The organism is Kitasatospora sp. NPDC018058 (genome assembly GCF_044327205.1).
In the GTDB taxonomy this organism is placed as follows: Bacteria; Actinomycetota; Actinomycetes; order Streptomycetales; family Streptomycetaceae; genus Kitasatospora.
The window spans coordinates 1-55224 of record NZ_JBIRFA010000013.1 but is presented as its reverse complement, the minus strand read 5'-3'; the positions used below and the strand labels follow the sequence as shown (position 1 = coordinate 55224).

49 protein-coding genes, 4 tRNA genes and 1 pseudogene are annotated in these 55224 nt (G+C 72.2%); 22 read left to right on the top strand and 32 right to left on the bottom strand.

The genetic code is table 11. The features are described from left to right. The first annotated feature begins 33 nt into the window (after positions 1-33). Together dnaG and ACH4E7_RS19795 are read left to right on the top strand one after the other, a co-directional pair. Complete coding sequence (gene dnaG, locus ACH4E7_RS19800; protein WP_396250311.1) at positions 34-1932, top strand: DNA primase; 1899 nt, start codon at positions 34-36, stop codon at positions 1930-1932. Between the two features lie 130 nt (positions 1933-2062). Continuing rightward, positions 2063-3241 (top strand): RNA polymerase sigma factor, encoded by a 1179-nt coding sequence (locus ACH4E7_RS19795; RefSeq protein WP_396250310.1) that lies wholly within the window; start codon positions 2063-2065, stop codon positions 3239-3241. Here the strand turns inward: ACH4E7_RS19795 and ACH4E7_RS19790 are convergent. The 4 genes from ACH4E7_RS19790 to ACH4E7_RS19775 form a co-directional block, all read right to left on the bottom strand. After that, a complete protein-coding gene (locus ACH4E7_RS19790) occupies positions 3238-4332 on the bottom strand; it encodes a DUF2690 domain-containing protein (protein ID WP_396250309.1) in 1095 nt (364 codons plus the stop codon). The two genes, ACH4E7_RS19795 and ACH4E7_RS19790, sit on opposite strands and share 4 nt — an antisense overlap. A 409-nt stretch (positions 4333-4741) precedes the next feature. Further along, positions 4742-6145 (bottom strand): glutamate decarboxylase, encoded by a 1404-nt coding sequence (locus ACH4E7_RS19785; protein WP_396250449.1) that lies wholly within the window; start codon positions 6143-6145, stop codon positions 4742-4744. Between the two features lie 121 nt (positions 6146-6266). Next, positions 6267-7703: an FGGY family carbohydrate kinase gene (locus tag ACH4E7_RS19780; RefSeq protein ID WP_396250308.1), complete on the bottom strand. Its 1437-nt coding sequence runs from the start codon at positions 7701-7703 to the stop codon at positions 6267-6269. Positions 7704-7831: 128 nt separating this feature from the next. Next, complete coding sequence (locus ACH4E7_RS19775) at positions 7832-8125, bottom strand: hypothetical protein (RefSeq protein WP_396250448.1); 294 nt, start codon at positions 8123-8125, stop codon at positions 7832-7834. Positions 8126-8368: 243 nt separating this feature from the next. Between ACH4E7_RS19775 and ACH4E7_RS19770 the strand changes: the two genes are divergently transcribed. Further along, positions 8369-8441 (top strand) — tRNA-Asn (locus tag ACH4E7_RS19770). 63 nt (positions 8442-8504) lie between these two features. Then, positions 8505-8577 (top strand) — tRNA-Asn (locus ACH4E7_RS19765). A gap of 151 nt (positions 8578-8728) precedes the next feature. On the opposite strand, the gene ACH4E7_RS19760 is transcribed toward ACH4E7_RS19765, so the two are convergent. Both ACH4E7_RS19760 and ACH4E7_RS19755 read right to left on the bottom strand, forming a co-directional pair. Next, positions 8729-9475, bottom strand: coding sequence for a trypsin-like serine peptidase (locus tag ACH4E7_RS19760; RefSeq protein WP_396250307.1), 747 nt, complete (start codon positions 9473-9475; stop codon positions 8729-8731). Positions 9476-9648: 173 nt separating this feature from the next. Further along, positions 9649-10503, bottom strand: coding sequence for a trypsin-like serine peptidase (locus ACH4E7_RS19755; protein ID WP_396250306.1), 855 nt, complete (start codon positions 10501-10503; stop codon positions 9649-9651). 188 nt (positions 10504-10691) lie between these two features. On the opposite strand from ACH4E7_RS19755, the gene ACH4E7_RS19750 reads away from it, so the two are divergent. Further along, a tRNA-Ile gene (locus ACH4E7_RS19750) sits at positions 10692-10765 on the top strand. Between the two features lie 480 nt (positions 10766-11245). Here ACH4E7_RS19750 and ACH4E7_RS19745 read toward each other — a convergent pair. After that, on the bottom strand, positions 11246-11893 hold the full coding sequence (locus ACH4E7_RS19745) for a hypothetical protein (protein WP_396250305.1): 648 nt from the start codon (positions 11891-11893) through the stop codon (positions 11246-11248). Positions 11894-12375: 482 nt separating this feature from the next. On the opposite strand from ACH4E7_RS19745, the gene ACH4E7_RS19740 reads away from it, so the two are divergent. Beyond that, on the top strand, positions 12376-14328 hold the full coding sequence (locus ACH4E7_RS19740; RefSeq protein WP_396250304.1) for a serine/threonine-protein kinase: 1953 nt from the start codon (positions 12376-12378) through the stop codon (positions 14326-14328). Positions 14329-14407: 79 nt separating this feature from the next. Here the strand turns inward: ACH4E7_RS19740 and ACH4E7_RS19735 are convergent, their stop codons facing one another. The 3 genes from ACH4E7_RS19735 to ACH4E7_RS19725 all read right to left on the bottom strand — a co-directional run bounded on the left by ACH4E7_RS19735 (position 14408) and on the right by ACH4E7_RS19725 (position 15423). Further along, positions 14408-14830, bottom strand: coding sequence for a hypothetical protein (locus tag ACH4E7_RS19735; RefSeq protein ID WP_396250303.1), 423 nt, complete (start codon positions 14828-14830; stop codon positions 14408-14410). Between the two features lie 258 nt (positions 14831-15088). Further along, positions 15089-15165: transfer RNA gene (locus ACH4E7_RS19730), tRNA-Met, on the bottom strand. Between the two features lie 72 nt (positions 15166-15237). After that, positions 15238-15423 carry a hypothetical protein gene (locus ACH4E7_RS19725; protein ID WP_396250302.1) on the bottom strand — a complete coding sequence of 62 codons (186 nt, stop codon included), beginning with the start codon at positions 15421-15423 and terminating at the stop codon, positions 15238-15240. A gap of 211 nt (positions 15424-15634) precedes the next feature. Between ACH4E7_RS19725 and ACH4E7_RS19720 the strand changes: the two genes are divergently transcribed. After that, the gene (locus ACH4E7_RS19720) at positions 15635-15874 is read left to right on the top strand and encodes a hypothetical protein (RefSeq protein WP_396250301.1); all 240 of its coding nucleotides are present in this window, start codon (positions 15635-15637) and stop codon (positions 15872-15874) included. An 822-nt stretch (positions 15875-16696) separates the two neighbouring features. Here ACH4E7_RS19720 and ACH4E7_RS19715 read toward each other — a convergent pair. Further along, positions 16697-16993 carry a hypothetical protein gene (locus ACH4E7_RS19715; protein ID WP_396250300.1) on the bottom strand — a complete coding sequence of 99 codons (297 nt, stop codon included), beginning with the start codon at positions 16991-16993 and terminating at the stop codon, positions 16697-16699. A gap of 463 nt (positions 16994-17456) precedes the next feature. Here ACH4E7_RS19715 and ACH4E7_RS19710 point away from each other — a divergent pair. Beyond that, positions 17457-17993 (top strand): annotated as a pseudogene (locus ACH4E7_RS19710) (transposase); the annotation flags it as partial. Positions 17994-18089: 96 nt separating this feature from the next. Here ACH4E7_RS19710 and ACH4E7_RS19705 read toward each other — a convergent pair. After that, complete coding sequence (locus tag ACH4E7_RS19705) at positions 18090-18389, bottom strand: hypothetical protein (protein ID WP_396250299.1); 300 nt, start codon at positions 18387-18389, stop codon at positions 18090-18092. A gap of 44 nt (positions 18390-18433) precedes the next feature. Next, positions 18434-18688 (bottom strand): hypothetical protein, encoded by a 255-nt coding sequence (locus tag ACH4E7_RS19700; RefSeq protein ID WP_396250298.1) that lies wholly within the window; start codon positions 18686-18688, stop codon positions 18434-18436. 293 nt (positions 18689-18981) lie between these two features. Between ACH4E7_RS19700 and ACH4E7_RS19695 the strand changes: the two genes are divergently transcribed. The 4 genes from ACH4E7_RS19695 to ACH4E7_RS19680 all read left to right on the top strand — a co-directional run bounded on the left by ACH4E7_RS19695 (position 18982) and on the right by ACH4E7_RS19680 (position 21909). Beyond that, the gene (locus ACH4E7_RS19695) at positions 18982-19929 is read left to right on the top strand and encodes an SPFH domain-containing protein (RefSeq protein ID WP_396250297.1); all 948 of its coding nucleotides are present in this window, start codon (positions 18982-18984) and stop codon (positions 19927-19929) included. A 10-nt stretch (positions 19930-19939) separates the two neighbouring features. Further along, on the top strand, positions 19940-20167 hold the full coding sequence (locus ACH4E7_RS19690) for a hypothetical protein (RefSeq protein WP_355669426.1): 228 nt from the start codon (positions 19940-19942) through the stop codon (positions 20165-20167). Positions 20168-20208: 41 nt separating this feature from the next. Continuing rightward, a complete protein-coding gene (locus ACH4E7_RS19685; protein WP_396250296.1) occupies positions 20209-20883 on the top strand; it encodes a GPP34 family phosphoprotein in 675 nt (224 codons plus the stop codon). A 102-nt stretch (positions 20884-20985) separates the two neighbouring features. After that, positions 20986-21909 (top strand): 1-aminocyclopropane-1-carboxylate deaminase/D-cysteine desulfhydrase, encoded by a 924-nt coding sequence (locus ACH4E7_RS19680; RefSeq protein WP_396250295.1) that lies wholly within the window; start codon positions 20986-20988, stop codon positions 21907-21909. 9 nt (positions 21910-21918) lie between these two features. Here ACH4E7_RS19680 and ACH4E7_RS19675 read toward each other — a convergent pair whose 3' ends face one another. Both ACH4E7_RS19675 and ACH4E7_RS19670 read right to left on the bottom strand, forming a co-directional pair. Beyond that, on the bottom strand, positions 21919-23430 hold the full coding sequence (locus ACH4E7_RS19675; protein WP_396250294.1) for an LCP family protein: 1512 nt from the start codon (positions 23428-23430) through the stop codon (positions 21919-21921). 119 nt (positions 23431-23549) lie between these two features. Then, positions 23550-24014 carry a MarR family winged helix-turn-helix transcriptional regulator gene (locus ACH4E7_RS19670; RefSeq protein ID WP_396250293.1) on the bottom strand — a complete coding sequence of 155 codons (465 nt, stop codon included), beginning with the start codon at positions 24012-24014 and terminating at the stop codon, positions 23550-23552. A gap of 106 nt (positions 24015-24120) precedes the next feature. Here ACH4E7_RS19670 and ACH4E7_RS19665 point away from each other — a divergent pair, with 106 nt between their 5' ends. Both ACH4E7_RS19665 and ACH4E7_RS19660 read left to right on the top strand, forming a co-directional pair. Continuing rightward, positions 24121-25146 (top strand): NADP-dependent oxidoreductase, encoded by a 1026-nt coding sequence (locus ACH4E7_RS19665; RefSeq protein WP_396250292.1) that lies wholly within the window; start codon positions 24121-24123, stop codon positions 25144-25146. Between the two features lie 353 nt (positions 25147-25499). Continuing rightward, positions 25500-25994: a DUF3145 domain-containing protein gene (locus tag ACH4E7_RS19660; protein WP_270147090.1), complete on the top strand. Its 495-nt coding sequence runs from the start codon at positions 25500-25502 to the stop codon at positions 25992-25994. Positions 25995-26074: 80 nt separating this feature from the next. Here ACH4E7_RS19660 and fabF read toward each other — a convergent pair whose 3' ends face one another. The 5 genes from fabF to ACH4E7_RS19635 all read right to left on the bottom strand — a co-directional run bounded on the left by fabF (position 26075) and on the right by ACH4E7_RS19635 (position 31122). Further along, the gene (fabF, locus tag ACH4E7_RS19655) at positions 26075-27337 is read right to left on the bottom strand and encodes a beta-ketoacyl-ACP synthase II (RefSeq protein WP_396250291.1); all 1263 of its coding nucleotides are present in this window, start codon (positions 27335-27337) and stop codon (positions 26075-26077) included. 181 nt (positions 27338-27518) lie between these two features. Next, complete coding sequence (locus ACH4E7_RS19650) at positions 27519-27767, bottom strand: acyl carrier protein (RefSeq protein ID WP_355669419.1); 249 nt, start codon at positions 27765-27767, stop codon at positions 27519-27521. Between the two features lie 80 nt (positions 27768-27847). Next, complete coding sequence (locus ACH4E7_RS19645; RefSeq protein WP_396250290.1) at positions 27848-28879, bottom strand: beta-ketoacyl-ACP synthase III; 1032 nt, start codon at positions 28877-28879, stop codon at positions 27848-27850. Next, on the bottom strand, positions 28876-29835 hold the full coding sequence (locus ACH4E7_RS19640) for an ACP S-malonyltransferase (protein ID WP_396250289.1): 960 nt from the start codon (positions 29833-29835) through the stop codon (positions 28876-28878). The genes ACH4E7_RS19645 and ACH4E7_RS19640 overlap by 4 nt, the downstream gene beginning before the upstream one ends. Before the next feature lie 90 nt (positions 29836-29925). After that, positions 29926-31122, bottom strand: coding sequence for a PucR family transcriptional regulator (locus ACH4E7_RS19635; protein WP_396250447.1), 1197 nt, complete (start codon positions 31120-31122; stop codon positions 29926-29928). A gap of 211 nt (positions 31123-31333) precedes the next feature. On the opposite strand from ACH4E7_RS19635, the gene ACH4E7_RS19630 reads away from it, so the two are divergent. After that, a complete protein-coding gene (locus ACH4E7_RS19630; protein ID WP_396250288.1) occupies positions 31334-32110 on the top strand; it encodes a pirin family protein in 777 nt (258 codons plus the stop codon). Here the strand turns inward: ACH4E7_RS19630 and ACH4E7_RS19625 are convergent. Next, positions 32107-32940: a serine hydrolase domain-containing protein gene (locus ACH4E7_RS19625; protein ID WP_396250287.1), complete on the bottom strand. Its 834-nt coding sequence runs from the start codon at positions 32938-32940 to the stop codon at positions 32107-32109. The genes ACH4E7_RS19630 and ACH4E7_RS19625 overlap by 4 nt on opposite strands. A gap of 120 nt (positions 32941-33060) precedes the next feature. On the opposite strand from ACH4E7_RS19625, the gene ACH4E7_RS19620 reads away from it, so the two are divergent. After that, positions 33061-33564, top strand: a complete 504-nt coding sequence (locus tag ACH4E7_RS19620) for a MerR family transcriptional regulator (RefSeq protein WP_396250286.1) — start codon at positions 33061-33063, stop codon at positions 33562-33564. Then, entirely contained in the window at positions 33561-34574 is a 1014-nt protein-coding gene (locus tag ACH4E7_RS19615) for an aldo/keto reductase (RefSeq protein WP_396250285.1), read from the top strand. Before ACH4E7_RS19620 ends, ACH4E7_RS19615 begins: the two co-directional genes overlap by 4 nt. Before the next feature lie 75 nt (positions 34575-34649). Here ACH4E7_RS19615 and ACH4E7_RS19610 read toward each other — a convergent pair whose 3' ends face one another. Then, on the bottom strand, positions 34650-35228 hold the full coding sequence (locus ACH4E7_RS19610; RefSeq protein ID WP_396250284.1) for a TIGR03086 family metal-binding protein: 579 nt from the start codon (positions 35226-35228) through the stop codon (positions 34650-34652). A gap of 110 nt (positions 35229-35338) precedes the next feature. Between ACH4E7_RS19610 and ACH4E7_RS19605 the strand changes: the two genes are divergently transcribed. Continuing rightward, the gene (locus ACH4E7_RS19605) at positions 35339-36367 is read left to right on the top strand and encodes a helix-turn-helix transcriptional regulator (protein ID WP_396250283.1); all 1029 of its coding nucleotides are present in this window, start codon (positions 35339-35341) and stop codon (positions 36365-36367) included. On the opposite strand, the gene ACH4E7_RS19600 is transcribed toward ACH4E7_RS19605, so the two are convergent. From ACH4E7_RS19600 to ACH4E7_RS19560, 9 genes are all read right to left on the bottom strand, one after another. Then, on the bottom strand, positions 36331-37545 hold the full coding sequence (locus tag ACH4E7_RS19600) for an alpha/beta hydrolase (RefSeq protein ID WP_396250282.1): 1215 nt from the start codon (positions 37543-37545) through the stop codon (positions 36331-36333). The two genes, ACH4E7_RS19605 and ACH4E7_RS19600, sit on opposite strands and share 37 nt — an antisense overlap. A gap of 185 nt (positions 37546-37730) precedes the next feature. Beyond that, on the bottom strand, positions 37731-38078 hold the full coding sequence (locus ACH4E7_RS19595) for an MmcQ/YjbR family DNA-binding protein (RefSeq protein ID WP_396250281.1): 348 nt from the start codon (positions 38076-38078) through the stop codon (positions 37731-37733). 84 nt (positions 38079-38162) lie between these two features. Beyond that, on the bottom strand, positions 38163-40577 hold the full coding sequence (locus ACH4E7_RS19590; protein ID WP_396250280.1) for a Dyp-type peroxidase: 2415 nt from the start codon (positions 40575-40577) through the stop codon (positions 38163-38165). Between the two features lie 28 nt (positions 40578-40605). Continuing rightward, positions 40606-42531, bottom strand: coding sequence for a galactose oxidase-like domain-containing protein (locus ACH4E7_RS19585; protein ID WP_396250279.1), 1926 nt, complete (start codon positions 42529-42531; stop codon positions 40606-40608). Between the two features lie 278 nt (positions 42532-42809). Next, positions 42810-44039, bottom strand: coding sequence for an acyltransferase (locus ACH4E7_RS19580; RefSeq protein ID WP_396250278.1), 1230 nt, complete (start codon positions 44037-44039; stop codon positions 42810-42812). A gap of 19 nt (positions 44040-44058) precedes the next feature. After that, complete coding sequence (locus tag ACH4E7_RS19575) at positions 44059-45183, bottom strand: alpha/beta hydrolase (RefSeq protein WP_396250277.1); 1125 nt, start codon at positions 45181-45183, stop codon at positions 44059-44061. Positions 45184-45351: 168 nt separating this feature from the next. Next, positions 45352-46041 (bottom strand): response regulator, encoded by a 690-nt coding sequence (locus ACH4E7_RS19570; protein WP_396250276.1) that lies wholly within the window; start codon positions 46039-46041, stop codon positions 45352-45354. Further along, a complete protein-coding gene (locus tag ACH4E7_RS19565; RefSeq protein ID WP_396250275.1) occupies positions 46038-47369 on the bottom strand; it encodes a sensor histidine kinase in 1332 nt (443 codons plus the stop codon). The genes ACH4E7_RS19570 and ACH4E7_RS19565 overlap by 4 nt, the downstream gene beginning before the upstream one ends. Before the next feature lie 93 nt (positions 47370-47462). Further along, positions 47463-48143, bottom strand: coding sequence for a TetR/AcrR family transcriptional regulator (locus ACH4E7_RS19560; RefSeq protein ID WP_396250274.1), 681 nt, complete (start codon positions 48141-48143; stop codon positions 47463-47465). A 228-nt stretch (positions 48144-48371) separates the two neighbouring features. Here ACH4E7_RS19560 and ACH4E7_RS19555 point away from each other — a divergent pair, with 228 nt between their 5' ends. Continuing rightward, a complete protein-coding gene (locus tag ACH4E7_RS19555; RefSeq protein ID WP_396250273.1) occupies positions 48372-49976 on the top strand; it encodes an MFS transporter in 1605 nt (534 codons plus the stop codon). 74 nt (positions 49977-50050) lie between these two features. Here the strand turns inward: ACH4E7_RS19555 and aceE are convergent, their stop codons facing one another. After that, positions 50051-52801, bottom strand: coding sequence for a pyruvate dehydrogenase (acetyl-transferring), homodimeric type (gene aceE / locus ACH4E7_RS19550; protein ID WP_396250272.1), 2751 nt, complete (start codon positions 52799-52801; stop codon positions 50051-50053). A gap of 517 nt (positions 52802-53318) precedes the next feature. Here aceE and ACH4E7_RS19545 point away from each other — a divergent pair. The 3 genes from ACH4E7_RS19545 to ACH4E7_RS19535 form a co-directional block, all read left to right on the top strand. Then, positions 53319-53759, top strand: coding sequence for a DUF3052 domain-containing protein (locus ACH4E7_RS19545; protein ID WP_396250271.1), 441 nt, complete (start codon positions 53319-53321; stop codon positions 53757-53759). A gap of 298 nt (positions 53760-54057) precedes the next feature. After that, complete coding sequence (locus tag ACH4E7_RS19540; RefSeq protein WP_396250270.1) at positions 54058-54516, top strand: peroxiredoxin; 459 nt, start codon at positions 54058-54060, stop codon at positions 54514-54516. A 176-nt stretch (positions 54517-54692) separates the two neighbouring features. Continuing rightward, a partial coding sequence (locus ACH4E7_RS19535) for a TerD family protein (protein WP_396250269.1) occupies positions 54693-55224 on the top strand: 532 nt, incomplete at its 3' end.

Here is a 55224-nt window from a genome sequence, read left to right as displayed (position 1 = left end):
TCGAAAGCCCGGCCGCCCCAGTAGACTTCCGGGGTGGCCGGGCGGATCAGGGACGAAGACGTACAGGCAGTGCGCAGCGCACTGCCGATCGACGCGGTGGTCGGCGACTACGTACAGCTGACCAACGGTGGCGGCGGCGAGTACAAGGGCGTCTGCCCCTTCCACGACGAGAAGTCCGCGTCCTTCTACGTGAACCCCGCCAAGGGCGTCTTCCACTGCTTCGGCTGCCAGGAGAACGGCGACACCATCGCCTTCCTGATGAAGATCGAGCACTTCACCTTCGCCGAGGCCGTCGAGCGGATGGCCGCCCAGGCCGGCATCACCCTGCGCTACGAGGAGGGCGGCTACAGCCCCCGCCACCAGCAGGGCGAGCGGACCCGCCTGGTCGAGGCGCACAAGGTGGCCGCCGCCTACTACCAGGAGCAGCTGGCCTCGCCGGAGGCGGAGATCGGCCGCCGCTTCCTGGCCGAGCGCGGTTTCGAGGAGGAGGCCGCGAAGACCTTCGGCGTCGGCTACGCCCCCGCGGGGTGGGAGCACCTGGTCCGCTTCCTGCGCGGCAAGGGCTTCACCGACAAGGAGATCCTGCTCGGCGGCCTGGCCTCACAGGGCCAGCGCGGCGGTCTGATCGACCGCTTCCGGGGCCGGCTGGTCTGGCCGATCCGGGACATCGCGGGCGAGGTGGTCGGCTTCGGCGCCCGTCGCCTGCGCGAGGACGACAACGGTCCGAAGTACCTGAACACCCCCGAGACGCCGATCTACAAGAAGTCCCACGTGCTGTACGGCATCGACCTGGCGAAGAAGGAGATCGCCAAGTCGGGCCGCGCGGTGGTGGTCGAGGGCTACACCGACGTGATGGCCTGCCACCTGGCCGGGGTGACCTCGGCGGTGGCCACCTGCGGTACCGCCTTCGCCGAGGACCACATCAAGATCATCCGCCGACTGCTGATGGACACCTCGCAGTACCGGGGCGAGACGGTCTTCACCTTCGACGGCGACGCGGCCGGCCAGAAGGCCGCCCTGCGCGCCTTCGAGGACGATCAGAAGTTCGCCGCCAAGACCTCCATCGCGGTCAGCCCGGGCGGCATGGACCCGTGTGAGCTGCGCCTGGCCCACGGCGACGAGGCGGTCAAGCAGCTGATCGACAACCCGGTCCCGCTGTTCGAGTTCGCGCTGAACTCGGTGGTGGCCCGGCACCGGGTGGACACCCCGGAGGGGCGTTCGGCGGCCCTGGAGGAGGCGGCCCCGATCGTCGCCAAGATCAAGGACCGCTCGATCCAGCACGAGTACGCCGTCCGCCTGGCCGGCATGCTCGGCATCCTGGACGAGCCCTTCGTGGTCCGCCGGGTCGGCCAGCTGGCCCGCTGGGACCGCGAGCGCCAGCAGAACCCGCGCGGCGCGGCCGCCCAGCGCCGCCCCGAGCCGGTCCAGCCCCAGCGCCCCGCCTTCCGGCTCAACCCGCGCGACCCGGCCCAGTTCGTCGAGCGCGAGCTGCTCAAGCTGGCGCTCCAGCACCCGGACCTGGTCAGCCCGGCCTTCGACCACTACGGCGACGACGAGTTCCCGACCCCGCCGTACACCGCCGTCCGGCAGGCCATCGCCAAGGCCGGCGGCGCCGCGTACGGGGCGACCGTGCCCGACTTCACCGGCGCGGTGCGCGAGGCCTCCCCGGACGACCAGGTGCGTTCGCTGGTGACCGAGCTGACCGTCGAGCCGGTGCGCTCACGCCGCAAGGCGGACGCGGTCTACGCGGGGGAGTTCCTGGTCAAGCTGCGCCTGCTGGCCGTGGACCGGCGGGTCAACGAGGTCCGCGCCTACCTCCAGCGGCTCGGCCACCGGGCCGACGCCGAGCAACTGCACGCGGTGCAGACCGAGCTGTGGCAGCTCCAGCAGTACGGGCAGCAGCTCCGCAGCCGGGGCGCAGCGGCGCTGTAGAACCTTCCGGGCCTGCTGCGCAGAAAGTCGGCGCACGAGTCTCGGCCACGGAGCGTGGCGTACCGCACACTGGAGGGCGTCCCACCTCCGTACAGCGCGGGTCCGCCAGAGTCGCGCCCGCCCCGAGGGGATGCCCGTGGACCAAGGCCTTGCCGCAGCGACCACCGCCCGTAGACGAACCGGACCCGCCGAGCCGGCCGGGGAGCAGGAGACGGACCACAGTCGGGCCGGGGCGGCGCCCCCGGACGGCGCCCGTGTCCCCGCCCAGGGCCTGCCGGAGGGCCACCCCGACAGCCCGGACCCCGCCCCCGAGCCGGAGCCCGGGTCCACCAATGAGCCCGAGCCCGAGCCCGAGCCCGACGACGAGGACGAGTCGCCCGAACCCGCCGAAGGCGGCGGCCTGGCCGCCGACCTGCTGCGCCAGTACCTGCGCGAAATCGGCCGGATCCGACTCCTCACCGCCGCCGAGGAAGTCGACTTGGCCCGCCGGATCGAGGCCGGGCTGTTCGCCGAGGAGCGGCTGGACGGCGACCCGCCGCCGCCCGACCCGCTGGCCCGCGAGCTGGACACCCTGGTGGTCCTCGGCCGGATCGCCAAGCGCCGCGTGATCGAGGCCAATCTGCGCCTGGTGGTGTCCGTCGCCAAATGCTACGTCGGCCGCGGGCTGACCCTGCTGGACCTGATCCAGGAGGGCAACCTCGGCCTGATCCGGGCGGTGGAGAAGTTCGACTACGCCCGCGGCTACAAGTTCTCCACCTACGCGACCTGGTGGATCCGGCAGGCGATGAGCCGGGCGCTGGCCGACCAGGCCCGGACGATCCGGGTGCCGGTGCACGTGGTCGAGCTGATCAACCGCGTGGTCCGGGTCCAGCGCACGCTGCTGCAGGAACGCGGCCTGGAGCCGACCGCGGCCGACATCGCCACCGCCCTGGAACTCACCGAGGAGCGGGTGCGCGAGCTGCTCCGGCTGGCCCAGGAGCCGATCTCGCTGCACACGCCGGTCGGCGAGGAGGAGGACGTCGCGCTCGGCGACCTGATCGAGGACGCCGACGCCGCCTCGCCCGCCGAGTCCGCGACCTTCCTGCTGCTGCGCCAGCACCTGGACGCGGTGCTGGCCACCCTCGGCGAGCGGGAGCGCCAGGTCGTCCAGCTCCGCTACGGGCTGGACGACGGGCGCCCGCGCACGCTGGAGGAGATCGGCGCGGTGTTCGGCGTGACGCGGGAGCGGATCCGCCAGATCGAGTCCAAGACCCTGGTCAAGCTCCGCGACCACGCCTACGCCGGGCAGCTGCGCGGCTACCTGGACTAGCCCGCGGACGGGGACGCGGACGGGGACAGGGAAGCAGACGGGGACGGGCGCGGCGAGGCCTGGGCCGGATCGGTGGCCGACGGCCGGACCGGGCTCGCCGAGTCGCCCGGTGCCGCCGAGGTCCCGGTGCTCGGGGGCGGCGAGGCGGTACCGACCGGGATCGGGGTGGAGGCCAGCACCGAGGCCAGGTCGACGACGGTCGCGGTGCAGTCGTGCCCGGCCGGCTGGTAGCCGCAGACCTGGAAGCCGACCCCGGGGAGCGCCGCGTTCAGCATCGGCGAGTAGTTGTCGTAGCCCCAGTGGATCAGGGCCGTCTCGCTGTCCCCGTTGCTGTCGGTGATCACCGCGTAGTCCTTGGGCTCGCCCTCGGTGATCGCCGCCCAGGCGGCCTGGCACTTCTGGCTGTAGCGGAGGTAGACGACGACCTTGCCGATGACCTGGGTCCGCAGCGTCCGGGCGTCCCTGCCGCAGCCGGTCTCCTGGGGGTTCTTGTGGGCGCAGCCGACGGCCTGACAGACGGGCTCGGACGGGACGGTCTGGGCGGTGGAGACGGCGGGCGGGGTCGGGGCGTCGGCCGCCGAGGCCTGGTCGTCGTGCCGGGTGACCCGCAGGCCGACCAGCACCAGCAGCAGCCCCAGCACCGCCGCACCCGAGACCAGCGCGGCCGGCCGACGCCACCAGGGGACAGCGGGCCCGTCGGTCGGCTCGGCCGCCGACCCGTCGCTCATCGGCTCGTCGGCCGTGGGTTCCCCGGCCGGATCGGCTGCCGCGGGCTCGTCGACGGAAGGCGCGTCAGCGGCCGGGATCTCGGCCGTCGGCTCCGCGGCGTCGCACTCCACCGCCAGCCGCCACAGCCGTCGTAGCTCCGCGGCGTCGCACTCCACCGCCCCGACCAACGCCTCCAGCGCCTGCTCGGTCACCACCCGCTTGCCGTTCAGCCAGCGCTCCCAGGAGGCCCGGCTGTAGTGGGTCCGGGTGGCCAGCTCGGCCAGCGAGAGGCCGGTGGTGTCCTTGATGGCCCGGAGTTCCTCCACCAGCTGTCGGGCGGGTCGGGGCAGTTCCTCGGGCAGTTCTTTCCAGGCGAAAGCCAATGCGGCCCTCCAAGGTCGCGAGACGGGACACGGGGGTCAGGGCGGGAGGTGCGCGCCCGGCCTGGGCCGTTCGGTATCCCGCCTTCTCCAACCTCAGCGGCCTGGCGTCTCAAACCCCAGGTCATGGCGTTGAGACGGACGGAAGTGTCTCACAACCCCCCGGAACGCTCGAACAGTCATGTGTTCGTGGTGCAGAGTTCTCTGGCCGGTGCGTTTCGCCGCCCCGGCCGCTTCGTTCGGGCCCCGGCCGGTCGGCCGCGGTGGCCCGACAGCGAGTCCCGGATACCCCCACCGGTCGGGACAGCCTCGCGGGGGGAGGCTGCCCCGACCGCCGGGACCCCTGGTGGGAGGGCGCTTCCCCGCGCCCTCCCACCGAAGCCCCACCGGTGTCGGAGACCGGTGGTCGAAGCTAGTGGTGGAAGCCGGCGCGGACCGGCATCCCGAGTTCCTTGAGCGGGGCGGGCTGGCGATTCAGCTCCGGCAGCAGCCGGTTGAGGTCGGCCAGTAGCATGTCGGCGAGGTCCCGGGAGAAGCCGTTGCGGCAGACCACCCGGAGTACTGAGAGGTCCTCCCGGTTCGCGGGGAAGGTGTACGCGGGTACCTGCCAGCCGCGCTCGCGCAGCCGCCGCGAGACGTCGAAGACGTCGAAGGGCACGTCCTCGGTGGTGGTGAACGCGAACACCGGGAGCTGGTCGCCGTGGGTCAGCAGCCGGAAGCAGCCCAGCTTCCCGATCTCCCCGGCGAGGTAGACGGCGACATCCCGGCTGGCGCCCTGGACCGCCTTGAAGCCCGCCCGGCCGAGCCGCAGGAAGATGTAGTACTGCGCCGCCACCTGAGCGCCGGGACGGGAGAAGTTGAGCGCGAAGGTCGGCATCTCGCCGCCCAGGTAGTTGACCCGGAAGACCAGCTCCTCCGGCAGCGACTCCTGGTCCCGCCACAGCGCCCAGCCGACGCCCGGGTAGACCAGGCCGTACTTGTGCCCGGAGGTGTTGACCGAGGCCACCCGGGGCAGCCGGAAGTCCCAGACCAGCTCCGGGTCGAGGAAGGGCGCCACCATGCCGCCGGAGGCGCCGTCCACGTGCACCGGGATGTCCAGGCCGGTGCGCTCCTGGAGCTCGTCCAGGGCAGCGCAGATCTCCGCGATCGGCTCGTACGACCCGTCGAAGGTGGAGCCGAGGACGCCGACCACGCCGATGGTGTTCTCGTCGCACAGCGCGACCGCCTGCTCGGCGCCGAGGTGGAAGCGCTCGCCGTCCATGGGGGCGGTGCGGGCCTCGACCTCCCAGAAGTTGCAGAACTTGTCCCAGCACACCTGGACGTTGACGCCCATCACCAGGTTGGGCCGGGCCCCGGCCGCGTAGCGGTCGGGGTTGCGGCGCATCCAGCGGCGCTTGAGGGCCATCCCGGCGAGCATGCAGGCCTCGCTGGAGCCGGTGGTGGAGCAGCCGACCGCGGTGTCCGGGTCGGGGGCGTGCCAGAGGTCGGCGAGGATGGCCACGCAGCGCCGCTCCAGCTCGGCGGTCTGCGGGTACTCGTCCTTGTCGATCATGTTCTTGTCCAGGCACTCGGTCATCAGCCGGGTGGCCTGCACCTCCATCGAGGTGGTGACGAAGGTCGCCAGGTTGAGCTTGGCGCTGCCGTCCAGCATCAGCTCGTCGTGGACCAGCTGGTACGCGATGTCGGCCGCGACCGCGCCGTCGCCGAGTCGGTGGACGGGCGGGGCGAGCTCCATCGCGGCGAGCGGGTTGGTGATGCCCAGGAACGGACCGACGTTCAGCCGGCGGTCGCTGCCGGTGCCCTTGTGCAAGGCCATGGGGATGCTGCCGCCCTTCACGTCGATGGCCGTGTCCCGGCCCACGCTGCCACCGGCCGCCGGGTGACGCATCTTCAGCGGCGGTTTCCGGCCTCCTCCCGGATGAGTCCTGGGCCGGTGACTAGGCCGACGCGGCCTCCGGGTGGATCTGATCGCGGGCGGCGCGGTACTGCTGGCGCACCGCCGAGCCGATCGCGAGGTCCTGTTCGCCTTCCGGCTCGACCGTCTCGGCGTCCGGCAGCTCCCACTCCGGGGGCTCCGGGGTGCCCGCCAGCGCCCAGGCGGCCTGCCGGGCGGCGCCGCGGGCGGCGTGGGCGCCCGGCGGGGGCACCACGACCGGGACGCCGAACAGCATCGGGGCGATGTGCCGGACGGCGGGCAGCCGGCCGGCCGTGCCGAGCAGGAACACCCGCTTGATCCCGAGGCCCCGGGCGCGCAGCACGTCCAGGGCGTCGGCGATGTTGCAGAGCATGCCCTCGACGGCGGCCCGGGCCAGGTGCTGAGGGGTCATCGCCTGGGCCCGCAGGCCGGTCAGGGTGCCGGCCGCGTGCGGCAGCGCGGGGGTGCGCTCGCCGTCCAGGTAGGGCAGCAGCACCAGTCCGTAGGCGCCGGGGGAGGAGTGCAGGGCGAGGTCGCTCAGCCCGTCCAGGTCCATGCCCAGCATGGCGGCGGTGGAGCGCAGCACCTGGGCGGCGTTCAGGGTGGCGACCATCGGCAGGTGGCGGCCGCTGGCGTCGGCGAAGGAGGAGACCAGGCCGGAGGCGTCCACCACGGCGGCCTCGTGCACCGCGAAGATCGTCCCGGTGCTGCCGAGCGAGACCACCGCGTCGCCCGGGCCGAGACCCAGGCCCAGTGCGGCGGCCATGTTGTCGCCGGTGCCGGCCGAGATCAGCAGGCCCTCGGGGGTGTGCCCGGCCGGCTCGGCGGGGCCGAGTACGTGGGGCAGTCTGAGCTCGTGGCCGAGCGCCAGCTCCACCAGATCCTGCCGGTACTCGCCGGTGATCGGGGACCAGTAGCCGGTGCCGGAGGCGTCGCCCCGGTCGGTGGTACGGCGCTTGGGGTGGCCGAGCAGCTGCCAGACCAGCCAGTCGTGCGGCAGCAGCACCTCGGCGACCCGGCGGGCGTTGGCCGGCTCGAACTCGGCCAGCCAGCGCAGCTTGGCGATGGTGTACGCCGGGCTGGGCACCGCGCCGATCGCGGCGGCCCAGGCGGCCGGGCCGCCGAAGGCTTCCAGCAGCTCGGCGGCGGCGCCGCTGGAGCGCGGGTCGTGCCACAGGATCGCGGGCCGCACCTGCACCCCGCCCGCGTCCAGGCCGATCATGCCGTGCTGCTGCGCGCTGACGCCGATCGCCCGGACACCCTCCAGCAGGCCGCCGGCCGCGGCGTCGCCGAGCGAGTGCAGCCAGACCTGCGGGTCGGCCTCGCCCGCGCGGAGATCCTGGTCCTCGGGGACGGGATGAGGCGCCTTTCCGGACCGCAGGACGGCGCCGGTGTCGGTGTCGCACGCGACGATCCGGGTGCGGTTGGTCGAGCTGTCTATCCCCGCGACGATGGCCATGCCGAGATCATGCCTCAGCCCGGCCCAGGACGCGTCCGGGCCGGGTGAGCCGTTGCCGGTTCGGGACCCCGGGGCGGGGGCCTTCTTCTCCCGGGGGTCCGTCCTCGGACCCCCGCATCACCGCCCTGTCACGGGCGGAAGGTGCCCCAGCCGTCGTCCTCCGCCCGGGAGTGCTTGAAGTACGGCACCCGGTCGGTGACCACGTTCGGCAGCCGGTCCCCGACCCGGTCCGCGACCGCGCCGGCGGCCTTCCCGGCGACCGCTCCGGCCTGCTGCCGGGCCCGCGCGGTCGCCCCCTGGACCGCGGGGCTCTGGGCGATCTGCCGGGTGACCTTGGCGATCTGCTCGTAGCGCTGGCGCCCGGCCCGCGAGCCCAGGACGTAGCCGGCCGCGAAGCCCGCGGCCAACGACAGCTTCCACATGATCGGATCCACCCTCTCCTGGCGGCCTTCTGCCGCATTGCCCTACCCGTTGGTCGGGACGGCGAACCGTCCGCGCCTCCAGCATCCCCCGGAGGTCGTCGCGGGCGCGCGGGGGGCGCGCCGGGACGGCGGTCCGGGGTGGCCGGGGAAAGCGATTGGCGGACCACCCCCCCGAGTGCGCTAATGTATGTCCCGCAGCGAGCGCCGAGGAGCCCGGGAAGCGGGAGCCGAAGCGGAAGCCGATCCCCCATAGCTCAATTGGCAGAGCAGCCGACTGTTAATCGGCAGGTTATTGGTTCGAGTCCAATTGGGGGAGCTCAGGAGAAGGATCTTCAGGGAACCCGCATCCTGTACGTGGTACGGAAGTTGAGTATCGCGATCCCGCATAGCTCAATTGGCAGAGCAGCCGGCTGTTAACCGGCAGGTTATTGGTTCGAGTCCAATTGCGGGAGCTGCACCGGGTCCGCCCGGTGACTGCTCAGAGCGAAGGCCCCTCGGATGACCGGGGGGCCTTCGTGTTGTGCCGGCCCGGCGTTGCGTCCGTCACCCCTGGCCGTCAGCCCCGGCCAGGGGTGCCCGGCCTGGCGGCCAGGGGCGCCCGGCTCAGGTGGTCGCCTTCCGGTAGAGGTCGGCGACCCGCTGGTCGAAGGTGATGCTGTACGAGGTGCCCGGGCTGTCGCCGCCCTCCTGGTAGCCGCCGATCACGCCGACCACCGTGCCGCTGTCGGTCACCCACGGGCTGCCGCTGGTGCCGTCGGTGTAGCCGCCGCAGTCGAAGCGCTCCTGGGTGGAGCTCTGCGAGCGGGTCTTCACCGCGCAGGTGATCGGCTCGTCGCTCTCGTTCGGGTAGCCGGTCACCGAGACGGCCAGCCCGACGCCCTGGCCGGTCCCGATCGGGTTGCCGCCGACGGCGTCCTCGATCTGCTTGCCGCCGACCGGGCTGACCGTGACGAAGGCCACGTCGAAGTCCGGGTCGTCCTCCTGCGCCCAGCGCGGGTCCACGGTGATCGACTCCACCGGCCAAGTTCCGTATGGGGTGTAGCCGTTGCGGTAGCCGGGGGTGAACACCAGGCCGTCCAGCAGGCCGACCCGCTGGTTCTGCACGCAGTGCGCCGCGGTGACCAGCAGATTGTGCCGGGGGCTGCGCACCACGCTCGCGGTGCACGCCCGGGGGCCCTGCGCGGTGTGGATGGACAGGGTGCCGATCCGGTCACGGGCCGGGCTCGGCTGGGCGACCTCGGCGTTCGGCGGCTTGTCCGGTCCACCGCACGCGGTGCCGGCGGCCAGCAGCAGGGCGGCCAGCGTGGCCGCTGTGGCCGCGCGCGCGGGCGGTACCGGGCGGGGGGCCATCCGGGCTCCGTCTCGTTCCTCGGGGCGGGCATCCGGGCCGTGCGTTCCGCCGTTCGTGAGGAAGATCTACCAGGCCGTGCCCGGCGGCGCCACCACCGGGTGTTCGATTCCGGTCCGGTCCGGCTGGTCCTTGCCGGGTCCGACGGGCCCGCCGGAGCGGACCCGGCGTCCGTTCAGCCGGTGGCCCGGTCGTAGAGCGCCTGGACCCGGTCGCCGAAGTAGCTGCTGTACGAGGTGTCCGGGCTGTCGCCGCCCTGCTGGTAGCCCCCGATCACGCCGACCACGGTGCCGGTCCTGGTATTCGGGTCGAAGTCGGTCACCCAGGGGCTGCCGCTGGTGCCGCCGGTGTAGTCGGGGCAGTCGATCCGCAGCTGGGTGGGGCTCTGCTCGGTGGTGGTGTTGGAGCAGGTGATCGGGACGTCGCTGCTACCCGGGTAGCCGGTGACCCGGACCGGGAGCTGGTAGCCGCGGTTGGCGCCCAGTTTGTTGGCGCCGAGCACCTGTTGCACCTGCTGCCCGTTCTGGGCCTGGACGACCGCGAAGGCGACGTCCATGTCCGGGTCGGCCTTGTCCTTCCAGCGGTCGTCCACGGTGACCGACAGCAGCGGCCAGACACCGCTGGGGGTGTCGCCGCTGCGGTAGCCGGGGGCGAAGACCAGGTCGCTGCGCTGGCCGAGCTTCGGGTCCCAGACGCAGTGGGCGGCGGTGACGATGAGGTTGAGCCCGGCGCTGTCCACCACGCTGGCGGTGCAGAAGTGGTCGCCCTCCGCGTTGCGGGTGAACACCGCGCCGACCAGGCCGTTCAGCACGGTGGGCTTGGCGGTGTGGGTGACCCCGGAGCGCTTGCCGATCGCGCTCTTGAGCCGCTGCTTGCTCCAGCCGTGGGTGTTCGGGGAGCCAGAGGCCGAGGGCGGCGCCGAGGTGACGGTCGGGGCGGCTCCGCCCGGCCGCGCGGCGGTGGTGCAGCCGGACGCCGTGAGCACCAGCAGCAGCGCCCCGGCCGCCGCTCCCGTCCCACGCATCCTCATCAGCCCAGGCTGCCCTGGATCGGCCCCTCGGCGCCAGCCGGGCTGCGCCGCCTGGAGAGGCGCACAGCGTCGCGCACCCAGGTGCGCCCCCGGTGCGCACCACGGGTGATCGACCGGCTATGCTGCCCGGGACGGCCTCGTGGGGCCGTCTGCTGCTGCCGTGGCCGACGACCGGCGCGCGGCGAACCGGGGCGGTAGCTCAGCCGGTTAGAGCAGGGGACTCATAATCCCTTGGTCGTGGGTTCGAGTCCCACCCGCCCCACCTCGAACGCTCAACGGTGCGCCAGGAAAAAGAGTGCTCTGACCAGGCAAGACGCCCAGGATTCCGATCGGAACTGTAGGGCACGGGGCGCCTCGCCGGCCTAGCGCCACGCCGAGATTCACCCGCCAGTGGACATTCCGTGGACATGCCGCTGATGAGTGGACCTGCCTCCCGTTCCCGGCTGGCCACCCGACCGATGCGGCCTTCTTCCGGCATGGTTGCCCTGCCGACTCGGTGCGCGCGGTCAGCGGTGCGGGTCAATGAGACGGCGACGGCACGGTGAGCCGCTTCGCCCGTGCCGGAACCGGCGGTCCGTCGTAGCCGCGACCCCGCACCAGGCGAGCCGGGGGAGCACCGCCGCACGGCCGGTGTTCAAGGGCTCACCAGGGAGGATTCCAGGGGCGCGGTCGGCGCGGGAAGTAACCCGTCCTCCCTGTCGCGCAGTTGTGGAGCTTCCCTGCCGGGTCGGGGCCGGGAGCGTCAGTCGGCGCAGGCGACAGCCGCGCTCACGGCCGTCATGACCAGCCAGCCGAGGACGGGGATGCCCAGGGTGACGGCGAGCGGCCACTGTACGGACACGAGGATGAGGCTGCCGAAGAACGAGAGGACGGCGCTGACGGCGCTGACGAAGAGGGCACCGGCGGCGGCCGGGCCCGCCTGCGCGCCGGAACGCCACCAGGTCAGGCCGAGGGCGGTGAGGGCCGACCCGAAGCCCACCAGGAGGGCCACCTTCAAGGCGGTCAGCCACGGCGTGATCTGGTTCTCGGCGCGGTGCCCGTGGTGGGAGAGCTCGGACACGCGCCCCCGGAAGACCACCAGATCCACGTCCACGCCGACTTCCGCATCGTCGTAGAAGGCCTCGCCGACCGTGTAGCCGCGCGCGGGTGCCGTCTCGCGTGCCACGGTCAGATCGTAGATGGGGCCTTCGTCGCTGTCTTTGTCGACCTTCCGTGCCGTCACCTTGCCGGTCTCGTGCAGTACGCAGTCCGTGCCGGGCGTGGCCGCCGCGGTACCGCACACCGGGGCGTGCTGGTAGGCGCCCACCGCGTGGTAGCCGTCGACGAACCAGTTGAAGCCGAGCACGGTGGTGGCCAGTCCGGCCAGCAGGAACAGGACCTGAGTCAGCACGCGGACGACCGCTCCGAGGGAACGTCGGAGTCCGTCGGGCGGCCGCGCGTCCCTGATCCGAGCGTTCATCGCAACCCCCATCGATCGCGTCCCCCGGCACCTCTCCGATGCCGGCAACGATGCTTTCAGGGACGTGGCCGTCGGGGGGAGAGGCCCGGAGTCCTTGTGACGAACTTGTGGAAGTCCGATCGGTGGGCCGGGTCAGCGCAGCAGGACGACTGCCAGTTCGTCGAGCAGCTCGGTGACCCGGCGTGCCTCGTCCGGGTCCGAGACGGTCTGAAAGGGGGCAGTTACTGCGGACGCTGCGGAAGGCGGGCTGACGCGGGGGCAGGTGCCCGCCCCGGCTCCGTTCGCGGCGGTCCCGTGATGATCTGACGACGATTCCGTGACCTTGATCCCACTCGCAGTCGGGTCCGGGACCGATACCGTCTGCTCCGGGGTGTGGCGCGGACGTCGCGTCGGGCGTCGAGGGGAGCGTGGACATGCAGCCGCTGGCAGCGGACGATCCGCGGCAGGTGGGCGAGTACCGGTTGCTGCGGCAGCTCGGCGCGGGCGGGATGGGCCGGGTCTACCTGGGGCGGACCACGGGCGGGCGGACCGTGGCCGTCAAGGTCGTCCGCCCCGACCTGGCCGGGGACACCGACTTCCGGGCCCGGTTCCGTCAGGAGGTCGCGGCGGCCAGACGGGTCGGCGGGGCCTGGACGGCACCGGTCCTGGACGCGGACACCGAGGGCGGGCACCCCTGGGTGGCCACCGGCTACGTGGCCGGGCCCGCGCTCACCTCCGCCGTACGGGAGTTCGGGCCGCTGCCCGAGCCGGCCGTGCGGACCCTGGGCGTCGGCCTGGCCGAGGCGCTCGCCCATGTGCACGGGCTCGGACTGGTGCACCGGGACGTCAAACCGTCGAACGTACTGCTGACCCTGGACGGGCCGCGGCTGATCGACTTCGGCATCGCCCGCGCACTGGACGCCACCACCGTGCTCACCCGGTCCGGCCATGTGGTCGGCTCGCCCGGCTTCATGTCCCCCGAGCAGGCCAACGGCCGGCCTACGGGACCGCCCAGCGACGTGTTCTCGCTCGGTGCGGTGCTCGCGTACGCGGCGACGGGCACGATGCCGTTCGGCTCCGGGGTGAGTGTGGCGGTCCTGATCTACCGGGTGCTGCACGAGGAGCCGGACCTCTCCGGACTGGACGGGCCGCTGCACTCCATCGTCCGGGACTGCCTGGCCAAGGACCCGGCCGCCCGTCCGACGCCGGACCGGCTGCGGGAGCGGCTGGACGGTGATGGCTCGGCTACTGCCCGGCTGGGGCACGGGGACTGGCTGCCGCAGGGGCTGGCGGCGGCGGTCGGGCGCAGCGCCGTGCAGCTGCTGGACCTGGAGGGGGAGCGGGAGGAGGACGTTGCGGGGAGCGGGGGCGTTGCGGCGGCCCCGGCGGCCGCGACCGCTCCGGCGACCGCTCCCGAGCCGGTTGCGCCGCCCCCGGCGATGCCGCCGACCGCTCCCACCACGCCGCCGTCGACCGCCCCCGCGACGACCACCCCTGTGACGGCGGCGCCCGCCGAGGGGCGGACGGTCGCCGAGGCGGCGAGGGCGGCGTTGGCTGCCGAGGCTGCGAGGACCGCAGCGTCCGGCGGCGGCGTGCCCGGCGCGGTGCCCGGGTACGGGCCACCGGTGCCGCCGGGCTTCGGCCCGCCGCCCGGAGGACCGCGCGAGCCGACGCCGCCCCCGTCCCCCACCCCGTTCCCGACCCCACCGCCGTTGATACCGGGCACGCCGCCGGCCTACGTGATGCACCCGCAGCCGCGGCGTGGCCGAGGGGTGTTCGGCGTGCTGGCGGCTGTGCTGGCCGCCGTGCTGCTGGCGGGCGGTGGATTCCTGCTGTTCCAGGACCTGCGGAAGAACGACCGGCAGACCAGCGGTTCTGCCGCTGCGTCGATTCCGGCGCAGACCGCCCCGGCCACCGGTGCGTCCGGCCCGGCTACGGGTAAGACGGCGCCCGCCGCCCCGGCCTCGGACAGCCCCGAGCCCACCGACGAGGGCTCCGAGCCCGGCGCGTCCCCCAGCGGGTCGGGGCCGGGCATCATCCCCGCGAAGTTCCTCGGGACCTGGGTCGGTGAGCGCATGGCCTCCAACGGGGACGTCACCGCTGTCACCCTCGTCATCGTCCAGTCGGCACCGAGCGAGGAGAAGAGCAGGATCCGCGCGGAGACGCCCAAGACCGGCACCTGGTGCGAGGGCGCCTGGACGCTCACCGACGCCAACGAGAGCCGGGTCTCCTACGCGTCCCGGGTGACCGCTTCCTCATCCGGTGACAAGTGCATCGCCGACAGGTCGATCTACCGCCTGATCACGATGCAGCCGGACGGCACCCTCCACTACAGCATGGACCTGCTCAAGCCGGACCAGTTCATGGTGCTGCGCAAGAAGGGCTGAGTAGGTGGTGGGCCAACATCGACACGACCCGCGGGGCCGCCACCGTCCATCGGTGGCGGCCCCGCGGCGCCGTCGTGGTTCAGCCGAGGTCGAGCGGATGGACGCTCACGCCGCCGGCGTCGTACCGGAGGACCGAGACGGCCAGGCCCGGGTGCTTGCGGCCGGCCGCAAGCTTCCGTAGATCGGCGAGCAGCGGCGAGGCGTCGTTGACGTAGAACCGCAGCGGCGTCGGGGAGGAGTCGGCCAGGTTCACCACGTCCTGGGCGCTGTGGCGGGCGATCGACCAGGCCCACAGCTGCGCGGCGGCGCCCTGGTTGCGGTTGAGGGCGCTCAGCCAGAGGTTGTCCTCGACCGAGCCCCAGGCCGGACTGGCATCGCCGCAGACCTGGGCGCCGGCGAGCGAGACCGGTACCCGGCCGTCCCGCCCCTGCTGGGCGCTGATGGCGACGATCCGCTCGGAGACCGCGACGGGCCCGGAGTAGAACCTGCGGCAGGTGGACACGCGAACGGGGCGGTGACCGGCCCGAGGCGCAGTCCCGACCGAACCCCTCGACGAACTGCGCGCGCTGATCACCGCCCGTACCAACACCGACCACCGCTGCCCGACAGCGAAGTCTCCGCGCTCTGGGTAAGAGCGCAGGGCAGGGTGAGTGTCGCGAGCTCTGCGGGACCAACTGGCTACGTTAGCCGGCTTTTCGACTCACGCGTTGGGACGTCGAAGGGGCGGACACACATCGTGTGTCCGCCCCTTCGACGTACGTGGTAGCGGGGACAGGATTTGAACCTGCGACCTCTGGGTTATGAGCCCAGCGAGCTACCGAGCTGCTCCACCCCGCGTCGGTGACCCCGACTCTACGGCACAAACGGGTGATCACAAACCAGATTCATGCGCGGTCGGTACCGGCAGGCTCACCCAGCGAGTTGTCCGGCGAGGGTCGGCGAGGGCTGCGGCACCTCGCCGAAGTCCTCGTCGTCGCACAGGACCGTCAGCTGGTTGATGACGGTCTCAAGGGCTGCGGGGAGTCGAGGGTGAAGCCCTTCATGGCAGCGGGCGAGTATGTCGCGCCGGACGTCCTCGGGCAGTAGCGGGGTCATGGCCTGAAAGCGACGGCGGGCCCGCGGTTTGGCCCTTACTCTCCGTCAACTCGGCTTGCTTTACGCCCCGTTGCCAATCCCCGGCCACTGCGGTTAGCCTGCCTGAGCATCCCACGATCCAGAATGGCTGGTGTTGTATCCGATGTTTCGGCGTCGAGGACAACTGACCCTCATTCCCGCTCGCTACAATCCCGCCGAGGTGCTCTGGGCCATGGACGGCACCACCGTGGTAGGCGTGGTGATTCCGAGCGACGTCCGGCCCGGCCAGTACCGGGCCGGTGTCTACACCCCGAGCACTTCCTGGTTCGGTGACGTCCCCGTGACCGGCACCAAGTGGATCTGCGTACAGCAAGGCATCGAGATCCTGGTGGACAAGCCGCAGGCGGGCACGGAAGACTTCCTGAGCCCGCAGGATGCACTGACCGCGATCACCAGGAACCGGGTCCTCTAATTCCTGAAAGACGGAGGATGGTCCTATGAGTCAGTGGCCCGCGTCGTGGGTGGGGACCCGGGAATGGACTGCGCATTGCTTGGAGTCGTTCGCCCAAGGCAAGTGTCCATGCCCCGGGTGCAGTGGGCGTATGACTCCGGACAACATCGAGGGTAGCTCGGACGGCATCTGCCCAGCATGCGACTGCTTCTACATCTCCGCTTACTCTGTCGAGTGGGCTCCGCGGGATACGAACCGGTGCGCCTTTGCCCAATCGTGGCTCGCGGCCGGTGGCTAAAGCACTGTGACTGCCTGGCCAGCATTGTGTCGCCTGCTCGCCTGACCACAAGCAGATTGCCCTGCTCGGGCCTCGGGTGGGGTGGAGGCAGGCATTAGGAAGCGGCTCTGGACCCCCAGCGGTGGGGGCCGGAGCCGTTTTCGTCGGCAGGGGTTTCCCTTGGTTCCCAGTTCCGAGTAGTCGTCAGCAGCAGGTCGCGGGGCGGCCTCCCGGGAGGCCTTCCGAAGCTCCGGCTCCGAGTGGACATTGAGTGGACATGGCGTTGGTGAAGGGCCGTAAAAGCCAGTGAAAGCCGGAGGTGGTCAGGGATGGCCGAATGGCCTCTGACCTGGGGAAACAGGGAAAATTGGGGAAAGGTGGTGAACGGCGGTTGAACTGGCCGCAGGACTCATAATCCCTTGGTCGTGGGTTCGAGTCCCACCCGCCCCACTCCTGACCTGATGCCCAGTCGGGCGATGCGGGCCACTGACCTGCGGAAATGTCGAAATCGCCTGCGAAAACTGTAGGTGAATGACCGTCGGATGACGGTGATTACACGCCGGTGTTCACCCGCATGGGAACGTTATGGGAACGTTACGCTGACGTTCGGCGGGGCTGAGCAGCGCGTTTGCGGGTCGAGCGGCTCCGCCCCGTGGGCTGATCGGCGCAATCCCTTGGATCGGTGCCTCGGGGTATGCGGATGCCTTCCCGTTGAGGGTGATCAGCTCCGTGTGTGTGACCTTGTTCCGGGGGTCCTTGAGCGCGGAGGCGTACTTGCCCATCTTGAACGGCTCGCCCGCGAGGGTGTTCTCGTAGGTCTTGAAGAAGACGTCGTCGGTGTTGTGCCACAGGTCCAGGCTCATGCTCTCCTCGGCCCAGGCGGGCCTCACCGAGGTCCGCGGTACACACCTTGGCGACCCTCGGTGAGATCGGGGCCGGTGGAGCCTCGCCGCCCCCGGACCCGCCGTTGAGGGCGGCGGGCCGCAGCGCAAGCGGCAATGGATCAAGGCCGGGCCGACAATCATCCGAACCGGCCAGTGGACCGACCGGTGCACCTGGCCCGGCACTGTCCGGGAGCGCGACTGTACGTGTTCGCGGTGATCGAGCACACGAACCGGGCGTATCCGGATCCTCGGTGCGACCGCGCATCCGACCACGTCCTGGGTGGCGTCGGCGGCGAAGAGCCTCGTCATGGACCTCGAAGACGCTGGCACTCAGGCGCGCTGCATGATCCGGGACCAGGACGGGAAGTTCACGGGAAGTTCCCCGAGGAGGAAGCCAAAAGCCCGCCGAGGGTCCGGAGGATGAGACGCGCCAGCGCGCCGCCGCCGAGTCCGGCGGGAGCGGCGGCGAAGACGGGGCGGGTGTAGGTGCGCACTGCGCGACGCTTCAACGCCATCCTCTACGTCAATCGCACCGGAATCCCCGGAAATACCTCCCGCACGACTTCCCCAACCACGGCGCCGTCTACGCCTACCATGCCGCGTGGCGCGACGAGGGAATCCTCGTCCGGCTGAACTACGATCTCACCGGACTCGCCCGCGTAAAAGAAGACCGCAAACCCGAGCCGACCGCCTCGGTGATCGGCACCCAGAGCGTGAAGACCTCCACCAACGTGCCTCTGGCCAGCCAGGGAACCGACGCCGCCAAGAAAATCATCGGTCGGAAGCGGGCATCCTCGCCGACACCATCGGACTCATCCTCGCCGTGACCGTGACCGCCGCGAGCCTGTCCGAGAACGCCCTGGGAATACGCCTCCTCAACCAGGCCGAGAAGGCCTGCCCCGGCATCTCCAAGAGCTGGGTCGACACCGGCTTCGAGAACGCCGTTGTCGAGCACGGAGCTGGCCTGGGCATCGATGTCACCGGCCTCACCACCCAGACCCCCACCACCCCCTGACGCCCTTCCGCACGCGCGGAGCCCGGCTCGCCGCCCGGGCTCCGCGCGCCGACGGTTCTGCTACTGCCCCGCGTTCCGCTCCCGCGTCTTGCGCTGCATCTCGTCCAGGATGGCCAAGGTCTCGGGGTGAACCGGGGCCTTGCTCTCTGCGACGACCTGCGGATTCTGCTGTGCCGCCGGGAGCAGCTCGTCGTAGCGAGGGTCCCCCGGCTCGAACTTGTGCCACCCGTCGTAGAAGAACCCCTCCGGGGCCCTTCCGCCGTACCGCTGCCAGATGGTGACGCCATTGGCGTCGAGCATCGGGTTCCCGGTGACGTGGTAGGGCTCATCGGTGACCTCGGGCTCAGAATGCTCGCTCAAAATAGGGCTCTCCTGCGCGGCGGCCGAGCTGTTGCGCTGCACCATCACCCTCGCGGGCCCTCGCCCCACCCGAGTGCGGAGAGCACGTGGTCGTGCGGGGTGTTGTAGGCCGCCGCGAACTCGTTGCCCTGCTTGTCGCTGCCCCAGGGCGCCCCGTCCTCGGTGAGGCTCTTCTTGAGCTTGTCGAGTGCGTCCTTGAGTGCCTTGCTCTGGGTCTCGAAGGTCGGCGCGGCGGCCTTCAGGTCCCCCGGCGCGATCTTGAACTCCGGCCCACCGGCCTTCGCTGCGTCATCTGGCATGGCGTCACCCCCCGTACTGTCCGTCGACTGACCATACTTATGGTCAGACCGACCGGCGAACCGACGGGGTTTCAGTTCGGATGCGTGATATCGGTCACGTCCGCGACGGCTTGCGCGGCAGCGCCTGTGAGCGAACTGGTCCCCGGAGGCCCCGACGGTCCTCCATCGCCCCGGTAACCACTCTTGTCCGGCTTTCGTACCGGCCTGGCGTGCTGCGCGAAAAAAGTGATATCACTTTGACAGCTGAAGCGGGCACCCGCGCAGCGGACATCGCACAGGGGGGAGTCGGTCTCATGACCACACCGCGTTTCGCCGTCGAGGACGGCCCTGCCATCGATCTTCCGGCCCCGAGGACCACCGAGCGGATCATCACCGGCGCCGCCGGGCTGCCGGTGCTCGGCGGGGCGGTGCTCGGCCTGGTCGCCGGGTTCGCCTCCGTCATCACCGGAGGGGTCCAGCTGTCCGGCGGGAACAAGGGCTTGGGCATCCCACTGGTGGTCGCGGGGCCGCTGCTGGTGCTGGTCTCGCTGGTGCTGCTGTGCGGGCTGACGGTGGTCTCGCCCGGCTCGGCCCGGGTGGTCCAGCTGCTCGGCACGTACCGGGGCACCGTTCGCGCAGAGGGGCTGAGCTGGCTGAACCCGTTCACCAGCCGTCGGCACATCTCCCTGCGGATCCGCAACCACGAGACCGAGACCACCAAGGTCAACGACGCGGACGGCAACCCGATCGAGATCGCCGCCGTGGTGGTCTGGCAGGTCGAGGACACCGCGATGGCCGTGTTCGAGGTGGACGACTACACGGACTTCGTCGCCATCCAGACCGAGACGGCCGTCCGGCACATCGCCACCAGCTACCCGTACGACGCCCACCACGAGGGGCAGTTGTCGCTGCGCGACGGCGCGGACGAGGTCGCCCGCAAGCTCTCCGCCGAGATCGCCGCCCGGGTCGCCTCGGCCGGGGTGCGGGTCATCGAGTCCCGGATCACCCGGCTCGCCTACGCGCCCGAGGTCGCCCAGGTGATGCTCCAGCGCCAGCAGGCCGGGGCCGTGGTGGCCGCCCGGCGGCTGATCGTCGAGGGCGCCGTCGGTATGGTCGAGGAGGCGCTGGACCGGCTCGCCGAACGCGACGTGGTGGAGTTGGACGAGGAGCGCAAGGCCGCCATGGTCAGCAACCTCCTGGTGGTGCTCTGCGGCGACCGGGGCACCCAGCCCGTCGTGAACACGGGCTCCCTCTACCAGTAAAGGCTCGGCGTTGGCGACGGAACGGAAGAAGATCCTGTTGCGACTGGACCCTTCAGTTCACGACGCGCTGGCCAGATGGGCTGCGGACGACCTGCGCAGCACCAACGCGCAGATCGAGTTCGTGCTCCGCCGCGCCCTCACCGAGGCCGGCCGGATGCCCAGCGGTGCGGCCCGGCTTCCCCGGCGCGGCCGACCGCCCAAGGAGAGCCCGGAGAACGGCGGTTCCGACGAGGACTGACCGCAGCGGCCGGGCACCACGGATCTTTCGGAGGGACCGAGATGGACCTGCCCGTCAATCTGCCCGAGAAGTTCTACCTGCTCGCCTACGACCCGCAGCGTGAGCGCCTCACCAAGCACTCCACCCTCAACCTGCTGCTACAGGCGGCGGCGTTGACCGAACTGCTGCGCCGGGGGCTGCTGCGGGAGGAAGGCCGCACGGCCGTCCCCCGGGCCCGCGACACCGCCGCCTCGGCTGGCCTCGACCCGTACAGCGCCCGCCTGCTGAACCAGGTCCGGGAGAAGCGGCCGCACAGCTGGAGCTGGTGGATCGGCCACGCCAGGACCGGCGGGCGCGACCAGCCGACCCGGTGGGTCCGGGACGGGCTCGCGGCGGCCGGCTGGGTCGACGTCCACCGGCGTCGGGTGGCCGGGGTGGTGCCGGTCACCGGGGTCGTCCCGCGCGACCCCAAGGTGCGCGAGGCACTGGCGGCCTCCGTCACCGCCGCCCTGAAGAGCCCGCTGAGCCGGGTGGACCCGGCCGACGCGGCGCTGACGGCGCTGGTCGCGGCCGGCGCGCTGCGGTCGGTGCTGAGCTCCGAGCTGCAGGGCCGCTACAAGAGCCGGATCGAGAAGCTGGCCCCGGCGGCCGGTCCGGTCCCGCGGGCGCTCGGTACGGCGCTGATCGGCCACAAGGTCGGCGCGGTGCTGGAGGGCGCGGGCGCCGCCGCCGGCTGAGGTCCGTGACGGGCCGTCCACGGGGGTGGCGGCCCGTCCGGGAGCCCGGCCGTCGAACAGGCGGCCGGGCTTCGCGCTGCCGGTGGCCCGTAAGCTGGCCGGGTGCCAGGACACGCCCTAGAACCCGCCCTGCTGCCGACCCCGCTGGTGGACTGCACCGACGAGGCCTTCGCCCGGGCCGGGGTGGAGCTGCGGCTCAAGCGGGACGACCTGCTGCACCCGACCGTCCCCGGCAACAAGTGGCGCAAGCTCGGGCCCAACCTGGCCGCCGCCGTCGAGCAGGGCCACACCCGGCTGCTGACCTTCGGCGGGGCCTACTCGACCCACCTGCGGGCGGTCGCGGCCGCCGCCGCGGCGCTCGGGCTGGAGAGCGTCGGGCTGGTGCGCGGGGAGGAACTGGCCGGCCGACCGCGCAACTGGTCACTGGGAGCCGCCGAACAGGCCGGGATGCGGCTGGAGTTCCTCACCCGGGCCGCCTACCGGGAGGCCACCGGCCGGGCCGAGGGGGAGTACGGGCCCGAGGCACTGCAGCGCCGCTGGGGCCCCTGCCTGGTGCTGCCGGAGGGCGGCTCCAACGCCCTGGCCGCGATCGGCGCGGCCGCCATCCCGGCCGAACTGCCCGACCTGGGCGGGCGCGACGTGGTCTGCTGCCCGGTCGGCACCGGCGGCACCCTGGCCGGCATCGCCGCGGGCCTGCCGCCGGGCGCGCGGGCGCTCGGGGTGGCCGTGCTGCGCGGCGGCGAGGGCTACCTGGAGGCCGAGGTCGCCCGGCTGCACCGGGCCGGGTACGGACGCGAGTTCGACAACTGGCGGATCGACCACACCCACCACGGCGGCGGGTACGGCAAGGTCCCGCCCGACCTGGCCGCCTTCGCCGGGGAGTTCGAGCGCCGCCACGGCATCCCGGTGGAGCGCCGCTACGTCGCCAAGCTGCTCGCCGCGCTGGCCGACCTGGCCGCGGCGGGTGCCTTCCCCCGCGGCACCCGCCTGACGGCCGTGGTCACCGGCCTGCCGGATCCGGAGTAGTCCGGGGGGTCAGGACCCGAAGGTCAGATCGGCACACGGGTCGGTGTCGGCGCCCCGGGTGTTCTCGGCTATCCCGGTCGGGACGCCGCTGGGCAGGGTGCCCGGTCCCGCGCTCGGGCCGCTGCCGGGCGTGGCCGACGGGACGGTGACCGAGTTCAGCTGGGTGCCGGCCGAGTGGTAGTCGGCGCCCAGGGTGACGGTGATGGAGTCCGCGCCCGGCTCCTCGACCGTACGGGCCCCGGGGAAGAGCGCCGCGATCTGGTCGGCGACGGCCTTCTGCGCCGGGTCGTAGCCGATCTCGGTGTGCTGCTTGCCGGGGTTGTTGGCGCCGAGCGCGACGTTCTGGAAGCCGCGGCCCTTGAGCGTCTCCGCGCCGGAGCCGGCCAGCCCGGAAGTGCCGACCCCGTTGACCACGGTGATCGGGACGGCGGCCTGCTCGGGGGTGAGCGGCGCGTCGGCGGTGGGGCTCGCGGTCGGGGTGGGGGAGGCCGCCGCGGCGGTTCCGGAGGTGCCCTGCCCGTCCAGGGTGCGGTCCTCCCGGAGCAGCTTCCACAGGGTGTCGGCGTCCGGCTGGACCAGTCGCACCCGCTCCCCGGCGAAGCGCCAGGGGGCGGTCACGAAGGTGACGTCGGAGAGCTTGACGTCCTCCACCGAGCGGGCGAAGTCCACCAGCTTCATCGCGGTGCCGAGCCCCTCGTCCACGGTCAGCGACTTGGTGGCCGCGTCCGCCAGCGGGAGCAGGGTGGGCAGCGAGAAGCCCTGGCTCTGCACCTTCTTGATCATCGAGGAGAGGAAGGCCTGCTGGCGCTTCATCCGGCCTATGTCGGAGTTGTCGCCGATGCCGTGGCGGGCCCGCAGGTAGTCCACCGCGGACTGCCCGGAGAGCTTCTGCAGCCCCTTCTTGAGGTGGATGCCGTACTCGTCGACGTCGTTGGGCACGCAGGCCTCCACGCCGCCGAGGGCGTCGGCCATCGCGGCGGCGCCCTTGAAGTCGACCACGACGGTGTGGTCGACCCGCAGCCCGGTGAGCTTCTCCACGGTGTTCTGGGTGCAGGCCGGGTTGCCCTTGGGGAGCTGGCCGACGCTGAACGCCGAGTTGAACATCTGGTCGGTGCGGGGCTTGGCCCAGGTGCCGTCAGACAGCTTGCAGGACGGGATGGTGACCAGGGTGTCGCGGGGGATCGAGACGCCGACGGCGTGCTTGTGGTCGGCGTAGATGTGCACCAGGATCGCGGTGTCCGAGTTGCCGACGCCTTCCTCGCCGCCGCCCAGCGCGCTGTTGCCGTCGTCCCGGGTGTCCGAGCCCAGCAGCAGCACGTTGACCGGCACCTGGGCGCCGGGGGAGGCCGGGACGGGGGCGGGCGGGCGCTCGGTGGCGACGCCGCCCGCGTCGAAGGTGGTGATGTTGCTGTCCAGCCGGTGGTAGAACCAGGCCCCGGCTCCCACGACCGACAGCACCAGAACGGCGGCCAGGCCGATGGCGGTCCGCAGGTAGCGGCGCCGGCGCGTGCTGCTGCTCATCCCCTGTGCCCCCCGTCTTCAGGTATCTCGCGTTCGACGTTCGAACGTTAGACGTTTCGGCGGGCTGTTCGGTTACCCCCGATGGCCGGGGGATTCGATCCGCGGGCCTGTGATGCTGCTCACGCTCCGGGGTCGGAGGCGCCGGTGAGCATCCGGCGGAGCAGGTCGCGCAGCACCGTCCGCTCCGCCGGGCCGAGCGCGGCGAGCGGCTCGCGGGCGAAGTGGAGCGACTCGCGCAGCTCCTCGGAGGCGGCCGCGCCGGTGTCGGTGGCGGCGACCAGCTTGACCCGGCGGTCCTGCCGGTCGGCCTCCCGGGTCACGAAGCCGCGGGCCTCCAGCCGGTCGACGATGCCGGTGATGTTGGACGGCTCGCAGCTGAGCGTCTGGGCGATGTGCCGCATCGGCAGCGGGCCGCGCCGCAGCAGGGCGAGCACCTTGGCCTGGGCGCCGGTGAGCGAGCGGGCGGCCGCGGCTTCCTCGTACTCGCGGTGGAAGAGCGCGACCAGGTTGGCCATCAGGTCGACGACCTCGCGGGTGATCTCGTCGGACTGTGGCGTGGCGGCCTCGGTCGGCTGAGTGTCCATGCACCAGAGTCTACCTGAAAAGTTGACAAGGTGAACCTTTTATGTCCATCGTTACTTCAGTTGCTCAACCTTTCACCTGCCGAAACCCCCTCCGAGGAGCACCGCCATGGCAGAGCAGGCCGCCCCCGCCACCGCCCGTGAATGGCACCTCGCCGCCCGCCCCCAGGGCTGGCCGGTGTCCACCGACTTCGCCCTGGTCGAGGCTCCGGTCCGGACCCCGGGGCCGGGCGAGATCCTGGTCCGCAACACCCACCTCTCGGTGGACCCGTACATGCGCGGCCGGATGAACGACGTGAAGTCCTACGTCCCCCCGTTCCAGCTCGGCGCGGCCATGGACGGCGGCGCGGTCGGCTACGTGGTCGCCTCCGAGGCCGAGGGCTTCGCCCCGGGCGACGCGGTGCTCCACGGGCTCGGCTGGCGCGAGTACGCCACCCTGGATGCCGAGCACGCGGTGAAGGTCGACCCGCAGGCCGCCCCGCTCTCCGCCTACCTCGGCGTGCTCGGCATGCCGGGCCTGACCGCCTACGCCGGCCTGCTCGCCGTCGGCGGCCTCAAGGAGGGCGACAAGGTCTTCGTCTCCGGCGCGGCCGGCGCGGTCGGCTCGCTGGTCGGCCAGATCGCCCGGCTCAAGGGCGCCTCGCTGGTGGTCGGTTCGGCCGGCTCGGCGGAGAAGGTCGCCAAGCTGGTGGACGAGTACGGCTTCGACGCCGCGTTCAACTACAAGGACGCCCCGGTCGCCGAGCAGCTCGCGAAGGCCGCCCCCGAAGGCATCGACCTCTACTTCGACAACGTCGGCGGTGACCACCTGGAGGCCGCGATCGGCGCGCTCGGCGTGCACGGCCGCGCGGTGCTCTGCGGCGCGATCGCCCAGTACAACTCCACCACCGCGCCCGCCGCCCCGCGCAACCTCGCGATGGCGATCGGCAAGCGGCTGCGCCTGGAGGGCATGCTGGTGCGCGACCACGCCGCCCTGCAGCCGCAGTTCGTCACCGAGGTGGCCGGCTGGCTGAAGTCCGGCGAACTGCGCACCGAGGAGACCGTGGTGGACGGCTTCGAGAACGCCGCCGAGGCCTTCATCGACCTGCTGCGCGGCGTCAACACCGGCAAGATGGTCGTCCGCCTGGGTGACTGACCCTCCGTCAGAACGCGAACCGCCCCGCCGCCCCCCCATCGGGCGTGCGGGGCGGTTCGCGTGCACGGCGCAGAGGATCCGGCCGCACTACCGCATTCCGGTCGGATCTGAAAGTGCGTCATCCATCCTGCGGCGCAGCGCGGTACGGTGGTCCCGCCTGGCGATGGGGCCGTTCGGGGGAGAGATCCAGCCGAGGGGTAGACCTCGTTAAGGATTCGACTAGCATTGAGCGAAAGCCTGTCCGTTTTGCTCAATTTAGTAGCTTAATGTCGGCTAACGTGGGTAACTGCGGATCAACTGCAGGCACGAGGCAGCTGGGGAAGGCGACCCTCGTCCACAGCCTGGAGGTCCCGGTGACGACACGTGGAGTTCTCTACATCCACTCCGCGCCCCGCGCGCTGTGCCCGCACGTCGAGTGGGCCGTCGCGGGGGTGCTCGGTGTACGGGTGAGCCTGGACTGGATCCGCCAGCCGGCCGCACCCGGGCATTGGCGAGCCGAGCTCTCCTGGCAGGGGGAGCCCGGCACGGCCTCGAAGCTCGCCTCGGCGCTGCGCGGTTGGCAGCTCATGCGGTACGAGGTGACCAGCGAGCCCTGCGCCACGGCGGAGGGCGAGCGGTACAGCAGCACGCCCACGCTCGGCATCTTCCACGCCGTCACGGGTATCCACGGCGACATCCTGATCCCCGAGGACCGGCTGCGCGCGGTGCTGCTGCGGGCCCGCAGCGAGGGGGCCGACCTGGAGGCCGAGATCTCCCGGCTGCTCGGCAAGCCCTGGGACGACGAGTTGGAGCCCTTCCGGTACGCGGGCGAGGGCGCGCCGGTGCGCTGGCTGCACCAGGTGGTCTGAGCTCGCGGGGACGACGAAGGGGCCGGCGCTCACGGAGAGCGCCGGCCCCTTTCGTGCGGACCCGTGGGTACGGGCCGGGGTCAGCGGGTGCGGAAGGCCAGCACCACGTTGTGGCCGCCGAAGCCGAACGAGTTGTTCAGCGCGGCGATCCGGCCCTCGGGCAGCGGGGTGGCCTCGCGGACGATCTTCGCGTCCACGTCGTCGTCCAGGTCGTCGACGTTGATGGTCGGCGGGGCGACCCGGTGGAACAGGGCCTGCACGGTGGCGACGGTCTCGATGCCGCCGGCGCCGCCCAGCAGGTGACCGGTCATCGACTTGGTGGCCGAGACGAGGATGTGGTCGAGGTCCTCGCCCAACTCCTTGCGCAGCGCCTTCAGCTCGGCGGTGTCGCCCTGCGGGGTCGAGGTGGCGTGCGCGTTGACGTGCACGATCTCGGCCTTGTCCAGCTCGTTGCGCTCGAACAGGTCGGCCAGCGCGCGGGCCACGCCGGCGCCGGTCGGCTCGGGCTGGGCGATGTGGTGGGCGTCCGAGGACAGGCCCTGGCCCACGGCCTCGCAGTAGATCCGGGCGTTGCGCGCCTCGGCGTGCTCCAGCGACTCCAGCACGACCACGCCGGCGCCCTCGCCCAGCACGAAGCCGTCGCGGGCCTTGTCGTACGGACGCGAGGCGCGCTCGGGCTCGTCGTTGTTCTTGGACATCGCCATCATGTTGGCGAACGCGGCGATCGGCAGCGGGTGGATCGCCGCCTCGGTGCCGCCGGCCACCACGACGTCGGCGCGGCCGGTGCGGATCATCTCGATCGCGTAGCCGATCGCCTCGGCGCCGGAGGCGCAGGCGGAGACCGGGGTGTGCACGCCGGCGCGGGCGCCGACCTCCAGACCGACGTTCGCCGCGGGGGAGTTGGGCATCAGCATCGGGACGGTGTGCGGGGAGACCTTGCGGGCCCCCTTCTCGCGCAGCACGTCGTACTGGTCGAGCAGGGTGGTCACGCCGCCGATGCCGGAGGCGATGACGGCGCCCAGTCGCTCGGGGGCGAGCTTGGAGGACTCGTCGGTGGCCGGGGTCTCGTAGCCGGCGTCGGCCCAGGCCTCGCGGGCGGCGATCAGCGCGAACTGGGCGGAACGGTCCAGCTTGCGGGCCAGCGGGCGGGGCAGGATCTCGCCCGGGTCGACGGCGGTGCGCGCCGCGATCCGGACCGGCAGGTCCTGGGCCCACTCCTCGGTCAGGGCCGCCACTCCGGAGCGCCCGGCGACCAGGTTCTCCCAGGTCGTGGCGGCGTCGCCGCCCAGCGGCGTGAAGGCGCCGATACCCGTGACGACCACGGTACGGTTTTCAGCGGTCACTGGTTGCTCTTCTTTCACGTTCGTGCGGGGTCGGCGGCGAGCCGAAGAAGGGCCCGGCCGGGCGCCCGGTGGGGCGTCCCGGCCGGCGGGTCGGCCTGGCTCGGGGAGCCGGGCCGACGGGTCAGCCGTCCGAGGCGTTCCTGACGCCGGACGGACTGCGGGACTCGAACGAGTCGACCGCTCAGGCGGAGTGGGTGAGGATGTAGTCCACCGCGTCGCCGACGGTCTTCAGGTTCTTGACCTCGTCGTCCGGGATCTTGACGTCGAAGCGCTCCTCGGCGGCCACGACGACCTCGACCATGGACAGCGAGTCGACGTCCAGGTCGTCGGTGAAGGACTTGTCGAGCTCGACGTCCTCCGCCGGGATGCCCGCGATCTCGTTGACGATCTCGGCGAGACCTTCCAGGACCTCGGCCTTGTCCTTAGCCATACTGGCTGCTCCTCTTCGGTGTTGAGCGTGTCCGACCGGCGGCCGGACACAGGCTTGTTGTTGGGTGGGGCGAAACGCGCCTAGGGGAGCGTAACGACTGCCGCGGCGTACACGAGACCCGCCCCGAACCCGATGATCAGCGCGAGGTCGCCGCTGTGGGCCTCGCCGCTCTCCAGCATGCGCTCCATCGCCAACGGGATGGAGGCCGCGGAGGTGTTACCGGTCTCCGCGATGTCGCGGGCGACCGGCACCGACTCCGGCAGCTTGAGTGCCTTGATCATGGCGTCGGTGATCCGCATGTTGGCCTGGTGCGGGATGAAGGCGCCGAGCTGGTCGGCGGTGATCCCGGCGGCGTCCAGCGCCTGCTGGGCCACCTTGGCCATCTCCCAGACCGCCCAGCGGAAGACCGGCTGGCCCTCCATCCGCAGGGCCGGCCACTTGGTCTCCGGGCCTGCGCCGTTGATCGCGTCGGGCTTGGCGAAGGCGGTGTCCCAGGCCTGGGTCTGCGAGATGACGTCCCGCTGCGAGCCGTCCGAACCCCAGATCAGCTTGCCGATCCCGGGAGTGTCGGAGGGGCCGACGATCGCGGCGCCGGCGCCGTCGCCGAAGATGAACGCGGTCGAGCGGTCCGACTTGTCGGTCAGGTCGCTCAGTCGCTCGACGCCGATCACCAGCACGTACTCGGCGTTGCCGCCGCGGATCATGCCGTCGGCCAGGCCCAGGCCGTAGCCGAAGCCGGCGCAGGCGGCCGAGATGTCGAAGGCCGGGGCGGTGCCGCAGCCGAGCCGCTCGGCGATCTCGGTGGCGATCGCCGGGGTCTGCTTCAGGTGCGAGACGGTCGCGACGATCACGCCGCCGATCTGCTCGGGGGCGATCCCGGCCTGCGCGATGGCCTTGCCGGCGGCCTGCACCGACATCTCGGCGACGGACTCCTCCGGGCCGGCCCAGCGGCGCTCGGCGATCCCGCTGCGGGTGCGGATCCACTCGTCCGAGGAGTCGATCCACTCCAGGACCTCGGAGTTGGGGATGACCCGGACCGGGCGGTAGCCGCCGACACCGTGGATGCGGGAGTACTGCGCGCCGCCGGCGGGACGGATCTGCGGCTTGGTCATGCCTGCTCCTCCTGGTCCTGCTGGTCCTGACCGCCGTGCTCCGCGATGAGCTCGCGGGCCTTGTCCAGGTCGGCGGGGGTCTTCAGGGCGAGCGTGGCCACACCCTTGAGGTTGCGCTTGAGCAGTCCGGTGAGGGTGCCCGCGGGGGACAGCTCGATGACGGCGGTCGCGCCCAGCTGCCCGAGGGTCTCCATGCAGAGGTCCCAGCGGACCGGGTTGGAGACCTGCGACACCAGGCGCGCGAGCACCTCGGCGCCGGAGCCGACGACCTCGCCGTCCTTGTTGGAGACGTAGCGGACCTGCGGGTCGGCCACGGTCAGGGTCGGGGCCAGCTTGGCCAGCCGCTCCACGCCGGGGGCCATGTGCTCGGTGTGGAAGGCACCGGCCACCTTCAGCGCGATCAGCTTGGCGCCGGCCGGCGGGTCCGCCTTCAGCGCCTCCAGCTGGGCCAGCGTGCCGGCGGCGACGATCTGGCCGCCGCCGTTGTTGTTGGCCGCGGTCAGGCCGTGCTCCGCCAGCTTCGCCGCGACGACCTCCGGGTCGCCGCCGAGCACGGCGGTCATGCCGGTCTCGGTGACCGCGGCGGCCTCGGCCATGGCCCGGCTCCGCTCGCGGACGAAGGTCAGTGCGTCCTGGGCGCTGAGCACCCCGGCGCCGGCCGCGGCGGTGATCTCACCGACGCTGTGGCCCGCGACGGCGCCGACCAGCTTGCGGGCGACGTCCTCGTTCGGGAACAGCTCACGGGCGGTCACCAGACCGGCGGCGACCAGCAGCGGCTGGGCGACGGCGGTGTCCTTGATCTCCTCGGCGGACGCCTCGGTGCCGGCGTGCACCAGGTCGAGCCCGGCGACCTCCGACCAGCCGCGAAGGCGGTCGGCGACACCGTCGAGCTCCAGCCAGGGGCTGAGGAAACCGGGGGACTGAGCACCCTGTCCAGGGGCGACGATTACGAGCACGGTTCAACCCTCTCTCGCCAGGCGCCCAGGGGCGGGTAGGCGACGGTAACGAAGAAAACCATCCGGGATTGTATGGTCCCTACACCCGACTCAGCTGGGCTCTCCGGCGTCGGCCAGCCGCCCGAGGGCCAGTGCGATCCGCAGAGTGAACGCCGAACGTACGTCGGAGGGGGCGTACCCCGTGACGTCGGTCACACGTCGTAGCCGGTAGCGCACCGTGTTGGGGTGGACGAAGAGCATCCGGGCCGCGCCCTCCAGGGAGGACGCCTGCTCCAGGTAGACACTCAGCGTCTCCAGCAGCGCGGAGCCGGCCTCGTCCAGCGGTGTGTAGATCTCCTCCACCAGCTGGTGCCGGGCGGCCTGGTCCCCGGCCAGCGCCCGCTCGGGCAGCAGGTCGTCGGCCAGCACCGGGCGGGGGGCGTCCGGCCAGGCGGCGCAGGCGCGCAGGCCGGCCGCGGCGGCGTGCGCCGAGCGGGTCGCCGAGAGCAGGTCCGGCACGGTCGGGCCGATCACCACCGGGCCCGGCGCGAACTGGCCGATCAGCGCCCGGGCGGCGTGCACCGGCTCCTTGTCGCCGCCGACCACGACCACCAGGCGCTTGCCCAGCACCCCGGTCAGCACGTTCAGCTTGGCGTACCGGGCGGCCCGGCGGATCGCCTCCACCACCAGCTCGCTGTCGCCGTCCGGGGCGCTGCCCATCACCACCCGGACCTGGCTGGGCTGCCCCCAGCCGAGCGCGGCGGCGCGGGACAGCACGCCCTCGTCGGCGTCGCCGGACAGCAGCGAGTTGACGACCAGCGCCTCCAGCCGGGCGTCCCAGGCGCCGCGCGCCTCGGCGGCCTGGGCGTACACCTGGGCGGTGGCGAAGGCGATCTCGCGGGCGTAGACCAGCACGGACTCGCGCATGTCCGCCTCGTCGCCGGGGGCGGCCACCTCCTCGATGGCCTCCTCCATCACCTCGATCGTGGTGCGGATCAGCTCGACGGTCTGGCGCAGGGTGATCGCCCGGGTCAGCTCGCGCGGGGCGGTGCCGAAGACGTCGGTGGAGATCGCCTGGGCGGCGTCGGGCTGGCGGTACCACTCGGTGAAGGCGGCGATACCGGCCTGGGCGACCAGGCCGATCCAGGAGCGGTGCTCCGGCGGCATCCGCCGGTACCAGCCGAGTTGGTCGTCCATCCGCGCAATCGCGGCGCTGGCCAGCTTGCCCGAGGACTTCTCCAGCCGCTTGAGCGTCGCCGCCCGGCGCTCGGCCCGCTCGGCGGCGTTTCTGCGCTCCTGGGCCGTCAGGCGGGGCGCCGCCCGGCCGGGGCGGTCGCGGCCGGCCCGGGCGGCCGGGCTCTTACCGGTCGGTTCGGGTGCGACGGGACTGGGTTCGCTCTGGGAGTTCGTGGAGGCGGCTGGCACAAGGACAAGACTGCCTCACGCGAGTGACTGCTCGTGCACACCCCCCGGCGGAGCGGCGCGGTGGGAAGGGTCACACCCACTACGGTAGGGGAGTGTGACCGACGCTCCTGACCGCGCCCGTGCCGATCTGCGCCGCACCGCCGAGCGCTACCGCTCCGTCCCGGCCGAGGGCATCGAGACCCGCCACGCGTTCTCCTTCTCCGGCCACTACGACCCGAAGAACACCCACTTCGGTGCGCTGCTCGCGTGCAACGAGGAACTCCTCGCCCCCGGCGCGGGGTTCGAGGAGCACAAGCACCGGGACACCGAGATCCTCACCTGGGTGCTGGAGGGCGCGCTGGCCCACCGGGACTCGCACGGCCACAGCGGGGTGGTGCGCCCGGGCATGATCCAGCACCTCAGCGCGGGCTCCGGCGTCACCCACACCGAGCGCAACGTCGGCGGAGCCACCGGGCCGGTGCGCTTCGTCCAGATGTGGCTCCAGCCGGACGAGTTCGACGCCACCCCGGCGTACGGGCTGCGAAGGGTGGAACCGGCGGACGGCGGGTTGACGCTGCTGGCCTCCGGGCTGGAGCGCGACGCCGGCACCGACGCCCTGCGGCTGCGCCGCGGTGACGCCGCGCTCTGGCTGGCCGTCGCCGGTCCGTGGCAGCCGCTGCCGCAACTGCCCGAGGCGCCCTGGCGGTACGCCCACCTGACGGCAGGCTCACTGGGCTACCGGACGATCCCGGGGCCCAAGGGCGGCGGCCGTTCGATGGTCCCGGGCGACAGTGTGCGGATCACCGGCGAGGCCTTCGCCGACCCGACGGCGGGCGGGACCGGCGCCGAACTCCTGCTCTGGGAGATGCACTCGCCGGTCTCGTACGGCTAACCGTTCAGCTCGGAGAGCACCGCGTCGGAGAGGGCCGGCCAGAGCTCGACGGCCCACGGCCCGAAGTCCCGGTCGGTGAGCGCGATGCAGGCCACGCCGGCCTGCGGGTCGACCCACAGGAAGGTGCCGGACTGGCCGAAGTGGCCGAAGGTCTCGGGGGAATTGGCGGTGCCGGTCCAGTGCGGGCTCTTGCCGTCGCGGATCTCGAAGCCGAGGCCCCAGTCGTTCGGGCGGCGGTGGCCGTAGCCGGGCAGCACGCCGCTGGTGCCGGGGAAGGCGACCTCGCGGGTGGCCCGCCGGACGGTGGAGGGGTCCAGCAGCTTGGGCGACTGCAGCTCGGCGGCGAAGCGGGTCAGGTCGGCCACCGTGGACAGGCCGCCGGCGCCGGCCGGGGACTTGTGCGCGGTGTTGAGCACGGTGTCGTGCATGCCCAGCGGCTCGAACACCGCTTCGGCGACGTAGCGGTGGAACTCGATCCCGGCGGCCTCGGACAGCGCGCGGGCCAGCGCGTCGAAGCCGGCGTTGGAGTAGAGCCGGCGGTTGCCGGGCTCGGCGAAGATCCGGTCCTCGTCGAAGCCGAGGCCGGAGGTGTGGGCGAGCAGGTGGCGCACGGTCGAACCGGGCGGACCGGCCGGGTCGTCCAGCTCGAACACGCCCTCCTCGATCGCGACCAGCGCCGCGTACGCGGTGAGCGGCTTGGTCACCGAGGCCAGCGGGAAGAGGTGCTGCTGCGGCCCGTGCGCGCCCAGCACCGCGCCGTCCGCACCCCGGACCACCGCTGCGGCGGCGTGGGGCACGGGCCAGTTCTCGATCATCCGCAAGCTCTCCATGCGGTTGACTCTAGTGCGAGCGAAAGCCGGGTGGTGGGGCCACCTGGCTGGGAGGCTTGCTTGGAGTGCACTCCAACTCGGTAGCGTCGTCGCCGTCGCACAGGACAGGGGGAACGACCAATGGCCACACCCGCGCACGTCGAGGGCCGTCCGCGCAGCTGCTCCGAGGTGTTCAACCGCCCGGTCGGCGATCCGGACCGGACCCCGCGGCACACCATCAGCGAGGTCGCCGCGGCCAGCGGACTGACCGCCCACACCCTGCGCTGGTACGAGCGGATCGGCCTGCTCGACCCGGTCGACCGCGCGGTCGGCGGCCAGCGCCGCTACTGCGACGCCGATCTGCACCGGCTGGCCTTCCTGGGCCGGCTGCGGCTGACCGGGATGTCGGTGGCCGACATGCTCAAGTACGTCGACATGGCCCGCCGCGGTGGGGAGACCTACGAGGAGCGGCGACGGCTGCTGGAGACGCAGCGCGAGGAGGTCCGGCAGCGGATCGTCGACCTGCAGGCCACCCTCTCCGTCCTCGACTACAAGATCGATCTCTACGCCGGGAAGATCGCCGACAGCACCGGTGCCCCGGCCGTCTGCCAGTACTACCGAGTAGAGGAAGAGCAGAGCGCATGACTCACCCCATCCTCCCCACCGCCGAACTCGGCACCGCCGGCCCGCTGGTGGGCATCCAGGGCCTCGGCTGCATGGGCATGAGCGAGTTCTACGGCCCGACCGACTCCGGTGAGGCACTCGCCACCCTGGACGCCGCCCTGGAGGCCGGTGTCACCCTGTTCGACACCGCCGACGCCTACGGCTACGGCCGCAACGAGGAGTTCATCGGCCCGTTCGTCCGGGCCAACCGGGACACGGTGGTGCTCGCCACCAAGTTCGCCATCGAGCGCAAGGAGGACGACCCGGCCCACCGCGGCATCCGCAACGACCCGGCGTACATCCGGGCCGCCGTGGACGCCTCGCTGCGCCGCCTCGGCGTGGACGCGATCGACCTCTACTACATGCACCGCCGCGACCCGGCCGTGCCGCTGGCCGAGTCCGTCGGCGCGATGGCCGAGCTGGTCAAGGCCGGCAAGGTGCGCCACCTGGGCCTGTCCGAGGTGACGGGCGCCGAGCTGCGCGAGGCGCACGCGATCCACCCGATCGCCGCGCTGCAGTCCGAGTGGTCGGTGTTCGCCCGGGACGTCGAGCGCACGGTGGTGCCGGCCGCGGCCGAGCTGGGCGTCGCCTTCGTGCCGTACTCGCCGCTCGGGCGCGGCTTCCTGACCGGCGCGTTCCAGGCCGCCGAGGAGCTCGCGGCGGACGACGTGCGGCGCACCCAGCCGCGGTTCACCGGTGAGAACGCGGCGGCCAACGCCGGACTGCTGGCGCCGCTGCGGGAGATCGCGACGGCGCGCGGGGTGACGATGGCCCAGGTCGCGCTGGCCTGGGTGCAGCAGCGGGCCGAGGTGCACGGGCTGACCGTGGTGCCGATCCCGGGCACCCGCAAGCGCAGCCGGCTGGCCGAGAACACCGCCGCGGCGACCCTGCGGCTCACCGCGGCGGAGCTGGCGCTGCTGGAGCCGGTGTCGGCGCAGGTGGCCGGCGGCCGCTACGCCGACATGAACTTCACCCAGGTCGGGCGGGAGTAGCACCCGACCGGGCCCGGGGAGCCGTCACTCCCCGGGCCCGGCGCCTTCCGGGCTCCGCGGTTCAGGCCTTGCGGCTCAGGCCTTGCGGCCGGTGAAGGCCGCCAGCCGGGTGTGGATGTCGGCGTCCTCGGCGACCGGCTGCACCTCGCCGAACGGGACGCCTTCGACCCGGCCCTCGGCCGGGAGGACGGCCTCGGCGATGGCCAGCGCGGTGTGTGCCAGCCCGTCGTCCAGGACGAAGCCGTTGTCCAGGGTCTTCGCGATGTCCCAGGCGTGGGTCGTCGCCTCCATCACGTAGCCGCCGACCACCATGCCGCCGGGCACCTCGCCCCAGGGGGCGAAGGTCGGGCGGCCCAGCTTGGCGTCGTCGGCCCAGGCGGTGGTGGCGCGGGCGCAGGCCCGGGCGAGCGCGGCCGACCAGCCCTCGTCGGACGGGTCCTCGATGCCGGGCAGGACGTCCTCGGCGCGGCCGCCCTCGCCCATGTACGCGAAGCGGTGGATGCCGCCGACCACGTGGTTCAGCAGCTGGCGCAGCGTGAACTCCTCGCAGGGGGTGGTCCGGTCGAGGTCGGCCGGGGTGATCGCGGCGAACAGCTTCTCCAGCTGGCCGAGGGCGAGCAGGTACTGCGGGCGGGCGTCCTGGACGGCGTTCACGGGTGGTCAGCTCCCTTGTGCGGTGCGGTTTTTCGAGCCTTTCGGGCTCGGAACGCAATCTCCCAGTAAAACCTGACAAGCACCGTCAGGATTACTGGGATTCTTGTGCCATGAAGGCCGACCGCCTGCTCTCGATCCTCCTGCTGCTCCAGACCCGCGGCCGGGTGTCCGCCACCGAACTCGCCGAACGGCTGGAGGTGTCCGTCCGCACCATCTACCGCGACGTGGAGTCGCTCTCCGCGGCCGGGGTGCCGGTGTTCACCGAGCGCGGCCGGCACGGCGGCATCAATCTCCTGCCCGGCTACCGCACCGATGTCACCGGGCTGACCGCGGACGAGGCCCGGGCGCTGTTCGTGCTCTCCGCCCAGGGCGCGCACAGCGACCTCGGGCTGGACGGCGCGCTCGGCTCGGCGCTGCGCAAGGTGATGGCGGCGCTGCCCGCCCCGCACCGCCCGGCCGCCGAGCGGGTCAGCGAGCGCATCCTGGTCGACCCGGCCCGCTGGATGCAGGGTGCCCAGCCCGCCGCCGGGAGCGGTCCGGACCTGGGGGAACTGCAGTACGCGGTGTTCGCCGACCGGCGGCTGCGGCTGCGCTACCGGCACGGCGGCACGCCCGCGCCGGTGAAGTACACCGTCGACCCGTACGGCCTGGTGAGCAAGGCCTCGGTCTGGTACCTGGTGGCCGATCTGCACGGCGAGCCGCGGCTGTTCCGGGCCGACCGGGTGCTGGCCGCCGAGACCACCGAGGAGGCGGTGCGCCGCCGTCCGGGGCTGGGGCTCGGCGAGGTGTGGGCGGCGCTGCGCGAGCAGGTGGAGCGGATACCGAAGGAGGTGCCGGTGCGGGTGCGGGTCCGGCGCGGGCGGCTGGACATGTTCCTGCGCATCCACGGCGGCCGGGTCGCCGAGCTGCCGCCGGAGGCGGGAGCCGGGCCGGCCGAGGAGTGGGTCGAGGTGGCGATGGCCTTCCCGGCCCCGGCGGCCGTCCTCTCGCTGCTGGCCTTCGGGGCGGAGGTCGAGGTGCTGTCCCCGCCGGCCGCCCGGCGCGAGCTGGCCCGGGCGGCGGCGGAGGCCCTACGGCTCTACCAGGACCAGCCCTCTCGGGATCAGGAGCCGGGCGTGGTCCGGACGACGTCCCGGTAGTCCCCGAGCGAGATCGCCGCGAAGTTGTGCAGGCTGTCGGTGCCGTCGGTGAGGTAGCCGTTGTGGCCGGCCGCCCGGGCCGAGGAGATCTGCTCCGCGCCGAAGCCGCCCCCGGTCGGGTCGGCGCCGTGGCCGAGCTTGCCGACCTCCAGGAACGGGACGTTGCCGATCCAGTCGCTGGGGTTGCGGGTGGCCCAGACGTGCACGCCGGCGCCCAGTTCGGAGGTGCTCTGCACGCCCATGCCGGGGCTGCCGAACACCATCATGTCGGTGATGCCCGAGGTGTCGGCCGGCGAGGCGGCCGCGCGGTGGATCTTCGGGGCGGCGGTGCCGCAGACCACCGAGCCGTACGAGTGGCAGAGCAGCGCCGGGGGCGCGTCCGGCCGGGTGGTCTCCTTGAGGCCGGCCAGCAGCCGCTCCAGCCGGGGCGCGCCGACGTCGGCGAGCCGGGAGGTGGCGGCGTCCGGGCCGAGGCCGGAGGGGGTGACGTAACCGGTCCAGGCGATCACGGCGGTGCGGGTGCCCGGGGCCTGGCGCTGCTCCTCGGAGTGGAGGGCGCGGGCCATGCCGGCCGGGGAGCGCAGCGGCTCGGCGGTCTGGTCGAAGTGGCCGAGGTCGGCGTCCGAGCCGGGGACGATCACGGAGATCCGTTCGGCGTCGGCGAGGTCGCCCCACACCTCGGTGACCAGGCCGCGGCCGCGCGGGTCGAAGGCCAGGACCTGCCGGCCGGGGGCCAGCAGGTGATCGACGTCGTTGGCGCGGGAGACGGCCAGTGCGCGGGTGTCGGAGTCCAGCTTCTCGTCGGCGGCGCGGGCCCGGGCGGCGTCACGCTCGTTCGCCAGCGCGATCCGGTTGGCGCGGTAGCGCAGGTCCAGCGGGGCGCCGTCGTAGTTGCCGACGACCAGCGGGTAGTCCTTGATCAGCCGGTCCAGCTCGGTGGGGGCGAGCGAGGCGAAGAAGGCGGCGGCGTCGGCCGGGCTGGTGACGGCCGGGTCGGGCAGGAGGCGGCCGAAGGTGTGGTCCTGCACCCAGGCGGAGCTGCCGGCCGGGGGCGTGGAGATCGCCAGCTGCTCGGAGGAGATCGCGGCCGCGGCCGCCGAGGCGCCGGCGTCGGCGAGCACGGCGCAAGCCGCGAACGCCCCGATCAGTACCCGCTTCCAGCGTCGACGGTTGCGCACCGCACCAACTCCCTTGGGGCCCGTCACCGTTTCGCGGGCGGTGCCCGGAGGGTGCGATTGGACTGCTGACTTCCCTGCGCAAGCCTAGAGGTCACAGAAGGGTGACGGACACGCCTAAACTGTGGGATGGATCACATGAACCGTGGGTGTCCTGTCGACGTCCGTGTGCGGCCGTCCCGGCGGTGCTAACCGGAGTGCCGGGCGTCGAATTCGCGCACCAGCCGCTTGGGCGCGGTGCGCCGCCAGGCCTCGGTGAGCAGGTCGTGCAGCTCCTCCGGATCGACCAGGTCCAGCCGGACGCGCACCCAGCCGTGCCGGCCGACGTACGGGGCGAAGGAGAACACCTCGGGCTCGGCGGCGAGCAGTTCGGCCTGGTCCTCGGGGGAGGCCTTGACGGTGACGGTCTCCCCTTCGGAGGCGCCCATCGCGAAGATCTTGTGCCGGACCCGCAGGGTCTCGATGTCCCAGGTCGGTTCCTGGGCGGACTCCGGCAGGGCCAGGGCCATCGCGCGGAACTCGTCGAACGTCACCATGGCGGCAGGTTAAAGCAGGTCGCCGACAGCGCACCCCCGGTGCGCGCGGTGGCACACCGGGGGCGCGTGGCGACGCCGTCGAGGTCAGCCGAGCGAGGCCCAGTTGTCGCAGGTGCGGTCGCCGTCGACCAGGCGGTCCGGGTGGCCGCTGCCGTCGGCGATCGAGATCCGGCGGTAGCTCTGGCCGCAGAACACCCAGTACTCGCTGTTCCCGCCGACCCGCTGGCGGTCCGGGACGGGCAGGAAGCAGTCCACCCGGCTCAGGCCGTTCAGCGAGGTCCACTGGGAGAGCTCACGGTCGGTGCGCTCGCGCACGTCGGTGTGCCCGGAGCCGTCCGCGATCGAGATCAGCCGGTACTGCTGGCGGCCGCTGGTGGTGTGGAAGCACCAGTACCAGCTCTTGCCGCCGACCCGCTGCTGGTCCGGCACCGGCAGCCAGCAGTCGACCTGGCCGACGCCGCTGAGTGAGCCCCAGTTGGTGAGGTCGCGGTCCGGGCGCTCCAGCGTGGTGGTGTACCGGCCGGCGCCGCAGGTGATCGAGACCAGCCGGTACTGCTGGCGTCCGCCGGTGCTGTGGAACACCCAGTACCAGCTCTTGCCGCCCGGGTCCTGCTGGTCCGGGACGGGCAGGACGCAGTCCACCCGGCCGACGCCCTGCAGACAGGTCCAGGTGTTCAGCCAGGTGTCGTCCTCGACCCTGCGGTCGGTGTGGGCGGCGCCGTCGGCCACCGAGATCAGCCGGCAGCGGTCGCCGTGGAAGGCCCAGTACTGGCTCTGGCCGCCCCGGCGGTACTGGTCCGGGACGGTGACGAACTCGTCGCAGGGGTAGGCCTTCACCGGCTGGGGCTTGGGCTGGCCGCCGCCCTGCGGGGTCGTGGTCTGCCCGCCGGTCTGCGTGCCGGTCTGGCCGCCGGTCTGCGTGGTGGTCTGCCCGACCGGGGTGAGCCGGCCCTCGCAGAGCCCGCGCAGGATGCTGAGCGAGGGCATGAAGGCGTACACCGAGCCGGTGGTCTGGACGAACTGCGCGAAGCTCAGCGGGGTGTGCTCGATCAGGCCGCCCGCGTTCCGGCTCTCGTAGTCGACCGGGGTGACCTCGCCGGTGTCCGGGTTCGTGCAGTTCTGGGTGACGGGGTCCCGGCCGGGCACCAGCCTGGGCTTGGCGTGCCCGGGCGGGGTGGCTCCCCCACTGTCCCGGTTCGGCGGGAAGTTCGGCTGGTCCATCCAGTCGACCTGGATGAACTCGAACTGCCGCTGGATGTCCGCCTGGTAGCAGATGAACAGCAGGCCGCGCGGGTCGTCCGGGCCGCCCGGGCCCTCGGAGGCCGGGTCGAACGGGGCTCCGTACGGGGTGCCGCGGCGCATGATGCGCCGGCCGTTGAGGACGTCGGCGTCCAGCGGGGGCTTGTCCGGGGCTTCCTGCAGACCGGCCCGCGGTTCGGTCTTGCGCAGGTGCGACCAGAGCGGGGTGGCCAGGCCCTCCGGGTCGTCCCGGAAGTTGAAGTCGTTGTCCTTGGCGGCGTCCGGGTTGTTCGGCACGTCCCGGTCCGGGTGCTTGCAGACCGGGGCGCCGGAACGCCAGCGGCCGACCATCCGGGCGGCCAGCCACTCGGTGGTGGCGTGGTCCGGGACGGCCTTGGCGTTCCTGAGCTCCTGGAGCTTGACCGCGACCTGCGACCACCAGCCGGGGACGTCCTGGGCGAGCCGGCGGATCACCTGGAAGGAGCCGTTGCGGGCCCACTCGGGGTACTGGCTCGGGGGGCCGCTGAACCGGTCGTTCTCCAGGCCGCAGACGAACTCGCCGGCCGGGATCAGCCGGGTGCCCGGGTGGCCGTCCACCTCGTCCGGCTTGCTCGGGTCGGGCCTGTCGAAGCCCCGGATGCCGGGCTCGCTGATGCCGTCCTTGAAGCCGAAGTGCTCCTTGCCGCGCCGACTGCCCAGCAGGGTCTGGGCGTTCTGCTGGTAGACGATCAGCACCCGGCACTCGGCCGCGGCGATCCGCTGCGCCTCGATCGCCGACTGGAGGTCCCGCTCGGTGTCCGCCGAGATCTTCAGCACGGCGTGGATCGGCTGGTTCTTCCCGTTGCCGAACAGCCAGTTGTCCGGGGAGTTGTCGCCGGTGTCGCCGAGGGCGCCGGCCCGCTGGGCCGAGCCCTCCTTGAAGGCCTCCAGGCCGCCGCCGACCGGCGGGGCGGTCGGGAACGGATCGGTGGAGGCCAGCATCCGCAGACCCTCGAAGGTGAAGCTGACGCCCAGCCAGGTGGCGGTCAGCGATGTGGGGTCGTCGCCCCCGGAGGCCTGTTTGGCCTCGCTGAACTTCTCGTTGAACGCGGCGACCTCGCGGGTGGTGGAGACCTGCGGGGTCAGCCTGCGCAGCCAGTCGCGGGCCCGGGCGGCGTCCTCGAACTTGAGGAACAGGACGCTGACGTTGTCCTTCTTGAAGCCGGCGAGGATGTCGCCCTGGATCTCCTCGCTGTCGCGCAGGCTCAGATCCGTGCTCATGGGTGGGGTGTCCTTTCTGGGCGGGGGATCAGACCGAGGGGGTGAGCTGGATCCACTGCGCGACGCTGGGCACGCCCTTGTCGCTGAGCAGGAAGAGCATGTACCAGCCGGGCGGCGCGGCCTTGGCGTCCGGCGGGGCCTGGAACTCCAGCCGGTTGCCGGCCCGGCTGGTGAGCCGCAGGTCGATGTGGCGCTGGCTGGTGTTGACCGAGTGGGTGGAGGTGGTCGGCGCCAGCAGGACGGCCTTGGCGGCCAGGCCAGGGGTGGTGCTGGTGACGGTGAACTTCCGGTCGTAACCGACCGGCGCGGTGGGCGCGTTGGCCAGCGCGGGCCGGTCGCCCTGGTGCAGGTAGGCCGGCTCGTAGATCTCGATGGTGCCGTTCATGTTCACCGGCCCGGAGGTGCCCGGGATGCCGCTCACGGTGCCGTCGATGTCCGTGTTGTTGGCCATCTGCTGGAGCTCGTCACCGGTCACCATGATCCGGCCGTCCGGCAGCACCACGGCGTTGGAGTGGTAGCCGCGCGGCAGTCGCTGGACCGGGCCGAGCTGCCAGTCGCCCTGGTCGTCGCGCAGCTCGATCTGCCGGTACTTGAGGTCGGCGTTCGGGTTGTACGGGCCGTTGCCGTAGTCGCGGATGTCGTAGGCGCCGTTGACCGTCATCAGCCGGCCGTTGGGCAGCAGGATGGTGTCGTCCTGGGTGCGGCCGAAGGCGCGCGACTTCGCGGCGGTCCAACTGCCGTTGGAGAAGCGCAGGGTGCTCGGGTTGTCCCGGTCGCCGCCGAGGACCAGCGCGGAGTCCGGACCGTTGGCGCCCGCGGGCAGCATCACGGCGGAGCCGTAGTTGCGCTTGCGGCCGTCCGGGCGGGCGGTCAGGTCGGTGCGGGTCTCGGCGACCGGGTCGAACTTCCACTGCTCGGCGGCCTGGCGGCCGAAGCCGTAGACGTTGCCGTCGTTGAGCGAGAACAGGTGCGGGTAGTCGGTGGTGAACGGGGCGTTCACCTTGAACCGCTCGACCGGGGTGTCCTTGGGGGTGTCGGTCTTCTTCACCGGCACCCCGAAGGCCTTGGCGGGGAAGCGCTCGACCACCGGGGTGGGGGTGCCGTAGCCCAGTTCGGACTGGCCGGACATGATCAGCTGTCGGCCGTCGGCGCCGGTCACCACCGAGGGGTACCAGCGGCCCACCGACATGTCGGGGTTGCGGGTCCAGGTCTCGGTCCACGGGTCGAAGATCAGCGAGAGCTTGGCGCCGGTGCCGCCGTTGCCGCCCAGGTTGCCGCCGAAGACACCGACCATGCCGTTGGGCAGGAAGGAGTGGCCGGAGCAGAAGAACGGCACCGGGCGCGGCTCGCCCAGGCCGTCCGGCATGTCCGAGACCGGCGGGTTGACCTGCTTGAAGGCGTCCCTCTCGGTGCCCTTGGAGGGGTCCCAGAGGAAGGCCCGGCCGGCGTTCTCCTTGCCGGTGGTCTGGGTGGGGGCGGGCTCCTTCTCCGGGTTGGTCTCGATCCGCTCGAAGGAGAACAGCAGCACCTTGCCGGTCGGCAGTAGGGCCACGTGGTCGCCGAAGTCGGGGGAGGGGAAGTACTCCTTGAACGCCCCCCAGGTCTCCGGGGCGAAGGCCTTGTTGTGGTCGGCCTGGGACGTGGTCAGGGCGTTGTACCGGTTGGTCCGGGTGGTCTGCGGGTAGTCGCCGATGCCGCGGACGGCCGCGCGCATCCGGGCGTGCTCCTCGGCGTGCTCCTGGCCGAGGGCGGCGACCTCGTCCTGCCGCAGTTCCTCGGCCACCCGGCGGGAGTCGACGTGCGGGGTGAGGTCGTCCCCGCCGTGGGCGACGGCCGGTGCGACGGCACTCAGCAGGGTGCCGGCGGTGACCGCGAGGACGACGGCGGTGGCCGACAGCCGGCGGCCGGCCCGGGACGGGGGCTGCGGGCCCGGCGGGGGCGGGGACGGGGACATGGGTCTCCTAAGGAAGGGGCGTTCAGGGGGTGTTCGGGTGAGGGGTGTCCGGGGGGAGGGGTGGCGAATGCGGACGGAGGGCCGTGGGCGGGCGCGGTCCAGCGATGGTCGCCGACCGTCACAGAACATCACAGCGCGTGGTGGTTCGCATGCGCATGCACCCCTTGGGGCGGTCCCGTTCCGGAGGTGCGCTTGAACGGCGGAAGGGGCGCGAACAGACCGGTCCGCGCCCCTTCCGCGCCCTGCCCCCGGCGCGGGCCACATCCCCTACGGCGCGCTCACACCACGCCCAGCGCGTACGCGGCGAAGAGCGCCGCCGCGGTTCCGGCCGCCGCCTTGCCCGGTCGGGAGAAGGCCGTCCAGGGACCGTCGAAGTGCCGGGTGAACCATCCGACCGCCACCAGGGCGGCTCCGAACAGCGGAAGCAGCGCCAGCCGGGCGACCACCCAGCCGAGCGAGTCCGGCGCGGTGGTCAGTCCCGGGACGGCGCCCAGGCCGGCCGCGCCGGGCACCGCCACCGCGAGCATCGCGCTCTGGTGCCAGCAGAAGATCGTCATCGCCGACAGGTTGACCACCACCACCGGCAGCCACAGCAGCGGACGGCGGGTCAGCAACCGGCCCAGCCGCTCCCGCAGCAGCACCGCGGCGCCGCACTGCACCGCCGCCAGGGCGAGCACCAGCAGGGACGGCGGGTGCGAGTTGGTCCGCTCGACGCCGGGGACGCCGACCATGCTGGCCGGGTAGTGGAACACCACCAGCAGCGCGGCGAACAGCGCGCCGCCGCCGAGCAGCAGCGCCCGGGCGGCCGGGCGGCCGAGCCGCCCCCGCGCCCACAGCACGCCCAGCTGGTAGCCGAACAGCCAGCCCGGCAGGATGTTCAGCAGCCCGACCCAGGACGGCACCGCCTCGGCCCACGGCCCGTACCGCAGCACGTCGACGACCGCGACCACGGCCACCAGCAGGCCCGCCGACCAGCCGCCCAGCCGCCGGGCGAACGCGACACAGAGCGGGGTGAGCGCGGTCAGCCCCAGGTAGACCCCGATGTACCAGAGCGGCTGCACCACCAGCGTGGCGCCGGTGCGCAGGGTGTCCACCGGGACGCCGAGCCGGGGCAGCAGCGGGATCAGGGGCGCCCAGAGCGCCGTCACCCCGAGCACCGGGCGCAGCAGCCGGATCGTACGGCCGCGCAGCCAACTCCCGTAGGTCAGACCCTTCTCCCGGGCCCGCTCCAGCGAGCGGACCGAGGAGTGGCCGCCGACCAGGAAGAACACCCCGAGCATCTGCAGCACCCAGCTGACCGGGGCGAAGAAGCCGAGCGAGGAGAGCGGGCTGGCGTTGTGCAGGGCGCCGTCGGGGGTGCGGGTGAGGCCGCCGAGCATCCAGTGCCCGATCGGCACCGAGAGCAGGGCGAGGGCGCGCAGCCCGTCCAGGGCGCGGTCGCGGGTCTCGGGGGTGCGCGCGTCGACCTTCGCGGCGGCGCGGCGCAGGGTGGTGAGCGGGTGGGCCATGGCGGTGCTCCTTCCAGGGTCAGCCGCGCCCGAGGGCGATGGCGGCGTAGGCGGCGAGCGAGGCGGTGCCGGGGGCGAAGTAGCCGGAGTGGCCGTGGGATCCGGTGGCGGGCAGCGGGCGGGCGCCGAAGCCGGGGTCGGTCGGGTCGGCGCCGTGGCCGAGGCCGAGCAGCCGGACGTTGGGCACGTTGCCGATCCAGTCCGAGCCGTTGCGGGCGGTGGCCCAGAGCGGGACGCGCGGGTCGAGGTCGGCGGCCGAGTCGACGCCCATGCCGGGCGAGCCGAGCACCACCACGCCGGAGGCCTGGTCCGGGTTCGGGCGGGCCAGGCCGCAGACCACCGAGCCGTAGCTGTGGCAGAGGACCGTGGCCGGGGCCTGCGGGCGGGTGCTGACGGCGAGTCCGTCGAGCAGTCGGGTCAGCCGGGTGGCGCCGGCCCGGGCGAGGTCCTCGGTGGCGGCGTCCGGACCGAGGCCGACCGGGGTGGTGTAGCCGGCCCAGGCGATCACGGCGGTCCGCCCGTCGGTGGCCCCGTACAGGGCGCGGGCCATTCCGGCGGGGGCGCCGTACGGGTCGCCGGCGCGGTCGAAGCTCAGCAGGTCGATGTCCGAGCCGGGGACGATCACGGCGGTGTGGCGGGCGGTGGCGAGGTCGCCGTACACCTCGGCGACCTGGCCGCGGCCGCGCGGGTCGAAGGCGAGGATCTGCCGGCCGCCGTCCAGCAGGGTGCGGTAGCGCTCGGCGCGGGTGCGGGCGGCCCGGTGGTCCTGCGGGGTGAGTGCCGGGTCGGCGGCCCGGGCGAGTTCCCGTTCGCGCTCGGCGGTGAGGGCCAGGGTGTTGGCGCGGTAGCGGAGTCGGACCGGGGCGCCGTCCAGGTTGCCGACCGTCAGCGGGTGCCGGACGGCCAGGGCGTCCTGCTGGGCGGGCGCCAACGCGGCGAAGAAGTCCCCGACCCGGGCCGGGGTGGCGGTGGCCGGGTCGGGCGTCCGGAGGCCGAAGGCGGTGTCGGCGGTCCAGGCGGCGCTGCCGGGTGGCGGGCCGGTGAGGGCGGTCTGGGTGTCGGCGGCCCAGCTGCCCGTGCCGAGCAGCGCCGCCAGCGCCAACGCGGTGGCGGCGATCGCCCGCCTGGTCCGGAACGTGCGCATGTCCCTGCTCTCCCTCGTCCGTTCGGCTGCCGACTTCGGTTGTCGACGGGGAGGAAGGTAGGAATGCGACGGCCCCGCGGGCGTCACACCGTGGGGCCAAGTGCCGGGTGCTACCCGGGTATCAGGCGCGCCCCGAGCGCCTCTCGGAGGCGAGTGGGCGGGGTGCGTCTACTGGCCGGGGGTCACCAGGCCGGACTCGTAGGCCAGTACCACGGCCTGGGCGCGGTCGCGCAGGTCGAGCTTGGCGAGGATGCGTCCGATGTGGGTCTTGACGGTCTGTTCGGCGAGCACCAGCTGCCCGGCGATCTCCTGGTTGGACAGGCCGCGGGCGATCAGCTCCAGCACCTCGGTCTCGCGCGGGGTCAGGCCGTTGAGCCGCAGCTTGGGGTCGCGACGCTTGGCCGGGCGGCTGCGGGCGAAGTCCTCGATCAGCCGGCGGGTCACCGAGGGGGCGAGCAGCGCCTCGCCGGCCGCGACCACCCGGACCGCGGCGATCAGGTCGGCCGGCGGGGCGTCCTTGAGCAGGAAGCCGCTGGCCCCGGCGCGCAGCGCCTCGTACACGTAGTCGTCCACGTCGAAGGTGGTCAGCATCAGCACCTTGGGCCGGTGGGCGCCGCCGCCTCCCCGACTGCCGGTGGCCGGGTCGAGCAGCCGCCGGGCCGCCTCCAGGCCGTCCATGACGGGCATCCGGACGTCCATCAGCACCAGGTCCGGGTGGGTGCGTCCGGTGACCTCCAGCGCCTGGGCGCCGTCCGCCGCGTCCCCCACCACGTCGATGTCGCTCTGGGCGTTGAGCAGGGCGGCGAAGCCGGCCCGCACCATGGCCTGGTCGTCGACGATGATCACGCGGATGGTCATGCGGGTGTCTCCCGAGGGGTGTTCGGGCCGTCGAGGCCGTCGAGGCCGTCGAGCGGCAGGACGGCGGCCACCTTGAAGCCGCCGTCCGGCAGCGGGTCGGTGTCCAGCCTGCCATCGACCAGCCGGACGCGTTCCCGCATTCCGACCAGACCCTGTCCGGTGCCCTCGACCGAGGCCTCCAGTGACTCGGTGCGTTGCGGCGGCGGCGCGTTGACCACGGTCAGCCGCAGTTCCCGGCCGTCCGCCGAGACCGACACCCAGGTGCGCGCGCCGGGGGCGTGCCGGACCACGTTGGCCAGCGCCTCCTGCACGATCCGGTAGACGGACAGGCCGACGGCCGGCGGCACCCGCTCGGCCAGCCCCTCGTCCACGGTCAGCTCGGCGGGCACCCCGGCCCGCCCCACCGTCTCGACCAGCTGGGCGAGTTGGCCCACCCCGGGCTGCGGGGTCTTCTCCGCGGTGGACTCCTCGCTGCGCAGCACGCCGAGCAGCCGCCGCATCTCGGCCAGCGCCCCCCGGGCGGCGTCGGCGATGGTGCCGAACTCCTCGGCGGCGTCGGCCGGTACGCCCTCGATCCGGTAGGGCGCGCTGGCGGCCTGGACGGCGATCACCGACATGTGGTGGGCCACCACGTCGTGCAACTCCCGGGCGATCCGGGCGCGTTCCTCCAGCAGGGTGCGCCGCTCGCGTTCGACCTCGCTGATGTGCTCCTGTTCGGAGAGCAGCCGGCGGGCCACCGCGCGGTCCCGGACGGCCCAGCCGAGCAGCAGCGCGGCGCCGCTGAGCGCGATCAGCAGCATGGTGGTGCCGTCGCCGGACCGGGGCAGGCCGAGAGTGGTGGTGAGCGCGGTGAGCAGGACGGTGGCGATCCAGACCGAGACCACGGTGGCCCGGCTCTCCCGCAAGGCCAGGGCGAGCAGCAGGAAGACGTACGCGAGGATCATCGGCGCCGTCCACGGCCAGGTGCCGGTCACCTGGTGGTGGCGGGCGGTGATGGCGCCGGTGGTGACCAGCGTGGCGGCGCTGATCCACCAGGCGGCCAGCGGCCGGGTGATGGCGAGGAACAGCGGCGTGGTCTGGGCGACGGTGAGCGCGGCGGCCACCGGCAGCACCATGCCGTAGAAGTTCACCAGGGTGGCGATCCCGCTGGGGATCAGCCCGGTCTGCAGCAGCGTGGCGATGACGTACGGGATCCGGCGGACCCAGGGCCGGCGCGACTCCCCGAGCAGCGGGGTGTGGTCGTGGCTCGGGGTGGTCAGATGGTGCCGCAGGGCGCGGAGTTGACGGCGGGCGTACCTGTGGGCGTCGGCTTTGGTGAGCGTCTTCATCGCGGGCCAGCCTAGGAGGGCGGGCCCACGCCGGTCGTCGGACTGGAGCGCGAACTTCCGGGGGCTACCCGGGTACGGGGTGATACCCGGGTACTACGAGCGCCAGTGGCCGGCCAGGGCCGGGCCGAGCTGGTCGAAGTGGCGCTCGATCACCGCGACCATGCCCTCGGGCCCGGCCGGCTCCTGTTCGGCGGTCCAGGACAGGTGGGCGGCGCGCAGCAGGCTGCCGAAGACGGCGGCCAGCACGACCGGGCGCAGGTCCTCGGCCGGGTCCAGCCCCTCGCGCTCGGCGAGCACCTGGACCACCAGCCGCTCCTGCTCGGTGACCCGGCGCAGATGGGCGGCCAGCAGCGCGGGCGTCTCCTCGATGATCCGCAGCAGTTCCAGGGCGCTGCTGATCGAGCCGGGGCCGGAGGTCCGCGCGTTCCCGAGGTCGCGCCAGGCCTTGACGATCGAGGCGCGCAGGGCCTGGAGCGGGGTCTCCTCGGCGGGGCGGCGGCGCAGGCACTCGATGAAGTAGTCCTCGGCGTCGGCCATCACGGCGAGCGCGACCTCGTCCTTGTTGGCGAAGTAGCGGAAGAAGGTGCGCTGGGAGACGTCCACGGCGGAGGCGATCTCGTCGACGGTGGTGCGGGCGAAGCCCTGGCTCAGGAAGAGCAGGTGGGCGGCCTGGACCAGGGCGTCCCGGGTCTGCTGCTTCTTGCGCTCCCGCAGTCCGGGCGCCCGGCCGAGGTCCTCCGGGGTGCCGACGGGGCGGGGGGTGTGAGCGGCCATGGCGGGGCCTTCCGGGGCGCTGGTGTGGCGGGTGGGAGGACAACCTTAGCTTCCTGACAAATGTCAGTGCAGGTCAGAAGTCATTGTTTGCCAAATGTCAGAGGCTGACATAATCTCCCGTGAGTGGCGCTCGTCGGCCGGGCACTCGTGGGGACGGGTGGGCCGTCGCAGCGCCACGACCACGTCCGCTCGGTTCCGATCTCCGACGCACGCCCCGGAGGGCCCCAGATGAGCCAGTCCGTCGTCAAGAACTCCAAGGCGGACACACCGCCGCCGCCGAATCCACCGATCGGGGGAGGGCTCAAGGGGCACCCGTGGCTGACCCTGCTGACCGTCGCGGTCGGCGTGATGATGGTGGCCCTGGACGGCACGATCGTCGCCATCGCCAACCCGGTGATCCAGGAGAAGCTGCACGCCGCGCCGTCCGAGATCCAGTGGGTCACCAGCGGCTACCTGCTGGCGCTGGCGGTCTTCCTGATCACCGCCGGCAAGATCGGTGACCGCTTCGGCCACAAGAACACCTTCCTGGTCGGCGCGGTCGGCTTCGCCGCGACCTCGGCCGCGATCGGCTTCGCCGGCAACATCCAGACCGTGATCGCCTTCCGCGTCCTGCAGGGCCTGTTCGGCGCGCTGCTCCAGCCGGCCGCGCTCGGCCTGCTGCGCGGGGCCTTCCCGGCCGAGCGGCTCAACATGGCGATCGGCATCTGGGGCGGCGTGATCGGCGCCTCCACCGCGGCCGGCCCGATCGTCGGCGGCCTGCTGGTCGAGCACGTCAACTGGGAGTCGGTCTTCTTCATCAACGTCCCGGTCGGACTGATCGCACTGGCCCTGGGCCTGTGGATCCTCAAGGACGTGCGGGCCGAGAACGCCGCCAAGTCCTTCGACCTGCCGGGCATCGCGCTGCTCTCGGTCGGGATGTTCGCGCTGGTCTTCGGCATCATCAAGGCCCCCGAGTGGGGCTGGGGCGACACCAGGACGCTGCTGTTCCTGGGCGGTGCGGTGCTGCTGATGGTGCTGTTCGCGCTCTGGCAGGGCCGTGCGAAGGAGCCGCTGATCCCGCTCAGCCTGTTCCGCTCGGTGCCGCTGTCGGCGGGCGTGCTGCTGATGGTGCTGATGGCCTTCGCGTTCTTCGGCGCGATCTTCTTCGTGACCTTCTACCTGCAGAACGTGCACGGGATGAAGCCGGTCGAGGCCGGCGTCCACCTGCTGCCGATGACCGGCATGATGATCATCGGCTCGCCGCTGGCGGGCCTCGCGATCGGCAGGCTCGGCCCGCGGATCCCGATCATGGTCGGGATGCTGCTCACCACCGGCGCGATGGTCGGCATGTCCACCCTGGACACCGGATCCGGCACCGGCGTGATGTCGCTCTGGTTCGTCCTGATGGGTCTCGGCATCAGCCCGGTCATCGTCGGTGCCACCGAGGTCATCGTCGGCAACGCCCCGCTGGAGCTGTCCGGCGTGGCCGGCGGCCTGCAGCAGGCCGCGATGCAGGTCGGCGGCAGCCTCGGCACCGCCGTGCTGGGCGCGCTGATGGCCGCCAAGGTCGGCGACGTGCTGCCCGGCAACTGGGCCAAGGCCGGTCTGCGGCCGGCCGAGGGCCCGCAGGCCGACGGCCTCAAGCAGGCCGCCCAGCTCGGCATCACCCCGCCGGCCCCGCCCGGTACCCCGCAGCAGGCGGTGGACGCGATGGCCGGCGCCGTGCACCAGTCCTTCGTCAGCGGCATGTCGCTCGCCTTCGCGGTGGCCGCCGTGGTGGCCTTCGCCGCCGCCCTGCTCGCCCTGCTCACCCGCCGCGGCAGCACCGACGCGGGCCCGGCCGTGCACATCTGACCAGGTCCGGAAGAGGAAACCGAAAGGGCCGGACCCCCGCGAGGGGTCCGGCCCTTTCCGGCACTAGCCGGTGATCAGGCGTCGCCGCCGGCGGCGCCCGGGTCGGCCGCGGCCACGTCCAGCAGCTGGTAGCGGTCGATCGCGTCCTTCAGCGCCGAGCGGTCGATCTTGCCCTGCTTGGCGAGCTCGGTGAGCACCGCCAGGACGACCGACTGGGCGTCGATGTGGAAGAAGCGACGGGCCGCGCCACGGGTGTCGGCGAAGCCGAAGCCGTCGGCACCCAGCGACTGGTACTGACCCGGCACCCAGCGGGCGATCTGGTCCGGCACCGCGCGCATCCAGTCGGACACGGCGACGAACGGGCCCTCGGCGCCCTGGAGCTTCTGGGTCACGTACGGCACGCGCTGCTGCTCCTCGGGGTGCAGCAGGTTGAACTCCTCGGACTCCACCGCCTCGCGGCGCAGCTCGTTCCAGGAGGTCGCGGACCAGACGTCGGCCTTGACGTTCCACTCCTCGGCGAGGATGCGCTGGGCCTCCAGGGCCCACGGCACCGCCACGCCGGAGGCGAGGATCTGGGCCGGGATCTGGCCGGCGGCGCCCGGCGCGTACTTGTGCAGACCCTTGAGGATGCCCTCGACGTCCACGTTCTCGGGCTCGGCCGGCATCTTGATCGGCTCGTTGTAGACGGTGAGGTAGTAGAACACGTCCTCGCCGTTCGGGTGCTCGGCGCTGGAGCCGTACATCCGACGCAGACCGTCCTGGACGATGTGCGCGATCTCGAAGCCGTACGCCGGGTCGTACGCGACGACGCCGGGGTTGGTCGAGGCCAGCAGGTGCGAGTGGCCGTCGGCGTGCTGCAGGCCCTCACCGGTCAGCGTGGTGCGACCGGCGGTGGCGCCGATCACGAAGCCGCGGGCCAGCTGGTCGGCCATCTGCCAGAACTGGTCGCCGGTGCGCTGGAACCCGAACATCGAGTAGAAGACGTACACCGGGATCAGCGGTTCGCCGTGGGTCGAGTAGGACGAGCCGGCGGCGATCAGCGAGGCGGTGCAGCCGGCCTCGGAGATGCCGTCGTGCAGCATCTGGCCGGTCGGCGACTCCTTGTAGGCCAGCAGCAGGTCGCGGTCGACCGACTCGTAGGTCTGGCCCAGCGGGTTGTAGATCTTCGCCGACGGGAAGAGCGAGTCCATGCCGAAGGTGCGGTACTCGTCCGGCGCGATCGGCACGAAGCGGTTGCCGATGCCCTTGTCCCGCATGAGGTCCTTGAGCAGCCGGACGAACGCCATGGTGGTGGCGATGGTCTGGTTGCCGGAACCCTTCTTGACCGCCTTGTACGCGTCGTCGCCCGGCAGCTCCAGCTTGCGCGGGCGCACCTTGCGGGTCGGCATGTAGCCGCCGAGCTCCTGGCGGCGGTCGTGCATGTACTGGATCTCTTCCGAGTCGCGGCCCGGGTGGTAGTAGGGCGGGTAGCCCTCTTCGAGCTGCTTGTCGGTGATCGGCAGGTGCAGCCGGTCGCGGAAGCGCTTCAGGTCCTCGACCGTCAGCTTCTTCATCTGGTGGGTGGCGTTGCGGCCCTCGAAGTTGGGGCCCAGCGTCCAGCCCTTGACCGTCTGGGCCAGGATGACCGTCGGCTGGCCCTTGTGCTCGCGGGCCGCCTTGAACGCCGCGTAGATCTTCTTGTGGTCGTGGCCGCCGCGACCCAGGTACTGGATCTGCTGGTCGGTCATGTTCTCGACCATGGCGCGCAGGCGCAGGTCGCCGCCGAAGAAGTGTTCGCGGATGTAGTCGCCGGACTCGGTGGCGTAGGTCTGGAACTGGCCGTCCGGGGTGGTGTTCATCTTGTTCACCAGGACGCCGTCGCGGTCCTGTGCGAGCAGCGGGTCCCAGCTGCGGTCCCAGATGAGCTTGATCACGTTCCAGCCGGCGCCCCGGAACTGGGACTCCAGCTCCTGGATGATCTTGCCGTTGCCGCGGACCGGACCGTCCAGGCGCTGCAGGTTGCAGTTGACCACGAAGGTCAGGTTGTCCAGGCCCTCGCGGGCGGCCAGCGACAGCTGGCCGAGCGACTCGGGCTCGTCCATCTCGCCGTCGCCGAGGAAGGCGTACACGTGCGAGTCGGAGGTGTCCTTGATGCCGCGGTGCTCCAGGTAGCGGTTCATCCGCGCCTGGTAGATCGCGCCGAGCGGGCCGAGGCCCATCGAGACGGTCGGGAACTCCCAGAAGTCCGGCATCAGCCGCGGGTGCGGGTAGCTGGACAGGCCGTACGGGGCCTTCGACTTCTCCTGGCGGAACGCGTCGAGCTGCTGCTCGCTGAGTCGGTCCAGCAGGAAGGCGCGGGCGTAGATGCCGGGGGAGGCGTGACCCTGGAAGAAGATCTGGTCGCCGGACTCGCCCTCGGCGTCCTTGCCGCGGAAGAAGTAGTTGAAGCCGACGTCGTAGAGCGACGCGGAGGAGGCGAAGGTGGCGATGTGGCCACCGACGCCGATGCCCGGGCGCTGCGCCCGGGAGACCATGACGGCCGCGTTCCAGCGGGTCGCGTTGAGGATCTTGCGCTCGATCTCCTCGTTGCCGGGGAAGAACGGCTCGTCCTTGGTCGCGATGGTGTTGACGTAGTCCGTGCTGCGCATCTCGGGCACGGCGACACGCTTCTCGCGGGCGCGCTCGATCAGCCGCAGCATCAGGTAACGGGCACGCTCACGCCCCCGCTCGTCGATGGCCGCATCGAGCGACTCCAGCCATTCCGCGGTCTCCTCGGGATCGAAGTCCGGGACCTGACTCGGAAGGCCGCCAATGATGATCGGGTTGCGATCGGATCCGGAAGCCACGCTGTTCCTTCACTGTCGGTCGAAACTGAGGTGTGTCGCGCCGCCTCCATCGTGCTACCGCGCTCGGAGATCCGTCATCTCTACCGATCGGTAACCGTTCCGCCTGGTGGGCGGGTCGGTCTGGTGGCGCACGGTGCGGGCGTCTTCGTCCGCTCCGAACACCCCCGGGTGTTACGAAAAGAGGTGGTCCGACCTGGTGTCCCGTCCGCCCGATGGCGGGCGGCCGGGGTGAGGGCCAACAGGAGACTCTACGCCCGCGCATGCGCGGACCCCGAATGCCGTTCGCATCTCGGGCACACGTACGACCTGTGGGCCGGGACCACCCGAAGCATCCTTGTCTCACGCAGAGAAGGGCAAATCGATGTGATTCCCGACACGTCGACCGGCGTGTCCCGGTGCGACACGTCAACCTTTGGAGGGGATCGGCGGTCGGGTACTTGCGCGAACCGCCGCGCCCGTGTGGACTACGGCCACAGCCCCGGCATGGACGCCGGGCCGAATACTGGAGGTTATTCCCGTGAGCGCGACCGCGGACCCCGCGGACAAGTCCAACCCGGCGACCCGTCTCGGCTTCGAAGAGGGCCAGATCGTCCAGGAGCTGGGGTACGACGACGACACTGACCAGGATCTCCGCGAGGGCATCGAGGAGATCACCGGGACGGATCTTGTCGACGAGGACTACGACGACGTCGCGGACGCCGTCCTGCTGTGGCACCGCGACGACGACGGGGACCTCACCGACTCCCTCGTCGACGCCCTGGAGTACCTGGCCGAGGGCGGTCTGATCTGGCTGCTGACGCCCAAGACCGGCCGCGACGGCCACATCGAGGCCTCCGACATCGCGGACGCGGCGAAGACCGCCGGCCTGTCGCAGACCAGCTCGATCGCGATCGCCAAGGACTGGGCGGCCACCCGCCTGGCCACCAAGTCCACGGCCAAGCAGCCCAAGCAGCGCTGAACGGACCCTGAGCCCCGCGCCGGGCCCCGTCGGAGCACTCCTCCGGCGGGGCCCGGCGCTTTTCGCGTGACGGCCCTGTTTCGCGTGGCGGCCCCGCGCGCGGTTCGCGGCGGGGGCGTTCGAGCCGAGGCTGTTCGCCGAGGGCGAAAGGGCTGGGCCGCCCGGCGGCACGGGTCATCCGTTCGGTCGAACGTCCTTAAGCGAATGCGAGGATGTGCCCTGCCGCGCCGCCGCGCGGCCCGGTCGCGTCGAGATCGCGCCGGAGTCGCGTCCCAGTCGCGTCAGAAAGGTCCCGCTCATGGCCATCGAGGTCGGCACCCCGGCTCCGGACTTCCAGCTCAGCACCCAGCACGGGGAGACCGTCCGGCTGGCCGACTTCCGCGGCGACAAGCACGTGGTGCTGGTCTTCTACCCGTTCGCCTTCACCGGTGTGTGCACCGGCGAGCTGGGCGCCATCCAGCGGGAGCTGGCCGGGCTGCAGAACGACGGGGTCCAGGTGCTCGGCGTCTCCTGCGACTCGCAGTTCAGCCAGCGCGTCCTGGCCGACCGGGAGGGCCTGGAGTTCCCGCTGCTCGCCGACTTCTGGCCGCACGGCGAGGTCGCCCGGGCCTACGGCGTGCTGGACGAGGAGAAGGGCTGCCCGCTGCGCGGCACCTTCGTGATCGACAAGGCCGGCACGGTGCGCTGGAGCGTCGTCAACGGCCTCCCGGACGCCCGGGACGAGCAGGAGTACCTGAAGGTCCTCGCCGCCCTCTGAGGCCCCCGGCCGGGCCTTCGGAGGTGTGTCGGCCCCCGTTCGGAGGTGTGTACGGGAACCGGGCACTACGCTCGGGCCGTTGGCGGGTGGGGCGTACGTCCGTTTCCGGCGGGTGGGCGCCTCGAACCGCACCACCGCGGGGGCACCAGCCGTGCCTCCCGATTCTTGGAGGACAAGTGGGAGTCAGCCTCAGCAAGGGCGGAAACGTCTCGCTCACCAAGGAGGCCCCCGGGCTCCAGGCCGTCGTGGTCGGCCTGGGCTGGGACGTCCGGACCACCACCGGGACGGACTTCGACCTGGACGCCAGCGCGCTGCTCTGCAACGACCAGGGCAAGGTCGCCTCGGACGGCAACTTCGTGTTCTTCAACAACCTGAAGAGCCCGGACGGCTCGGTCGAGCACACCGGCGACAACCGCACCGGCGAGGGCGAGGGCGACGACGAGGCGATCAAGGTCAACCTGGCCGGCGTCCCGGCGGACGTGCAGAAGATCGTCTTCCCGGTGTCGATCTACGACGCCGAGAGCCGCGGCCAGAACTTCGGCCAGGTCCGCAACGCGTTCATCCGCGTGGTGAACCAGGCCGACAGCTCGGAGCTGGCCCGCTACGACCTCTCCGAGGACGCCTCCACCGAGACCGCGATGGTCTTCGGCGAGCTGTACCGCAACGGCGCCGAGTGGAAGTTCCGCGCCATCGGCCAGGGCTACGCCT

Coding starts and splice junctions, on each gene's coding strand:
- ACH4E7_RS19605 (WP_396250283.1), top strand. CDS start 35,339: ATGAAGGCCGACCGCCTGCTCTCGATCCTCCTGCTGCTCCAGACCCGC.
- ACH4E7_RS19795 (WP_396250310.1), top strand. CDS start 2,063: ATGCCCGTGGACCAAGGCCTTGCCGCAGCGACCACCGCCCGTAGACGA.
- ACH4E7_RS19570 (WP_396250276.1), bottom strand. CDS start 46,041: ATGACCATCCGCGTGATCATCGTCGACGACCAGGCCATGGTGCGGGCC.
- ACH4E7_RS19675 (WP_396250294.1), bottom strand. CDS start 23,430: ATGAGCAGCAGCACGCGCCGGCGCCGCTACCTGCGGACCGCCATCGGC.
- ACH4E7_RS19755 (WP_396250306.1), bottom strand. CDS start 10,503: ATGAGGATGCGTGGGACGGGAGCGGCGGCCGGGGCGCTGCTGCTGGTG.
- ACH4E7_RS19665 (WP_396250292.1), top strand. CDS start 24,121: ATGGCAGAGCAGGCCGCCCCCGCCACCGCCCGTGAATGGCACCTCGCC.
- ACH4E7_RS19650 (WP_355669419.1), bottom strand. CDS start 27,767: ATGGCTAAGGACAAGGCCGAGGTCCTGGAAGGTCTCGCCGAGATCGTC.
- ACH4E7_RS19625 (WP_396250287.1), bottom strand. CDS start 32,940: ATGGAGAGCTTGCGGATGATCGAGAACTGGCCCGTGCCCCACGCCGCC.
- ACH4E7_RS19615 (WP_396250285.1), top strand. CDS start 33,561: ATGACTCACCCCATCCTCCCCACCGCCGAACTCGGCACCGCCGGCCCG.
- ACH4E7_RS19740 (WP_396250304.1), top strand. CDS start 12,376: ATGCAGCCGCTGGCAGCGGACGATCCGCGGCAGGTGGGCGAGTACCGG.
- ACH4E7_RS19580 (WP_396250278.1), bottom strand. CDS start 44,039: ATGGCCCACCCGCTCACCACCCTGCGCCGCGCCGCCGCGAAGGTCGAC.
- ACH4E7_RS19695 (WP_396250297.1), top strand. CDS start 18,982: ATGACCACACCGCGTTTCGCCGTCGAGGACGGCCCTGCCATCGATCTT.
- ACH4E7_RS19565 (WP_396250275.1), bottom strand. CDS start 47,369: ATGAAGACGCTCACCAAAGCCGACGCCCACAGGTACGCCCGCCGTCAA.
- ACH4E7_RS19645 (WP_396250290.1), bottom strand. CDS start 28,879: ATGACCAAGCCGCAGATCCGTCCCGCCGGCGGCGCGCAGTACTCCCGC.
- ACH4E7_RS19685 (WP_396250296.1), top strand. CDS start 20,209: ATGGACCTGCCCGTCAATCTGCCCGAGAAGTTCTACCTGCTCGCCTAC.
- ACH4E7_RS19595 (WP_396250281.1), bottom strand. CDS start 38,078: ATGGTGACGTTCGACGAGTTCCGCGCGATGGCCCTGGCCCTGCCGGAG.
- ACH4E7_RS19775 (WP_396250448.1), bottom strand. CDS start 8,125: ATGTGGAAGCTGTCGTTGGCCGCGGGCTTCGCGGCCGGCTACGTCCTG.
- ACH4E7_RS19670 (WP_396250293.1), bottom strand. CDS start 24,014: ATGGACACTCAGCCGACCGAGGCCGCCACGCCACAGTCCGACGAGATC.
- ACH4E7_RS19715 (WP_396250300.1), bottom strand. CDS start 16,993: ATGAGCCTGGACCTGTGGCACAACACCGACGACGTCTTCTTCAAGACC.
- ACH4E7_RS19590 (WP_396250280.1), bottom strand. CDS start 40,577: ATGAGCACGGATCTGAGCCTGCGCGACAGCGAGGAGATCCAGGGCGAC.
- ACH4E7_RS19720 (WP_396250301.1), top strand. CDS start 15,635: ATGGACGGCACCACCGTGGTAGGCGTGGTGATTCCGAGCGACGTCCGG.
- ACH4E7_RS19540 (WP_396250270.1), top strand. CDS start 54,058: ATGGCCATCGAGGTCGGCACCCCGGCTCCGGACTTCCAGCTCAGCACC.
- ACH4E7_RS19560 (WP_396250274.1), bottom strand. CDS start 48,143: ATGGCCGCTCACACCCCCCGCCCCGTCGGCACCCCGGAGGACCTCGGC.
- ACH4E7_RS19585 (WP_396250279.1), bottom strand. CDS start 42,531: ATGTCCCCGTCCCCGCCCCCGCCGGGCCCGCAGCCCCCGTCCCGGGCC.
- ACH4E7_RS19785 (WP_396250449.1), bottom strand. CDS start 6,145: ATGGCCTTGCACAAGGGCACCGGCAGCGACCGCCGGCTGAACGTCGGT.
- ACH4E7_RS19575 (WP_396250277.1), bottom strand. CDS start 45,183: ATGCGCACGTTCCGGACCAGGCGGGCGATCGCCGCCACCGCGTTGGCG.
- ACH4E7_RS19780 (WP_396250308.1), bottom strand. CDS start 7,703: ATGGCCATCGTCGCGGGGATAGACAGCTCGACCAACCGCACCCGGATC.
- ACH4E7_RS19760 (WP_396250307.1), bottom strand. CDS start 9,475: ATGGCCCCCCGCCCGGTACCGCCCGCGCGCGCGGCCACAGCGGCCACG.
- ACH4E7_RS19725 (WP_396250302.1), bottom strand. CDS start 15,423: ATGACCCCGCTACTGCCCGAGGACGTCCGGCGCGACATACTCGCCCGC.
- ACH4E7_RS19620 (WP_396250286.1), top strand. CDS start 33,061: ATGGCCACACCCGCGCACGTCGAGGGCCGTCCGCGCAGCTGCTCCGAG.
- ACH4E7_RS19555 (WP_396250273.1), top strand. CDS start 48,372: ATGAGCCAGTCCGTCGTCAAGAACTCCAAGGCGGACACACCGCCGCCG.
- ACH4E7_RS19700 (WP_396250298.1), bottom strand. CDS start 18,688: ATGCCAGATGACGCAGCGAAGGCCGGTGGGCCGGAGTTCAAGATCGCG.